This is a genomic window from Allobosea sp. ASV33 (genome assembly GCF_016428755.1).
GTDB lineage: Bacteria > Pseudomonadota > Alphaproteobacteria > Rhizobiales > Beijerinckiaceae > Allobosea.
Window position 1 is genome coordinate 1 of record NZ_JAELTI010000035.1, and the last position, 47,234, is coordinate 47,234.

The window sequence follows — 47,234 nt, forward strand, 5'->3', positions numbered from 1 at the left end:
CTCTCGGTTCATGAAATCTGTCTGTGTCTTCTGCGGCTCCAATCCCGGCAACGATCCCGTCTATGCGGCGGGTGCCCGCGCCATGGGCGCCGAGATCGCCCGGCGCGGCCTGACGCTGGTCTATGGCGGCGGCGCGGTCGGCCTGATGGGCATCGTCGCCAATGCGGCGATGGAGGCTGGCGGCCAGGTCCACGGCGTCATTCCCAAGGCGCTGAAGGACAAGGAGGTCGGCCATGTCGGGCTGACCCGGCTCGAGGTCGTCGACACCATGCACACCCGCAAGGCGCGCATGGCCGAGCTCTCGGACGGCTTCATCGCCATGCCCGGCGGGATCGGCACCTTCGAGGAACTGTTCGAGATCTGGACCTGGGGGCAACTCGGCATCCACGCCAAGCCGCTCGGCCTGCTCAATGTCGCCGGCTTCTACGATCCGCTGGCCACCTTCCTCGATCGCACCGTCGAGGCCGGCTTCCTCAAGCAGAACCACCGCGCGATGGCGATGACCGATACCGAGCCGGCGACGCTGCTCGACCGGATGCAGAACTATGTGCCGGCCGCGACCTACAAGTGGATCGAGAAGGAGCAGGCTTGATCCTCTCAAGTGATGCACCTCAAAATTGTAGGAATTTTGTCCTTGACATCGTGACGCTGATCCGGTAGACATCAGGAACGCTCACGAAATCTGCCCGAACGAAGCCGCCGCGCTCTCCAGCCGGCGGCTTTTTCGTGCCTGTCATCCGAGAGGGACGTCATGGCCGAAGAGGACGAGACAACGCCGCAGCAAGCCGCCGGGCCGAGGTCGAAACGGAAACTGGTCTCGCGCAAGGCGGTGGTGGGCCAGCTCTGGCGCGCCGCCAAGCGCCAGATCGATACCCATGAGGAACATCTCGCCGACCTGCCCAAGGGCACGACTGCGAGCGAGGCCGACGCGAAGGCGCTGGCCGTGCTCGCCCGCACCGTCCGCGAACTGGTCGCGATCGAGGAGCCCCCAGTAGCAAGGAAGGACAAGCATACGGATGAGCCTTCCGCTGCCGACGATCTGCGACATGTCGCACAGCTCCGTCAGGATCTTGCTCGACGTCTTGAGGCCCTTGCCGCTCAGGACGCGCGTGAGAATTCTCAAGAAGCTGATGCCGACGGCGAGCCCGGATGACGTCGAGCTCATTCGGAATACCTGGGAAATCTGGGCGCGCCCCGATCAATTGCCGCCCGAACCACTGAAGCCGATCTGGCTGGTGCTGGGCGGCCGCGGCGCCGGCAAGACCCGCACCGGCGCCGAATGGGTCAAGGGCATGGCGCTGGGCCATCCGCCCTTTGCGGATATGCGGACCGAACGGATCGCCCTCGTCGGCGAGACCCAGGCTCAGGTTCGCGACGTGATGATCGAGGGCGTCTCCGGATTGCTCTCGATCCACACCCGCTGGGAGCGCCCGACCTGGCACCCTTCGCTGCGCCGCCTGCAATGGACGAACGGCGCGATCGCACAGGTCTTCACCGCCGAGGATCCCGAAGCGCTGCGCGGCCCGCAATTCGGCGCCGCCTGGTCCGACGAACTCGCGAAATGGCCGAACCTTCAGGAGTGCTGGGATATGCTGCAATTCGGCCTGCGCCTCGGCGACAATCCCCGCCAGGTGGTGACGACGACGCCGCGCCCACTGCCCTTGGTCAAGCGCCTGCTGGTCGAGCCGCATGTCGCGGTGAGCCGGGCGCGGACGCAGGACAACCGCTACAACCTCGCCGCCGAGTTCGTCCGCACGGTCACGCAGACCTATGGTGGCACGCGGCTCGGCCGGCAGGAGCTCGATGGCGAGATCGTCGAGGAGAGCCCGGACGCGCTCTGGACGCGGGCGATGATTGAGGCCGCCCGCGAACGTGAGAAGCCGGCGCTGGCCCGCATAGCGGTGGCGGTCGATCCGCCCGCCACCTCCTCCCTGCGGGCCGACCGCTGCGGGCTTGTGGTTGCCGGCGTCGACCATGACGGTATCGGCCATGTGCTGGAAGACGCGACCTTGGCCGGCGCGAAACCTCACGAATGGGCGGAGAGGGCGGTCGCGCTCTATCGCCGCCATGAGGCGGATGCGCTGGTCGTCGAGGTCAACCAGGGCGGTGAGATGGTCGAAAGCATCATCCGCGAGGTCGATGCCGGCGTTCCCGTGATCTCCGTGCGGGCGACGCGCGGCAAATATCTCCGCGCCGAGCCGGTTGCCGCGCTCTATGCGCAGGGGCGCGTCCGCCATGCCGGGGCCTTTCCGGAACTGGAGGACGAAATGTGCGCCTTCGGGCCGCGCGGCCTGGAAACCGGCCGCTCGCCGGACCGGCTCGACGCGCTCGTCTGGGCGCTGACCCATCTGATGCTGGCACCGAAAGCCCGGCCGCGGGTGAGGGGCATCTAGCCCTTCGTTCCCTTACGCTCCAACAGCGAGACATCCATGTTCGATTTTCTTCGTAGCCTGCGCGGCCGAGCCGCGCCGGGCCAGAAGCGCTCGCGTGTCGGGCCGCTGATCGCGCTGCATGAGGCGGGGCGCGCGGTCTGGACACCCCGCGACTATGTCGCACTCTCGCGGGAGGGCTATGAGCGCAATCCGGTCGTGCATCGCTGCATCCGCCTGATCGCGGAGGCGGCGGCGCAGACGCCGCTCGTCGCCAAGGTCGGATCCCGCGAGATGCCGGAGCATCCGGCGCTCGCGCTGATCGAGCGGCCCAATCCGCGCCAGGGCGGCATCGCCTTCCGCGAAATGCTGGTCGGGCACCTGCTCGTCGCCGGCAATGCCTATGTCGAGGCGGTGAGCGCCGGCCGAGAGCCGCGCGAGCTCTATGCGCTGCGGCCCGACCGGATGCGCGTCGTGCCCGGCCGCGACGGCTGGCCGGAGGCCTATGACTACACGGTCGGTGGCGACACGGTGCGCTTCCGGCAGGATGAGGGCGGCCTGCCGCCGATCCTGCACCTGACGCTGTTCCACCCCGTCGACGATCATTACGGGCTGTCGCCGATCGAGCCGGCGGCGGTCTCGCTCGACATCCACAACGCCGCCGGCAGTTGGCACAAGGCCCTGCTCGACAATGCCGCGCGCCCCTCGGGCGCCCTGGTCTATGACGGGCCGGAAGGCGCGCCGCTAACCGAGGCGCAGTTCGAACGCCTGAAGCAGGAGCTGGAGGATTCCTTCCAGGGCGCACGCAATGCCGGGCGGCCGCTGCTGCTCGAAGGCGGGCTGGACTGGAAGCCGCTTTCGCTGACGCCGGCCGAGCTCGATTTCGTCGCCGCCAAGGGCGTTGCTGCCCGCGAGATCGCGCTTGCCTTCGGCGTGCCGCCGCTGCTGCTCGGGCTGCCCGGCGACAACACCCACGCCAATTTCGCCGAGGCCAATCGCGCGCTCTGGCGCCAGGCAATCATCCCGCTGGTGCGCCGCACCGCGCAGTCCATGGCGCAATGGCTCGGGCCGGCCTTCGGCGACGAGCTGGTCCTGGAGCCCGATCTCGACGCCATCGAGGCCTTGGCCGAGGAGCGGGAATCGCTTTGGCGCCGGCTCGGCACTGCTGCCTTCCTCGACGAGGACGAGAAGCGCGAGGCCGTCGGCTACGGCCGGCGCACCTCCGGAAAGGAGGCTTCATGAACATGCTCGAACAGATCGTCGCGGCCTTCGTCGGCCGTGCCGATGTCGGCCATCTCGGCCTGCTGCTCTGGGCGGCGAGCGCGTCGGGGCTGGCCTGGCTCGTGCTGCGCGAACTGACCGCCGCCAACCGCCGCTTCGACGATTTCGTCCGCGAGCTCAACCGCTTCAACGCACGCCACGAAGGGGACCCGTCATGAAAGGCAGAAACGGCGCGGCCAAGCCGCCGGCAAAGGCTCCTGCGCCAGCCCGCGCGGGCAGGGCGTCGCGCGGCGGCGCACCCGTCGAGACCTTCAGCCGCTTCGTCCGTCAGCTCGCCAAGCTCGAGGACGAACGGACCAAGGGTGGCCGCGACCGTGCAGAGGGCGAGCGATGACGCGGACGAGTCCGACACGCGCCTCGTTCGAATCCAAGCTGCTGCCGGTCCAGCCGTCCCGGATCGGGCTCGACGGCGTCTTCGAAGGCTATGCCAGCCTCTTCCGCATTCCCGATCTCGGCAAGGACATCGTCGAGCCCGGCGCCTTCCGCGAGAGCCTGCAAAGGCGCGGGCCGGGCGGCGTGAAGATGCTCTGGCAGCATGATCCGGCCGAGCCGATCGGCCGCTGGTCGAGCCTCGCCGAGGATAGCCGCGGCCTGTTCGTGCGCGGCCGGCTGTCGCTCGCCGTCGCCCGTGCCCGCGAGATCCATGCGCTGATGCTGGACGGTGCGATCGACGGCCTGTCGATCGGCTTTCGCCACGAGAAGGCCCGCACAGAGCCACGAACCGGCCTGCGCCGGCTCGAACGCATCGATCTCTGGGAGGTGTCGGTCGTGACCTTCCCGATGTTGCCCCAGGCCCGGATCGCCGCCGTCAAAGCGACGCGGCCCGCCGCCTTCATCTGACCCATCACCCCGAGGAGAGACCATGAGCCATCTCAACACCGCGCCCGAGACCAAGGCGGCCGGCGCCGATCTCGCGCTGGCCTTCGAGGACCTGCGCTACACGCTGGAGAACTACCGCGCCACCAACGAGGAGCGCCTCGCCGGCCTGGAAGCGCGCCAGGGCGCCGATCCGCTGACCGAGGAGAAGCTCGTCCGCATGGACGCGGCGCTGGACGACACCATGCGCCGCATCGACCGGTTGACGCTGGAGCGCGCCCGCCCGGCCCTGGGCCAGGACGGCTCGCGCGATCCGCTGACGGCCGAGCACAAGGCGGCTTTCGGAGCTTATGTCCGTACCGGCGAGGCCGGCGGCCTGAAGCGGCTGGAATCCAAGGCGCTCTCCGCCGGCTCCGGCCCGGATGGCGGCTATCTCGCGCCGGCGACCGTCGAGGGTGAAATCCTGCGCCGCCTCGCCAATGTCTCGCCGATCCGTTCGCTGGCCACGGTCCGCACGATCTCGTCCGGCACCTACAAGAAGGCGTTCTCCACCACCGGCCCGGCTTCCGGCTGGGTGGCCGAGACCGCGGCCCGGCCGCAAGGGTCTTCGCCCACCCTGGCCGAGCTCTCCTTCCCGGCCATGGAACTTTACGCCATGCCGGCGGCGACCCAGACGCTGCTCGACGACGCCATCGTCGATATCGATCAGTGGATCGCCGAGGAGGTCGAAAGCGCCTTCGCCGAGCAGGAAGGCGCCGCCTTCGTCACCGGTGACGGCATCGACAAGCCCAAAGGCTTCCTGGCCTATCCGACGGTGGCCGAAGCGAGCTGGAGCTGGGGCAATATCGGCGTGCTCAATACCGGCGTCGCTGGGGCCTTCCCGGCGTCGAACCCCTCGGACGTGCTCGTCGATCTCGTCTATGCGCTGAAGGCAGGCTACCGCCAGAACGCCTCCTTCGTGATGAACCGCAAGACGCAGGCCGCGGTCCGCAAGTTCAAGGACTCCACCGGCAACTACCTCTGGCAGCCTCCGGCTTCAGCCGGCGCGCCGGCGACGCTGCTCGGTTTCCCGCTGGTCGAGGCGGAGGATATGCCGAACATCGCCAACAACGCGGTCTCGATCGCCTTCGGCGATTTCCGGCGCGGTTACCTCGTCGTCGACCGGGCCGGCGTCCGCATCCTGCGCGACCCCTATTCCGCCAAGCCCTATGTGCTGTTCTACACCACCAAGCGCGTCGGCGGCGGCGTGCAGGACTTCGCCGCGATAAAGGGGCTGAAATTCGCGGTCTGAGCCCGATCTAGCGGGAAAACCACCAGCTGAAGGCGGCGCGCGGCTCGGCCGTCTGCTCCGGCGGCGCTTCGCTGCCGATGGCGCGCAGCCGCGCGCTGCCTTCGGTGATCCAGTTGCGGTACTCGCTGACCGGCGTGATCGCGGTGAACCCACCGCAGATCAGGCGAGCCTGCGTCTTCAGCGGTCCGCTCGACCAGCTGACGATGCCGACGAGGTCGCGCGAGCGGGCACCGCTGCCGCGCAGCACAGGGCCGCCGGAATCGCCGCGGCAGGCGCCGGCCCCCGGCGTCTCGCCACGGTTCTCGGCATCGACCGCGACCTTGACGGTGTTCTGCGTGGTGTAGTTGCCGGCGTTGACGAGCTGCGTCTCGCGCAGGCGCCGGGCCGTGCGCTTGTTGTTCTCCGACGACAGGCCGTAGCCGGCCATGGTGACGGTCTCGCCCTGCCAGAGCCCGCTGCCGAGCGTCAGAGGTTCGATATCTCCGGGCAGTGGCTGGGCCAGGCGCAGCAAGGCGAGGTCGGTGCCGGGCTGGGTGCGCGGTGTCGTGCCGGGCACGAAGCTCGGATGCGGCAGGACCGCCACCACCATCTGGCGGCGCGCCTTGAAGCGGCTGTCGAGGCTGACGACGCTGATCGAACCGCCGCCCATCAGGCAATGTGCCGCGGTCAGCACGATTTCGGGCGCGATCACGGCGCCCGAGCAGAGCTCGCCGCGGCTGGTCTCGACCCTGACGGTCGAGGCGCGGGCGCCGAGCGCATCGCGCGAATCGACACCGCGGACGACGGCAAGCGCCGGATGAATGGCGCCAGCGGCCAGGAAACAAGCAAGGGCGAGAGACGAGCGCAGTGTCATGAAGCGAACCAATGGATCGGCAGACCAATCTAGGCCGTGCCACGGCACAGTCCAGTCCTTCCGTCAGTGGCTACCGGTCCAACGGGCGCTTTCACCCCATTTCGACATTGTGGAATCGATCCAGCCGCGCTGCGGCGCGACGAGGACGCCCTGGCTCAGCAGCCCGCATTGGCGCCCGGAGGGGCCGGTCGACCAGCTCGTGACCGCGACGACGCCGTCATGGCCGAAGATCGGCCCGCCGGAATCGCCCTGGCAGGCGCCCGCGCCAGGGCGCTTGCCGCCGCCGGCGCCATCGGCCGCCCAGAGCAGGATGCGGCCGGGCCCGAAGGGCTCGACGGTCGTCAGCGCTGCCGAGCGATAGGTGCCCGTGCTGCGCGCCTCGCCCTCGCGGGAGACGCCGTAGCCGGCGAGCGTGACGCTGCTGCCGGCGCGCGGCAGCGGGCCGTCGACCAGAGTGGCTGCGCTGAACCGGCCGGGCAGGGGCTCGGCCAGGCGGATCAGCGCGAAGTCGATCGTGCGGCGGCGGCTGCGGATCGCGCCGGCATCGAATTCCGGATGCATCGCGACTGACGACGGCACGACGAGGACGGGTTCCCCGCCCTCACGCCAATGAACACGCAATTCCGCGCCCCCGGCGGCGCAGTGCGCCGCAGTCAGGATGGCGCGTGCCGACAGCACGATGCCCGTGCAGACCCCGCCGCGGGCATTGAGCACCATCAGGGCGGAACCGGCTTCCGGCCCGCCCTCCTGCCCGGCCACCACGGCCCGAGCCGAGTAGCCCACCAGGCTTCCAGCCAGGGCGCAGGCGAGACCGATAGCTGCAGTTCCGTGGGCGATGCGCATCGGGTGCTCCTCTTCGAGAGAGCGCTGATAGCGCGCCGGGCGCCGCAGATGAACCCTCTCGGCCGCGTTTTCGCAGCCGAACCCCATGCAATCGAACGAATGAAGGGAGCGCTCATGACGCCGCTTGCCCTGGGTCCGCCGGCGACCGAGCCGGTGACGCTTGTTGAAGCCCGCCAGTTCCTGCGCCTCGACCAGACCGAGGAGGACGACCTGCTCGCCACCCTGATCACGGCCGCCCGGCTGATGATCGAGGCGGCGTCGGGGCGCTGCCTGATCGAGCAGCCCTGGCGGATCGTGCTCGACCGTTGGCCGGCGGGGGGCGAGATCCGCCTGCCGCTTTCGCCGCTGCTGCGGATCGACGCGGCGCGCGTCTATGACGTGCTCGGGGCGGCCCAGGCCGTCGCCAGCGCGTCGCTGACGCTGGACAAGGCCGCCGATCCGCCGGTCGTTCGTCTGACGGGCGAGGTGCCCGAGATCGGGCGCGCCCATGGCGCGATCGAGATCGATCTCGTCGCCGGCTACGGAGCGACCGCCGCTGCCGTGCCCGCGCCGCTGCGGCAGGCGGTCCTGCGCCTGGCCGCGCGCTGGTTCGAGCAGCGCGGCGATGTCGCCGGGCGCGATGCACAGGCATTACCTGCCGCCATTGCCGCGCTGGTCGCGCCGTTTCGCCGCGGGAGGCTTTGAAGATGGCGCAGGAATCGGCCGCCATCGGCCGGATGCGGCGCCGGCTCGTGCTGGAGGCGCCGGTGGCTTCGCCGGATGGTCTCGGCGGTGCGACAAAGGGTTTCGAGGCCGTGGCCGCGCTGTGGGCCCAGTTCGAATGGATCTCTGGCACCGAGGCCTGGCGGCAGGGTCGACCGGAGCAGTTGCGCAGCTATCGCATCACGATGCGCTGGCGGGGCGATGTCGATGCCGGCCGGCGGCTGCGTGACGGCGATCGCATCTTCGACATCCGTTCCGCCGCCGACCCGGATGGCGCGCGTCGGCGGCTGGTCTGCCTGGCCGAGGAGGTGACGCCATGAGCGATGCCATCCTGGCCCTTCGCGCCGCCGTTCAGGCGCGCCTCGTCGCGGATGCAGGCCTCACGGCGCTGATCGGCCCTGACCGCGTTTTCGACGAGGCGCCGCGTGCAGTGCGCGGGCTCTATGTCGTCCATGGCGAGGTCGAGGCGCGCGACTGGTCGACCGGCAGCGACCGAGGCTGCGAGCAGGAATTCGCGCTCGTCGTCTGGGCCGCGCAGAGCGGCTCCTCGCGCCAGGCGCTGGAGGCCGCCGGCCTCATCGTCGCAGCACTCGATCAGTCCGCACTCGCCCTGGACGGGCACGCGCTGGTCAATCTGCGCTGGTTGTCGAGCCGGCTCGCACGCGAGACGCGCAACGGATTGCCGCAGGTGACGGTCCGCTTCCGCGCCGTCACCGAAACGCTCTAGCTCATAAAGGAGAAGCCGCATGGCGGCACAGAAGGGCAAGGACCTGCTGCTCAAGGCGGGGGATGGTGCCGGCGGTTTCGTCACAGTCGCTGGCCTGAGGGCGCGCCAGATCGCCTTCAACGCCGAGACTGTCGATGTGACGCACTCGGAATCGGCCGGGCGCTGGCGCGAATTGCTGGCGGGAGCCGGGGTGCGCCGCGCAAGCATCAGCGGCGCCGGGATCTTCAAGGACGAAGCATCGGACACGCTTGTCCGTCAGAGCTTCTTCGACGGCATGATCCGGGACTGGCAGATCGTCGTGCCGGATTTCGGCACGATCTCGGGGCCGTTCCAGCTCACGGGCCTGGAATATCGCGGCGACCATGCCGGCGAGGTCACCTTCGACCTTTCGCTGGAATCTGCCGGGCTCCTGGCCTTCGCGGCGCTGTGAGGAGATGGCCATGGTCAACCGTCATCGCGGCGAGACCGCGCTCATGGTCGCCGGCGAAACCTTGCCGATGCGGCTGACGCTCGGTGCGCTCGCCGAACTCGAACACGCCTTCGCCGTCGATAGCCTGCCGGCGCTGGGCGAGCGCTTCGTTGAAGGCAGGCTTTCCGCCCGCGACATCATCCGCATCATCGCGGCGGGCTTGCGCGGAGCGGGCAGGGCGATCCGTGACGAGGATGTCGCAGAGCTCTCCTTCGACGGCGGACTCGGTGGCGCGATCAAGGCCGCGATCACGCTGCTCGAGGCGACCTTCGGAGAGGGAGGTGACGCTGCCCGCCCTCCGCAGCCGCCGGCCTAGGCGCACCGGCGGGTTTTCCCTGGGACGAGGTGATGGCCTTCGGGCTCGGGCGGCTGGCCTGGCCGCCCGATCGCTTCTGGGCCGCGACGCCGCGCGAGATCGCGGCGGCATTGCGGGCCCATCAAGAACCGTTCCGTAGCGCGGCTCCGGAGCGTCCCGCGCTGGCGGCGCTGATGGACGCCTTTCCAGACGCCTGAGGCGGCAATTCCAACCAACCTATCGAGGTAATGGTCATGACGGACGACGACGGTATCGAGTCGGGAGGGCGCCTCTCGGACCTGAAGGCGATGGACCGGCTGACCCAGTCCCTGAGCCGATCCTCGGAGAGTTTCGGCAAGTCGATCGTCAGCGCCTTCTCGCGCGGCGTCGTCGAGGGGAAGCGTTTCGAGGACGTTCTGCGCAGCGTCGGCCGCTCGATGACCGACAGCCTGCTCAAGACCGCGTTGAAGCCGCTGCAGACCGGCCTGTCGAGCTTGCTGAGCACGGGCGTCAAGAGCCTGAGCGGACTGTTCGGCGGCATCGGCCTGGGCGGCTCGGGAGGCGGGGGCATTCCGGTGGCTCCTTTCGCAGAGGGCGGCATCGTCGCCTCGCCCTCCTATTTCCCGACCGGACGCGGGCTCGGCCTGATGGGCGAGCGCGGCGCCGAGGCGATCATGCCGCTCGCTCGCGGACCCGACGGGCGCCTCGGCGTCCGTGCCGGTGGCGGGCAGGGGCGGCCGCTCAATGTCGTCGTGCAGGTCTCGACCCCCGATGCCGAAAGCTTCCGCCGCTCGGAGGCGCAGGTTTCCGCTGCGATTGCGCGCGCGGTCGCGCGCGGGCGACGGGCTCTTTGAGGGAGGGGAAGCATGCCCGATTTCCATGAGGTCCGCTTCCCGCTCGATGTCGCGCGCGGCGCGCGCGGCGGGCCGGAGCGCCAGACCCAGATCGTGACGCTCGCTTCCGGGCGAGAAGTTCGAAACAGCCGCTGGGCCCATTCGCGCCGCCGCTACGACGCCGGGCTCGGTATCCGCAATCTCGATGCGCTGGCGGCCGTGGTGAGCTTCTTCGAGGAGCGTCGCGGCCGGCTCCACGGTTTCCGCTGGCGCGATCAGCTCGACTGGAAGAGTTGCCCGCCCTCGCAGCAGCCGGCCGCGACCGACCAGGTCATCGGGGTCGGCGACGGCGTCGCAGCCACGTTCCAGCTCTGCAAGGCCTACGGGACAGGCAGCTCCGCCTATAGCCGCGAGATCACCAAACCCTGCGCTGGCACGGTCCGGGTCGCCATGGATGGCGTCGAGCTCGCGGGCGCGGCTTTCTCCTGCAACCTGTCGACCGGGCAGGTCACCTTCGCAGGTGACTCGATCCCGCCGCCGGCTGCCGTCGTGACAGCCGGCTTCGCTTTCGACGTTCCGGTCCGCTTCGACACCGACGCGATCGAGGTCGATCTCTCCGCCTTCGCGGCCGGCGAGATTCCGCGCGTTCCCGTGATCGAGATCATCCCCTGAGGCCTGCTCCATGCGTGACATTCCTTCTGCTCTCGCCGCCCATATCGAGGCGGCTGCGACCACGCTCTGCCATTGCTGGAGCCTGACGCGTCGCGACGGGCTCGTCCTCGGCTTCACCGATCACGATCGCAAGCTGTCCTTCGAGGGCGTCGATTTCGCCGCGACGGTCGGCCTCGAAGCCGCGGAAAGCGCGGCGGAACTGGGCTTCGCCATCGGTGGCGGCGAGGTCGCCGGCGCCTTCGCCGCCCTCGGCCTGAACGAGGCCGATCTTGCGCGCGGGCTCTATGACGATGCGCGCGTGCGCGTCTGGTTGGTCAACTGGGCCGATCCTGACCAGCGGGTCCTGCTGGAAGAGGGTTTCGTCGGCGAGATCAAACGGGGGGAAGCGAGCTTCACGGCCGAGATCCGCAGCGTCGCCAAGGTCTTCGACGAGGAGCGCGGCCGGCTCTACATGCGCTCCTGCTCGGCGGATCTGGGGGACGCACGCTGCGGTGCCGCGCTCTCCGTGACGGAGGCCGATGTCGTCGAGAGCGACGGGCGGCTGTCAGTCTCGGTCGAGGGCATGGAGTCCTACGCCGATGGCCATTTCACCGGCGGTCGGCTCATTTTCACCAGTGGCGCCAATACGGGCTTCGCCACCGAGGTGAAGCGGCATGGCCGTGAAGGCGCGCAGGCGCTGTTCCAACTCTGGCAGGCGCCGGCGGCGCCGATCGTCCCCGGCGACGGCTTCAGGGTCACGCCGGGCTGCGACAAAAGCTTCGCGACCTGTCGCGCCAAGTTCGGCAACGGCGTCAATTTCCGCGGCTTCCCGCATATGCCGACCACCGACTTCATCATCGGCGGAGTCCGCCCCGGCGATGGCGCGCTCGATGGCGGGAGCCTGTTCCGATGAAGCGCCAGGAGATCGTCGAGGCCGCGCGGCTCTGGCTGGGCACGCCCTATCATCATCAGGCCTCGCTGCGCGGCGTCGGCTGCGATTGCCTCGGGCTGGTCCGCGGCGTCTGGCGCGATCTCTGCGGGGCTGAGCCGGAGGAGCCGCCGCCCTATTCGCCGAGCTGGGCCGAAAGCCTGCGGCAGGAGACGCTCGCGCTGGCGGCCGAGCGGCATCTGCTGCCGCTCGCTCTCACGGAAACGCGGCCGGGCGACGTGCTGCTCTTTCGCTGGCGCGAGCACCTGCCGGCCAAGCATTGCGCGATCCTCGCAGGCCCGGACCGCATCATCCATGCCCATGACGGTGCCGCCGTCGCCGAGGTCGCGTTCACGCCCTGGTGGCGGCGCCATCTCAGCCATGCCTTTTCCTTCCCCGGAGTGACCGACTAATGGCGACGCTTCTTCTCCAGGTTGCTGGCGCGGCGCTCGGATCGGCGCTCGGCGGGCCGATCGGCGGCGCCATCGGCCAGGCGTTCGGCGGTCTCGCCGGCGCGACAATCGACCAGGCCTGGATGGGCGGCGCCGGTGGCGGGAACAAGGTCGTCGATGGCCCGCGCCTCAAGGAGGTGAACGGTCTCGCCGCGACGGAGGGCGCCGCGATCCCGCGCCTCTACGGCCGCGCGCGGCTCGGCGGGCAATTGATCTGGGCGACGCGCTTCGAGGAGGAGGTCACGGTCTCGATCACGCGTACCAAGAGCGGCGGCAAGGGCGGGCGCTCGAAGAAGACCTACGAGACGACCTATAGCTACCATGCCAATCTCGCGATCGGACTATGCGAAGGGCCGATCGCCTTCGTCAGGCGCATCTGGGTCGATGGGCGCGAGCTCGATGTCCAGACCGTGCAGATGCGCGTCCATCACGGCTATGAGACGCAGGAGCCCGACCCGCTGATCGCAGCGAAGGAGGCGGGCGAGGCCCCGGCCTATCGCGGACTCGCCTATGTCGTGTTCGAACGCTTTCCGCTGGCCGACTACGGCAATCGCGTGCCGCAGTTCGATTTCGAGGTCGTGCGCGCCGTCGAAGGGTTGGGCGGAATGATCCGAGCGGTCGCGCTGACGCCCGGCGCCGGCGAGTTCGTCTATGACATCCGCCCGGTCAGCCACGAGCCCGAGGCCGGCGTAACCGAAAGCCTGACGCGCCACCAGCTCTATGGCGGCAGCGACGCCGACACCGCGCTCGGCCATCTCGCGGCGCTCTGCCCCAATCTTCGCCGTGTGTCGCTGGTCGTATCCTGGTTCGGCGACGATCTGCGTGCCGGCGCTTGCACGATCGCGCCACGGATCGAGATTCCGCATAAGCCGACGGTCGGCGCGGAGTGGTCGGTCGCCGGGCTGTCGCGCTCGTCGGCCCGTGTCGTCAGCCAGGTCGACGGCCGGCCCGCTTTCGGCGGTACGCCTTCGGACGAGAGCGTCGTCGCGCTGATCCGGCGCCTGCGCTTCGACTATGGCCTAGAGGTCGTGCTCTATCCCTTCCTGATGATGGACATCCCGGCCGGGAACGCACTGCCCGATCCCTATTCGGACGCGGCCAGCCAGCCGCGCTATCCCTGGCGCGGGCGCATCACCTGCTATCCTGCACCCGGCGAGCCGGACAGCCCGGAAGGTGGCGCGGCGCTTGCGGCTCAGATCGCGACCTTCGTGGGAACGGTCGGCCCGGCCGATATGGCTGTTGCCGGAGCGAGCGTCACCTGCGCCAAGCCGGATGAATGGTCTTACCGCCGGCTCGTCATGCACTGCGCCGCGCTGGCCCAGGCAGCGGGCGGCGTCGAGGGCTTTGTCGTCGGTTCCGAGATGGTCGGCCTGACGCATCTGCGCGGTGCCGCCGGATACCCGATGGTCGATCAGCTCGCGGCCGTTGCGCAAGACGTGAAGACGATGCTGCCGGGTGCGACGCTGACCTATGCCGCCGACTGGACCGAGTATGGCGGGGATGTGCGCGACGATGGCGATACCATCGATTTTCCGCTCGATCCGCTCTGGGCTTCTCCCGCGATCGGCGCGATCGGCATCGATTTCTATCCGCCGCTCTCGGACTGGCGCGATTCCGGGGATCATGCCGATGCCGCGATCGCGCGCGGTCCGGCCGATCTCGCCTATCTGCGCCAGCGCCTGACGGCGGGCGAGGCCTATGACTGGTACTATGCCGACGAGGCCGACAGGGCCGCGCAGGCGCGCCAGCCGATCACAGACGGCGCCTATGGCAAGCCCTGGATCTACCGGCCGAAGGATCTCTGGGGTTGGTGGAGCCAGGCCCATATCCGCCGCGCGGGTGGCGTCGAGACGAGCGCAACCCCGTTCGTACCCGGAGCGAAGCCGATCTGGCTGACCGAGATCGGCGTACCTGCCGTCGACAAGGGCGCCAATGCGCCCAACATGTTCCCCGATCCAAAATCGGACGAGGGTGGATTTCCGCCGTTTTCGAGTGGCGCCCGCGACGATCTCGTTCAGGCGCGGGCGCTGGAGGCGATCATCTCGGGCTTCGATCCGGCTCGGGCGGGGTTCGATGCCGCGCGCAACCCGGTCCATCCCGTGAGCGGCATCCGCATGGTCGATCCCAACAGGATCTTCGTGTGGAACTGGGATACGCGGCCATTCCCGGCCTTTCCCGATCTCTCAGGAATCTGGGCCGATGGAGCGAATTTCGAGACCGGCCATTGGCTGAACGGGCGCCTCGAAGGCACGCCTGTCGACCGGCTGGTCACGAAGCTCCTGGCCGATTTCGGATTGCCGGCAGCCGATCGGGTCGTCGTCGACGGCTTCGTCGACGGCTATGTACTGGACCGCCCGCTATCAGCCCGGCAGGCGCTGGAGCCGCTCGCCCAGAGCTTCGGCTTCGATGCGATCATGAGCACCGGCGCCCTGCGCTTCGAGGGCCGGGGCGGCAAGGTCTCGCGCCTGCTCGGCCCCGACGATCTGGTTCCGGATCGCGATGGCGAGCCCTTCACATTGCGCCGCAGTCAGGAGACGGAACTGCCGCTCGAACTGCGTCTCGGTTTCAGCGACAGCGAGGCCGATTATCGCAACGCCGCTGCACGCTCGCGTCGGCTGGCCGGGGCGGCCCGACGCGAAGTCGCCGTCGAAACCGCGATCGTGACCCGTTCGGCCGAAGGGCGCCGCCTTGCGGACCAGCGCCTGCAGGAGGCTTGGGCGGCGCGCGAGAGCCTCGAATGCGAACTGTCGCCGCGGTGCATCGGCGTCGAGCCCGGCGATGTGCTGTCCGTCCCGGTCGAGACCGGAAACCGGCTGTTCCGCGTCACCCGCATCGCCGACGGCCCAACACGGCGGATCAGCGCTCGCGCCGTCGAGCCGGCGATCTATGTCTCGACTGGAGCGACCGGCGGCACGCGTCCGCCGCGCATTCCTCCAGCCCTGCCCGGACGGCCGCTGGCCGTGCCGCTCGCCCTGCCGATCGTCACTGTGCAGCCGCCGCCCTTGCTGTCGCTTGCCGCATTCGCCGCACCCTGGCCGGGTGCGCTGGCGATCTGGCGCGCCGACGAAGCCGGACTGTTCGAACTCGACGGCTTCGTCGAGGCGCCTTCGATCGTCGGCGAGACTTTGACGGCGCTGCCGCCGGGGCCGCTCTGGCGGACGGACCGGCGTGCCGTGCTGGAGGTCCGGCTGCGCGGTGGCGTGCTGTCGTCCGTCTCGCCGGAAGCGGCATTGGCCGGGGCGAACGCGGTCGCCTTGGTCGGAGCAGATGGCAAGGTCGAGATCGTCACGGTTTCGCAGGTCGAACTGATCGGACCACAGCGCTTCCGTCTGTCCAGGCTGATTCGCGGGCTCGGTGGGAGCGAGGCGCCGGCTGCGCGCCTTCTGCCGGCGGGTGCCCGCGTCGTGGTGCTGGACGGTGCCTCTGTCGCGCTGACAGCCGATCTCGCCGATCTCGGCCGGGTGCGGCGCTATCGCGTCGGCCCGGCCCGCGACGATGTCGGCGATGCGACGATGGTCGAGTTCGAAGCCACGATTGCCGGAGAGCCGCTCGTTCCGCTGCCTCCCGTCCGTCCGAAAGCCCGGCGGACCGGAGATGGCATTGCCCTGAGCTGGCTCAGGCGAACGCGGATCGACGGCGATTCCTGGGAGCTGGCGGAAGTGCCGTTAGGGGAGGAGAGCGAGCGCTACGAGATCGGCATTCTCGACGGCGAGGATCTACGCCATGCCGAAATCGTGAACGCGCCCACATGGGTCTATCCGTCCGCACAGGAACTCGCGGATTTCGGTTCACCGCAGCAGGAGATCACGCTTTCGCTCCGCCAGCTCAGCACCACGATCGGGCACGGGCGGGAATGGCGTGGACGGATCTCGGTACGCTGATCTACTGTGAGTTGTGAACGAGGCGATGCATTCATGGCGCATTCAGGCGGATGGGATTAGCCCATGTCGATGATGCCGGTCGAACCGATCCTTGCTCTTGCGCTTATCGCCTCGTCGCCGATGCCGGTCATCCGCGTCGACGATGCGTCACCGATCTCCTGCCTGTCCTCCGAGGAAACGCGCGACGCCGTCGCCGAAGGGCGCGTCATGCAGCCGGCTGAAGCCTCGCGCCACGCCCGCCACGCCGCGCCGGGCGAGGTCGTCCGCATCAGGCTCTGTCGACAGGGCGATGATTTCGTCTATGTGGTGACGACGCTGAAGCGCGATGGCCGCGTTGCGAGGGTGACGCTGGAAGGACAATCCGGCAAGATCGCCACCATTCGCTGACGTCCGTCGCGGCTACCCCCAACTGGAGCGACCCAACCGTGAGATTGCTCGTCGTCGAGGACGACAAGGACCTCAACCGCCAGATCGTGACCGCGCTGGAGAATGCCGGTTATGCCGTCGACAAGGCTCTCGATGGCGAGGAGGGGCTCTATCTCGGCGAGACCGAGCCCTATGACGCGGTGATCCTTGATCTCGGCCTGCCGAAGGTCGATGGCGTATCCGTGCTGCAAGGCTGGCGCCGCGCCGGCAAGACCATGCCGGTGCTGATCCTGACCGCGCGCGATCGCTGGAGCGACAAGGTCTCGGGCTTCGACGCCGGCGCCGACGACTATGTCGTCAAGCCCTTCCATATCGAGGAACTGCTGGCCCGCGTCCGCGCCCTGCTGCGCCGCGCGGCCGGTCATGCGACCTCGGAGCTGTCCTGCGGCCCCGTCCGGCTCGATACCCGCGCCAGCCGCGTCGTCGTCGACGGCAATCCGGTCAAGCTCACCTCGCACGAGTACCGCCTGCTCTCCTACCTGATGCATCATCAGGGTCGGGTCGTGTCGCGCACCGAACTGGTCGAGCATCTCTACGACCAGGATTTCGATCGCGATTCCAACACGATCGAGGTCTTCGTCGGCCGGCTCCGCAAGAAGCTCGGCGTCGACATCATCGAGACCGTCCGAGGCCTCGGCTATATCGCCGCCGCTCCGGAAAAGGTCTGATCGCGGGCGATGCCGCTCAAGTCCCATCGCTATTCGCTGGGAACGCGGCTGTTCTTCTCGGCTGCTGTCTGCTGCGTGCTGATCCTGGTGCTGGCCGGCGTCGGTCTCACCACCTTCTACCGCCGCTCGGCCGAGCGCGGCTTCGACGAGCGGCTCTCCGTCTATATCAAGCAACTGGTCGCCGATCTCGCCGCCCCGCCCGAGACCGAGCGCCAGACCGTCGGTGATCTCGGCGAGCCGCGCTTCGACCTGCCGCTGACCGGCTGGTACTGGCAGATCACCAGGCTCGACGGGGAGCGGCCGAATGTCCGCGCCTCGCGCTCGCTGGTCGGCGGGCAACTGCCCAAGCTGCTCGATCAATCCATCGCGCCGAACAGCCGGGGCCTGCGCGAAAGCTATGTCTCCGGGCCGGACGATCGCCGCCTGCGCATCCTGGAGCGCGAGATCGACGTCGGCGAGGATGGGCGCTTCACCGTCGCGGTCGCGGCGCCGGCCGACGAGATCGAGGGCGATATTCAGGATTTCCGCTTCACGCTGGCGATGACCTTTGTGCTGCTCGGCATCGCATTGGTCGCTTCCACGCTCGTCCAGGTCCGCTTCGGCCTGCGCCCGCTGGTGCGTTTGCGCTCGGCCGTCGGCGCGGTCCGGACGGGCGAGAATCCGCGGATCGTCGGCCGATACCCGCCCGATCTCGCGCCGCTCGCGAGCGAGCTCAACCAGCTCATCGATGCCAATCACGAAATCCTCGATCGCGCCCGCACCCAGGTCGGCAATCTCGCGCACGCGCTCAAGACCCCTCTCAGCGTGATGCTGAACGAAGCCGGCACGAGCAGCGACGGCCAATTGCCCCAGACGGTTCGCGCGCAGGCCGCGATCATGCGCGATCAGGTCCAGTATTATCTCGACCGTGCCCGGGCGGCGGCGCTCTCCGGTGCGCTCGGCGGCGTGACCGAGATCGCGCCCTCCCTCGACGCATTGCTGCGCACCTTCACCAAGATCTCGCAGGGCAGGGGCATTTCCGGCTCCCATACGATATCGCCCACCCTGCGTTTCCGTGGCGAGAAGCAGGATCTGGAGGAGATGCTCGGCAATCTCCTCGACAACGCCTTCAAATGGGCGGGCTCCACGGTCGAAGTTTCGCTTGCAAGCGAAAAGGCTGAAGATACCGAGCGGATCGCACTGCTGATCGACGATGATGGCCCCGGCCTACCGGAGGAAGCGATGGCCGATGTTCTGAAGCGCGGTCGCAGGCTGGACGAAACCACGCCGGGGTCCGGACTCGGCCTCTCGATCGTCGTCGACATCGCGAAGCTTTATGGCGGCGGCCTGACCCTGCATCGCTCACCGCTGGGTGGGTTGAGGGCGCGCCTTGAGCTTCCTTCGGTTTAGACGAATTCTGCGCCGCGTGACCCTTTGTCACCATGAACACGAGCGGACGATTGGCTAAGAACGCCCCATGATGATCTGGGCCATCTTTGCAGCCATGACCGGAGCGGCGGTTTTCGCCTTGCTCTGGCCGCTGAGCCATGGCCGGGCGCAGGGCTTCGCGGACGTGGCCGATGCCCGCAGCCTCTATCGCGCCCAGCTCAAGGAGATCGATCGCGATCTTGCCCGCAAGCTGATCGGCGACGAGGAGGCGCAAGCCGCTCGCACCGAAGCCGCGCGCCGCCTCCTGCGCGCCGCCGGAGACGAAGCCGGTCCCGCGGGCGAGACCGAACCTTCGCTGCGTCGCCGCCGCGCGAGCTCGGCCCTGATGCTCTCGGTCGTCCCGCTGCTCGCCCTCCTGATCTACGGTCTCTACGGCTCTCCCGGTCAGCCCGACCAGCCGCTGGCGGCGCGACTGGAGAATGCCGGGCCGCAACAGGATTTCGGTCTCGTCCTCGCCCGCATGGAAGCGCATCTCGCGGCCAATCCAGGCGATGCCAAGGGCTGGTCGCTGCTTGCGCCGATCTATCTGCGCCAGGGTCGCTATGACGAGGCTGCGAAAGCCTTCGCCGCCGCCGTCCGCTCCGGCAAGCCAGACCCCGAGCTTTATGCCGGCCTCGGCGAGGCCCGCATCATGGAAGCCGGCGGCGTCGTGACCGCCGCCGCGCGCGAGGCTCTGGCCGAATCCGTCAAGCTCGATCCGAAAAGCCCGCGAGCCCGCTATTATCTCGCCCTCGCCAAGGAACAGGACGGCGACGGCGAGGGCGCGCAGGCCGCACTCGCGCAATTGCTCGCCGAGGCGCCCGCCGGTGCCGATTGGGTCGGGGCCGTCCAGGCCCGGCTGGAACGCATGCAAGCCGATGCCGGCCGAAAGACGATCGCGGCGCTGCCGGAAGCCGAGCGCCAGCAGGCGATCAAGGCCATGGTCGATGGGCTCGCCGAGCGCTTGAGCGCCGGCGGCGGCAGCCTGCCCGAATGGACCCGTTTGATCCGTGCCCGCGTTGTTCTCGGCGACAAGCCCGCCGCTCTGCAGGCTGTGAAGACCGCGCGCAAGCGGCTGGCAGGCGACAAGGATGCGCTTGCCGCCATCAATGGCCTCGCCGATGAATTGGCCTTGAAGGAGGCCGCGCCATGACGATTGCCCAGCCGACGCGGCCGCTCCCGGCGAAACGCCGCTTCACCCGTAAGCAGCGCAGGCTGACCCTGATCGCCGGCGCAGGCGCCGTGCTGTGCCTGGCGGCCGGCCTCGTCCTGTTCGCGATGCGCGACACGATCGTCTTCTTCTATGGGCCGACCGAGATCACGGAAAAGGGCGTGCAGCCTGGCACGCGCATGCGCCTCGGCGGGCTGGTCGAGGCCGGCTCAGTCCAGCGCGGCGGCGACCAGCGCGTCAGCTTCGCCGTCACGGATGGCAAGAGCTCGATCAAGGTCGGCTATGACGGCTTGCTGCCCGACCTCTTTCGGGAAGGTCAGGGCGTCGTGACCGAGGGCGTCTTCGAGGGCGCCGGCCGCTTCAAGGCGGATTCGGTGCTGGCCAAGCATGACGAGACCTATATGCCGCGCGAGGTCGCCGATACCTTGAAGAAGCAGGGGCATTGGCAGCCGGGCGGTGCCGGCGCCCCCGCAACCACCCCGGCAAACCCGTGAGCCTGATATGATCGTCGAGATCGGTCACTACGCGCTCGCGCTCGCGCTCGGCGTCTCCGTGATCCAGGCGGTGGTGCCGTTCTGGGGCGTGTTCCGGCAGGACCGGACACTGGCTTCGGTCGGCAGCAGCGCGGCGCTGGTCTCGTTCGGGCTGGTGGCGTTGTCTTTCGCGGCGCTGGTCACGTCCTATGTCCGCTCCGATTTCTCGGTCGCGAACGTCGTCGCCAATTCCCATTCGGCGCAGCCGCTGATCTACAAATTCACCTCCGTCTGGGGCAATCACGAAGGCTCAATGCTGCTCTGGGTGCTGATCCTGACGCTGTTCGGGGCGCTGGTGGCCTTGTCGCGCCGCTCGTTGCCGCCGCGCCTGCGGGCCGGGGCGCTTGCCGCGCAAGGGCTCGTCGCGGCCGCCTTCCTTGCCTTCACCTTGCTGACCTCGAACCCGTTCCAGCGGCTTGTCCCCGTGCCGGCCGAGGGGCAGGATCTCAACCCGATCCTGCAGGATCTCGGTCTCGCGATCCATCCGCCGCTGCTCTATGTCGGCTATGTCGGCTTCTCCATCACCTATGCCTTCGCGGTCGCGGCGCTGATCGACGGGCGCATCGACGCGATGTGGGCGCGCGCCGTCCGGCCCTGGACCCTGCTGGCCTGGACCTTCCTGACGCTCGGCATCGCGATGGGCTCCTACTGGGCCTATTACGAGCTCGGCTGGGGCGGCTGGTGGTTCTGGGACCCGGTCGAGAACGCCTCCTTCATGCCCTGGCTTGCCGGCACCGCCCTGATCCACTCGACCGTGGTGATGGAGAAGCGCGATGCGCTGAAGGTCTGGACGATCCTACTCGCGATCCTGACCTTCTCGCTCTCGCTGCTGGGCACCTTCATCGTCCGATCGGGCGTGCTGACCTCGGTGCATTCCTTCGCGACCGATCCGGCGCGCGGGCTCTTCATCCTCTTCATCCTGATCTTCTTCGTCGGCGGCTCGCTCGCGCTCTTCGCCTGGCGTGCGCCGCTGCTGCGGCAGGGCGGGCTGTTCGCGCCGGTCTCGCGGGAGAGCGCGCTCGTCGTCAACAACGTCTTCCTGGCGACGGCTTGCGCCACGGTCTTCGTCGGGACGCTCTATCCGCTGCTGCTCGAGATGATCACCGGCGACAAGATTTCGGTCGGCGCGCCCTTCTACAACGCGACCTTCGTGCCGGTGATGGTGCCGCTTCTGCTCCTGCTGCCGATCGGCCAGTCGCTGGCCTGGAAGCGCGGCGATCTGCTCGGCGCAGGGCAGCGCAATGCCTTTGCGTTTGGGCTCGCGGTGCTGGCGGCTCTGGCACTGCTGTTCTTCATGCGCGGCGGGCCGGTCATGGCGCCGCTCGCCGTCGGTCTCGGCGTCTTCCTCGTTCTCGGTGCCGGTTTCGACCTCGGCGAGCGCATCGTGGCGCGTGCCAGCGGCTGGCGGGCGATGCTGTCGCGGGCGCGTGGCCTGCCGCGTTCGGCCTGGGGCACGGCCCTGGCCCATGCCGGCATCGGCCTCAGCATCATCGGCATCGCCGCCCAGGCCTGGAGCAGCGAGGCCATCGCCGTCCTCAAGCCCGGCGAGCGTCTGACCAGCGGCCGCTACACCATCGTGCTCGAAGGCATGTCGCCGCGCACGGGTCCGAATTTCCGGGCCGAGGTCGCCCGCTTCCAGCTCTTCGCCGGAGAGCGCGAGCTCGCTCCGGTCGAGGCCTCCAAGCGCGTCTACACGGCCCGCGCGATGCCGACCACGGAAGCCGGCATCCGGACGGACGGCCTGAGCCAGGCCTATGTCAGCCTTGGCGAGGCGCAGGATAGCGGCGTCGCGGTCCGTCTCTACGATAAGCCGCTGATCCTGCTGATCTGGATCGGCTCGCTGGTCATGGCGCTTGGCGGCGGGCTCTCGCTGACCGATCGACGTTTCCGGCTGGCCGCACCGAAGCGCGCTGCGCCGGCCGCCGCCGTGCAGCCTGCGGAGTAGGTCGATGCGGCGGATCGTCCTCATCATCGCCCTGATGCTGCCGGCCATGCCCGTGGCCCAAGCCGTGCAGCCGGATGAAATCCTGCCCAACCCGGCGCTGGAGCAGCGCGCGCGCGCAATCTCCGGCGGATTGCGCTGCCTCGTCTGCCAGAACCAGTCGATCGACGATTCCGATGCGCCGCTCGCCCGCGACCTGCGCATCCTCGTCCGGGAGCGCCTCGTCGCCGGCGACGACGACAAGGCCGTGGTCGATTTCGTCGTCGCCCGCTACGGCGATTTCGTCCTGCTGCGGCCGCCCTTCAATGCGCATACGGTGCTGCTCTGGGGCACGCCCTTCGCGATCCTGCTCTGCGCAGTCGCCTTCCTCTGGCGGCGTGCGCGCGAGCGAACGGCCGAGGCAAGCGCTTCGACCCCGCTATCTCCCGAAGAACAGGCGCGGCTCGCGGCCCTCATCGAACCGGATGACAAGCCTTAGCGGCTGATCCCGCAGCGCTGGTGTAGTTCCTGTGAGTAGGCATGCATCGATCTTCCGGGGATCGCATATTTCACCATGCCGCGCGAGGCGGGCTGTGGTGAGGCATACACGGCATAAACCCGGGCGAAGCAATTGGCCTCGCTGCCCGCGTAGCCGCGCTCGGCTGCCACTCTCATCCCCGCGCCATGCATGCCGCCCCGGATGCGCGGCGCGCCCGGCGCGGCAAAGCGCTGGGCCTCCCGCCGCGCCGCGATATCCTGCAGCCGGTCGACGCCGCAGCGGGAGCGCTGTTCGGCATTGTAGGCCGGTGTCGACGTGGCAAACCAGCTACGTTTGCCGGCGGCGTTCTCGACAACGACCGCGTGTTTCGCGAAGACGCGCGCGTAGCAATCGGCGTTGGCATAGCCGCGCCCCTGCGCCACGCGAAGCCCGGCGCTGTAGGCCGAACCTTGCTGCGCAAGTGCCGGCCCGCTCAGGCAGGCCGCGACAAAAGACATCCCCCAGATCAAACGCATCGGCATGGTCCCCCGGCTCTGACGTAGGGACACCGATGGCCCGGCCGCCGTCAAGGCGATCACGATTGGCCTTAGGTCGAATCTTACGAAACCGTCATCTTCAGGCCAAAGCCGCGTAAGGCGGCGGACGTCATGGTCCTCGTCACGAGCAGGGGAAAGCACCCTGTCGCTCCAAGAGGTTCCCGCCATGACGACACAGACCGAAAATCGCAAATCCATCCTGAAGCGCGGCGCTCTTCTCGCCGGCACCGCCATTCTCGGCATTGGCCTGGCCGCCGGCATCGCCGACAGCGCCCTGATGCAGAACCACAGCGCCTTTGCGCAGCCGATCCAGCTTTCCGGCACGCAGGCCACCCTGCCTTCCTTCGCCGATCTCGTCGACAAGGTGAAGCCCGCCGTCGTCTCGGTCCGCGTCAAGACGCAGGTCGCCGCCGCCAAGGACGGGCAGAATCTCGACGATCTCCCGCCGGAACTGCGCCGCTTCTTCCGTGATTTCGGCGGAGAGGATGGCGGCCGTCAGAGCAAGCCGAAGCCGCAGATGGGCATGGCGCAGGGCTCCGGCTTCTTCGTCAGCCAGGACGGCTATGTCGTGACCAACAACCACGTCGTCGAGAACGCGGTCGAGGTCCAGCTCGTCACCGATGCCGGCAAGACGCTCGACGCCAAGGTCGTCGGCACCGATCCGCGCACCGATCTCGCCCTGCTCAAGGTCAAGGACGGCGGCAGCTATCCTTACGTCCAGCTTGCCGACGCCAAGGCGCGCATCGGCGACTGGGTGCTGGCGATCGGCAACCCCTTCGGCCTCGGCGGCACGGTCACGGCCGGTATCGTCTCGGCCCAGGGGCGCGATATCGGCTCCGGTCCCTATGACGACTTCATCCAGATCGATGCGCCGATCAACCGCGGCAATTCGGGTGGCCCGACCTTCAACCAGAGCGGCGAGGTCGTCGGCGTCAACACCGCGATCTACTCGCCCTCCGGTGGCAATGTCGGCATCGCCTTCGCGATTCCCGCCTCGACCGTCCGCCAGGTCGTGGACTCCCTGAAGAAGGACGGCACGGTGGCGCGCGGCTTCATCGGCGTGCAGATCCAGCCGGTGACCGGCGAGATGGCCGACGCGATCGGCCTGAAGGAGGCCAAGGGCGCGCTGGTCGCCGAGGCCCAGGGCAACGGCCCGGCCGCCAAGGCCGGCATCCGCCGCGGCGACACGATCACCGCCGTCAACGGCGAGGCGATCAAGGACGCCCGCGAGCTGTCGCGCAAGATCGCGACCTTCGCGCCGGGCGCCAAGACCACGATCACCGTCTTCCGCGAAGGCAAGTCGCGGGACGTGACCTTCGAGGTCGGCCGCCAGCCGGCGGCCTGATCAGGATTGCATCGGGCTTCCCCGGAAGGCGGTTTCCGCTTTCCGGTCCGATGCTGAAGCAGGGTCCCTTGGTTTCCTGTCGCCCCAGCCTAGGGATCTTGCCGTCGCGGCGGCAGGCCGGATGCGTATCCTCCGGCCTGCCGTTTTCGCGTTTCTTGGGATAGGGTTGGTCTATGCGACTCTTGATCGTCGAAGATGATGCCGAGGCTGCGGCCTATCTGACCAAGGCTTTCCGCGAAGTCGGCCATGTCGCCGACCATGCCGCGGATGGCTTGGAAGGCTATGCCATGGCCGAGGGCGGCGGCTATGACGTGCTGGTCATCGACCGCATGCTGCCGCGCCTCGACGGCTTGTCGCTGATCCGCTCCCTGCGCGAGCAGAAGGACGATACCCCCGCGCTGATCCTCTCGGCGCTTGCCCAGGTCGACGACCGGGTGAAGGGCCTGCGCGCTGGCGGCGACGACTATCTGCCCAAGCCCTATGCCTTCTCGGAGCTGCTGGCCCGAGTCGAGGTGCTGGCCCGTCGTCGTGGCGCGCCTGCCTCCGAGCCCACCACCTATCGCGTCGGCGAGTTGGTGCTCGACCGGCTGGCCCACCGCGTCACCCGCGAGGGGCAGGAGGTCGTCCTGCAGCCGCGCGAGTTCCGCCTTCTCGAATATCTGATGAAGCATGCCGGCCAGGTCGTGACCCGCACCATGCTGCTGGAGAATGTCTGGGACTATCATTTCGACCCCCAGACCAATGTCATCGACGTGCATGTCAGCCGCCTGCGCGCCAAGGTCGACAAGGGTTTCGAGCTGCCGATGATCCACACCATCCGCGGCGCGGGATACATGGTCCGTGACACTGCCCGCTGACGCCATCCGGCGCACGCGCCAGCGGTTCCTGCCGACGCTGTTCCGCACGACCGCCTTCAAGCTGACGGCGGCCTATCTCGTCATCTTCGCGCTCTTCGCCGCCTTCGTGCTCGGCTATGTCGCGTGGAACGCGCAGCGCCTGCTGACCGACCAGATCCGCTCGACCATCGATGCCGAGATCCAGGGCCTCGCCGAGCAGGCGCGCCAGGGCGGCATCCGCCGTCTCGTCAACATCGTCGAACGCCGTTCGCGCGGGCCGGGTGCATCGCTCTATCTGGTGACGACCCCGGTCGGCGAGCGCGTCGCCGGCAATGTCGAGGCGATTCCGCCCGGCACGCTCGACAAGACCGGCGAGAGCGAGATCGAGTATTCGCGCACTGCCGAAGGCATCGACACGCCGAGCCGCGCCATCGTCCGCGTCTTCGTGCTGCCGGCCGGCTTTCGTCTGCTGGTGGGGCGCGATCTGGAGGAGCGCGACCGGCTTGGCGCCGTGATCCGCCGGGCGATCGGCTGGTCGCTCGCCCTGATCTTCCTCCTCGGCTGCTTCGCGAGCTGGTTCGTGGCGCGGCGCGTGCTGAAGCGCATCGACGGCATGAGCGAGACCGCGCATGGCATCATGGAGGGCGATCTCAAGGGCCGGATCGCCATCACCGGCACGGGCGACGAGCTAGACCGGCTGGCGCTCAACCTCAACGCGATGCTCGACCGCATCGGTGAATTGATGGCCGGCATGCAGCAGGTCACCGACAACATCGCCCATGACCTCAAGACGCCATTGACCCGCCTGCGCAACCGCGCCGAGGAGGCGCTGCGCACCGCGCAGTCGCCCGACGCGCTCCGGGCCGCGCTCGACGGTGCGATCGAGGAGGCGGACAACCTGATCCGCGTCTTCAATGCGCTCCTGATGATCGCGCGGCTGGAGGCCGGCCGCGCCAGCGAGAACATGAGCGAGCTCGACATTTCCGAGATTGTTTCGGGCCTGGCAGAACTCTACGAGCCACTGGCCGAGGAGGCCGGGCTTTCGCTGACCTGCGACGTCGCTCCGGGCCTGACGATCCCGGGCAATCGCGAATTGATCGGGCAGGCGCTCAATAACCTCATCGACAATGCCCTGAAATACGGCACGCCGGAGCAGGGCGGCGATGGCACGGTCGCGGTCTCGGCGCGCCAAATGGGCGATCAGGTCGAACTCTCCGTCGCCGATCACGGCCCCGGCATTCCGGAGACCGATCGCGGTCGGGTGCTGGATCGTTTCGTGCGGCTCGATGCCAGCCGCAGCAAGCCGGGCTTCGGGCTTGGCCTGTCGCTGGTGGCCGGGGTGGTGCGCCTGCATGGCGGCCAGCTCCGGTTGGAGGACAATGCGCCGGGCCTGCGCGTCGTCATCCTCCTGCCCACCGGCAGCTCCAAGCCTGTGGACACGCCGGCCCTCACCGAGCCCACCGCCTCGACAGCGGCGCCAAACCCTGCTGGCGTGCCGTCTCTGTAGGTTCCTCCCATTTCGGATGGAACCACCCCGTCATTCCGGGGCAGGCCGCAGGCCTGAGCCTGGAATCCAGAACCGATGCGGCGTCAGGAAAAGGCGCTGACAGCCTCCGCCTATCGTGGTGATGACATCGGTTCTGGATTCCGGGCTCTTCGCTGGCGCGAAGCCCCGGAATGACGACGTGCGTGTTGGCGAGAGAGGCGGCTGATGACCGGAAGGCTCTGTGACAGGATCTCGGCGGCGCCGGTCCTGCCGGCGAAGGCCAAGGCCGAGGTGCTGCTGAAGCGCGAGCTGATCGAGCGCCTCCATGACGAGGAAGCCGCCGCGGCGCTGGGCGTGCATCTGGCGGAGCATTCGGCGAGCGCGGCGCTCGTCGCCGGTATCCTCGCCCATTCGCCCTTCCTGACGCAGATCATGCGCTTCGACCCCGCTGGGCTGTTCGCTGCCCTGACGGACGCGCCGGAGGCGCGCCGCGACACACTGCTCGCCGGCATCGCAGCCTTTGCCGGAGCGGGCTGCGAAACCGCCGACCTGATGCGCGAACTGCGCCGCTTCCGCCGCTCCATGGCGCTGCTGATCGCGCTCGCCGATATCGGCGGCGCCTGGGACGTCGAGACCGTGACCGGCGCGCTCACAGCGACCGCCGATATGGCGACGCGCCTCGCCACCAACCATGTCCTGCGCCAGGCGACCGATCTGGGCCGCATCAATCTCGCAGACCCCACCGATCCGGGCCCGGGCTCCGGTCTCGTCGTGCTGGCGCTTGGCAAGCACGGCGCCGGCGAGCTGAACTATTCCTCCGACATCGACATCGTCGTCTTCTTCGACCCCGAGGCGGCGGAAGCCGCTGGAGTGGGCGAGCCCACCAGCTTCTTCGTCAAGCTCACCCAGCAGATCGCGCGCATCATCCAGGAGCGTACGCCGGACGGCTACGTCTTCCGCGTCGACCTGCGCCTGCGACCGGACCCGGCCTCGACCCATGTCGCCGTCTCGCTGCCCTCGGCCTATTCCTATTACGAGACGGTCGGGCAGAACTGGGAACGCGCCGCCATGATCAAGGCGCGGCCGATCGCGGGCGACATCGAGCTCGGCCGCCGCTTTCTGAAAGACCTCGCCCCCTTCATCTGGCGCAAGTATTTCGATTTCGCCACCATCGCCGACATTCACGCGATGAAGCGCCAGATCCAGACGGTGAAGGGTCACGAGACCATCGCGGTCGCCGGCCACAACGTGAAGCTCGGGCGCGGCGGCATCCGCGAGATCGAGTTCTTCGTCCAGACCCAGCAGCTCGTCTTCGGCGGGCGCCGCCCGGCGCTCCGCGGCGCGCGAACGCTGGAGATGCTCGGCGAACTGACGACGGAAGGCTGGATCACCCCGCAGGCTCGCGACGAACTCTCGGAATCCTATCGCTGGCTGCGCACCATCGAGCACCGCCTGCAGATGCAGGCCGACGAGCAGACGCAGACCCTGCCCAAGGCGGCTGGCGAGCTCGAAGCCTTCTCCCGCTTCTGCGGCTATCCCTCGACGGCCGCCTTCGGCAAGGCGCTGACGGCGCATGCGAAGCGCGTCGAGGGTCATTACGCCCTGCTGTTCGAGGAGGGGCCGAGCCTGGCTTCCGAAGCGGGCACGCTGAGCTTCACCGGCTCGGAGGCCGATCCAGAGACGATCGAGACGCTCGGCAAGCTCGGCTTCCGGGACGGCGCCACCGCAGCGGAGACGGTACGCGGCTGGCATTTCGGGCGCCGCGCCGCCGTCACCAGCGCGCGGGCCCGCGAGGTACTGACGGAGCTGACGCCGGCCTTGCTCGTCGCGCTCGGCCGCACCGCCGATCCCGACGGCGCGCTCGCCCATCTCGACAATGCCTTCGTGCGGATGCCGGCGGCGGTCGAACTGCTGACGCTGCTGCGCTCGCATGATTCCCTGCTGACGCTCTTCGCCGAGATCCTCGGCAGCGCGCCGCGCCTCGCCAAGGTCGCGGCCTTGCACCCGCATGTGCTCGACGGCGTCATCGATCCAGCGTTCGGGCAGGCGGTGCTCGATGTCGCGGCGCTGGAGCGGCGTATCCGCAACTATGTCGGCTCCCCGCCGCCCAGCGTTGAGGACGGGCTCGACCGCCTGCGCGACGCGGCCCGTCAAGAGAATTTCCTGGTCGGCGCCCGGCTGCTCTCCGGGGTCTATCCGGCGCAAGGGGCAGGGCAGGCTTATTGCGCGGTGGCGGAAGCCTGCCTGCGCGTCGCCTTTGCCGATACGCGCGAATCCTTCGCGGAAGACCATGGCGTGATCGAGGGCGCGCAGACCGTCGTGCTCGGCCTCGGCCGGCTCGGTGCAGGCGAACTGACGCCCTCGTCCGATCTCGACCTGATCCTGCTCTACGACCGGCCGGAGGAGGCCGGCCCGAGCGACGGCGTCAAGAGCCTCGATCCCGTCACCTGGCATGTCCGCTTCACCCAGCGCCTCGTCGCGGCGCTGACCGTGCCGACGCGGCGCGGCACGCTTTATCAGGTCGACATGCGCTTGCGCCCGACCGGCAACAAGAGCCCGGCCGCGACCCAGTTCGCCGGGTTCGAGGCCTATCATTCCGGCGAGGCCGAGATCTGGGAGGAGATGGCGCTGACCCGGGCCCGCGTCGTCGCCGGCGATGACGATCTGGCGAAGCAGGCTGAAGCCTCGATCCGCGCGATCCTCTCGCGCAAGCGCGAGCCGGCCAAGGTCGCGGCGGCGGTCGCCGAGATGCGCGCGTTGATCGCCAAGGAGAAGGGCGAAAAGGATCCCTGGGACCTGAAGCTCGCGGCCGGCGGCATCACGGATCTCGATTTCCTCGCCCAGTTCCTGCTGCTCGCCTATGCCAGCGAGCATCCCGGCCTGATCGTCAACGATACGGCCTCGGTTTTCGCCGCGGCCAAGGCTGCCGGGCTGCTCTCGGACGGCGATGCCTCGACCTTGCTGGAAGCGCATCGCCTGATCGGCGACGTTCAGCTCTGGCAGCGCTTCACGGTCGAGGAGGCCTTCGATCCCAAGGCCGTGCCGCCCCGGGTGCTGCGCCGGATCGCGACGGCGGTCGGCCGGCCGGATGCGAAGGTGCTGAAGGCGGAGCTGGACGAAGTCCGGGGAGCGGTGCGTGCGATCTTCACCCGCGTGCTGGGCGAGGCGCGGAAGGGATAGGGCGTCATCCAGATGTCGCGGGGAACCCTCTCCCGTAGGGAGAGGGCAGGGTGAGGGGTAGGCCGCTTACCGTGATTGCCGTGAGGTGGTCGCTGCGCAGCGATGAAGCTGCGAAGCACTGGTCCAACGGCCTACACCTCACCCCTGCCCCTCTCCTTACAGGAGAGGGGTTCCCCGCGCTGTCCTCGTAATCTGAATATGGTCGTGCTCGATCACGCCGCCTGCGCGGTCACCCGTCCAGCGCCGCCGTCGAGCGGCAGGTGCACCATGACGATGGTGCCGGCGCCCATCGCCGAGCGCAGCCGGAGCGAACCGCCATGCAACTCGGTGAGCGAGCGGGCGATGGCGAGCCCGAGCCCCGAGCCCTTGTAGCTGCGCACCAGATCGCCCTCGACCTGTTCGAACGGCCGGCCGACGCGGTCGAGCTTCTCCTTGGGAATGCCGATGCCGGTATCCTCGATGAAGATGTTGAGCGCGCCGGGAACGTGACGGGTGCGCACCGCGATCCGCCCGCCTTCCGGGGTGAACTTGGCGGCGTTGTCCAGGAGGTTGCCGAGGATCTGGTAGAGCGCGTGCGGATCGGCCTCGATATGGGTGTCGAGCGGGCCTTCGATGGCGAGGATGAGCTGCTTGCGCTCCACCTCCGGCTGGACCTTCTGCAGCGCCTGGTCGAGCACCGGGCCGAGCGCGATCTCGGTCTTCTCCAGCCGCATCCGGCCGGATTCGATGCGGGACATGTCGAGGATGTCGTCGATAATCCCGAGCAGGTAACCGCCGCTCGAGCGGATGTCGCGGACATAGTCAGTGTACTTTTCGCCGAGCGGGCCGAACAGGCCGTTCTCCATGATCTCAGAGAAGCCGATGATGGCGTTGAGCGGCGTGCGCAGCTCATGGCTCATATTGGCGAGGAATTCGGATTTGGCGCGGTTGGCGCCCTCGGCGACGGCCTTCTGCTCGAGATAGCGCTCGGCGAGTTCCGCGAGCTGCTGGGCCTGGGCTTCGAGCTTCTGGCGCGAGGCCTTGAGATCGGTGACGTGCATCAGGAGCTGGTGCTCGGACTGGGTCAGCCGCTCTTCCTGCTGCTTGAGCTTGGTGATGTCGGTGCCCACCGAGACCGAGCCGCCGTCCTTGGTGCGGCGCCCGTTGATCTGCAGCCAGCGGCCATCCGACAGCCGCGCCTCGTAGGAGGCACCGGAAGCGCCGCGCTGGACCCGCATCGGCTCGCGGTCGATCTGCGGCTGGGCGGAAAGCTCCATGATCTCGTCATAGGAGGCGCCGGATTGCAGGGCATCGGCCGGGAGCTGGTGGAGCTGCTGGTACTTGGCGTTGCAGAGCACGAGCCGGTTGTCGGCGTCCCAGAGCACGAAGGCTTCCGAGATCGCCTCGACGGCGTCGCGCAGGCGGGCGTCGGAGGTCGCGGTGCGCTCGGCCATGCGGCGCTGCTCGGAGATGTCGACGACGATGCCGACGAGATGGCGCGAGCGGGTGCGGCGGTCGATGACCAGCTCGGCGCGGGCCTTGAGCCAGACCCATTCGCCGGCGGCTGTGCGGACGCGGAATTCGCGGTCGAGATGGTCGGCCTCGCCGCGGCTGATCGCGTCGGCCAGCGCATAGAGATCGACATCCTCCTGGTTGATGAAGCTCGAGACCTCGCCGAAGGACATGTATTCGCCGGTGCGGTCGTAGCCGAGCAGGGCATACATCGAATCCGACCAGTAGATCCGGCCGCGCGCCAGGTCCCAGTCCCAGAGGCCGCAATGGCCGCGGTTGAGCGCGGTGTCGATGCGCTCGCGCACGCAGTCGCAATCCTCGTCGGCGGCGCTCGCCCGCTTCGACTGGAGCATGAAGGCGAGCGTGGTGACGCCGAGCACCAGGCCGGCCGCGCCGAACAGCAGGATCAGGCCGGAACGGCGCAGTTGCCAGGTGGAGAGCGCCTGCGAGACGGGCTGCAGCACCGCGACCTGCCCGAGGGGGGCGGCGAGGTTGCGCACGCTGGCGAAGACGTCGGCGCCGTTCGGCAGGGTGATGCGCATCACGCCGGCACGGTCGCCGAACACGGTGAGCGGCTGAGTCGAACCCAGGAAATCGACCAGCGTGCGCTGGGTCTGGCCGATCGCCGGTTCGCTGGCGATCACGCGGCCGTCGGCGCCGCTGACATGCACGAAGCGGCCATGCGCGGCCAGATGACGCGTGGTCAGCGCGGCGAGGACGGCAGCGGGCTCCTTGCCGGTCAGCGTGGCGGCGTCGAGCTCGCGGGCGACCAGCGCCGAGACCAAGTCCATGTCGCTCGCGGCGTCGACGAGGGCGTCCTCGCGCATTGCCGTGGTCTGGATCAGCGCGCCGGCCCCGAGAATGACGAGGAAAACCCCGACCAGCGCCGGGATGACGGTGCGGAAGGTGGGCTCGAAGCTTTCGAAGCGGTGATACAGCGGATGGGTCAGCGACCGCGCCACACCCAGAATCGTATCGGCGCGCACAGGTGCGCAGCCCGCGTTGGCACGCGACATGCCCGGTCCCCCTTCGGAACTTTACCGTCAGTAAGATCGGGAGACGTGCCGCATCCCCGCGAATCACCGTCAGTTGAATCCGGGCGACTCGGTTTGTCTAGCCCTGAGTTGAGTCACCCGGTACGAATTCCCCTTTAGGTTGTAGCGCTTGTGCCGATGAATCCTGCGCGGGTAATGAAACGTTAATCTTTTGGACAGGTCGGCGTTAACCCTTGTCAGGAGCGCCTCAGGCGAGGGCTCTTTCGGCGATATCGGCGACGTCCCGCGACAGGTTCGGCAGGCGCGCGACGGTGCTCAGCGCCTCCTGCGCGAGGCGCTTGCGGCCGGGCTCCAGCATGCGCCAGCTCTTGAACGAGCCGAGCAGGCGCGAGGCCACCTGCGGGTTGGTCCTGTCGAGCGCCACCACGATATCGGCGACGAACGCGTAGCCTGCGCCGTCGGCACGGTTGAACTGGGTCAGGTTCGCCGCGAAGCCGCCGATCAGCGCCCGCACGCGATTCGGATTGCCGAGCGAGAAGGCGGGGTGCTGCATCAAATTCTTGACGCGCTCCAGCGTGCCGGGCTCGGCGATCAGCGCCTGCGCCATCAGCCATTTGTCGAGCACCAGCGGCTCGCTCGCATAGGTCTCGGCGAAGCGAGCGATGAGGGCCTCACGCCGCTCGCCGGGGATCAGCGTCATCGCGGCGAGTGCCGCGAGGCGATCGGTGAGGTTGTCGCCCTCGGCGAACTGCTCCTCGCAGAGATCGGCGGCCTCGGCCGGGGCCGCCAGCGCCGCCAGCCCGAGCAATTCGTTGCGCAACGCCCGCCTTCCGGCCGAGGCCGCATCGGGGCGATAGGCGCCGCTCGACGCCAGAGCCCCGCGCAGGCCGGGCAGATCGCCCAGCAGCGCCTTGCCGATCGCGCCCGACAGTTTGCGATGGGCGGCGAAGATCGCATCGGGATCGACATCCCCACCGATCTCGCGAGCGATATCGGCAGGTGCCGGCAAGCGCAGGACCTGCGCCGCGAAGGCCGGGTCGGACAGCGCATCGCTCTTGAGGAAGGCTTGCAGCGCCTCGCCGAGCTTGCCGGCGGTGGCCGCGAGCACACTCGCATCGGCGCCGGGCCTGCCTGCGGCCACGAGCACGCGGGTCGCGACGCTCTGGAGCGACTGCCAGCGGTTGAAGGAATCGCTGTCGGCGGAGAACAGCCGCAGCAGGTCGCTGTCGGACAGGTCGAGGTCGAGCCGTGCCGGAGCGGAGAACCCGCGCATCAGAGAGGGGATCGGCGCTTCCGCGACATCCTCGAAGGTGACCGAAAGCGATGGCTGGTCGAGCACGACGAGCCCGTCGCCGGCATAAGCGTTCGAGGCGGTCTTCAGCAGCAAGTCGCCCTTGGCGCCGACGAGGCCGAGCTTGATCGGCAGAACGACGGGCTGCTTCTCGGGCTGGCCCGGCGTCGGCGGGGTGCTCTGTGCGAGGTCGAGCGTGTAGCGCTTTGCTGCCGCGTCGTAGCGGCCCGACGCCACGATGGTCGGCGTGCCCGCCTGCTCGTACCACCTGGCGAAATGGTCGAGATTCTGGCCGGAGGTCTCGGCGAAGCAGGCGAGGAACTCCTCGATCGTCGCCGCGGTGCCGTCGCAGCGCTCGAAATAGAGGTCCATGCCGCGCTTGAAGGCGTCGTCGCCGATCAAGACCTTGAGCATGCGGATGACCTCCGCGCCCTTCTCGTAGACTGTCGGCGTGTAGAAGTTGTTGATTTCCTTATAGGCCCGCGGCCGCACCGGATGGGCGAGGGGGCCGGCATCCTCCGAGAACTGGGTCGAGCGCAACGTGCGGACATCGGCGATGCGCTTCACCGGGCGCGAGCGCTCGTCGGCGGAGAATTCCTGGTCGCGGAAGACGGTGAGCCCTTCCTTCAGGCAGAGCTGGAACCAGTCGCGGCAGGTGATGCGGTTGCCGGTCCAGTTGTGGAAATACTCATGCGCGATGATCGCCTCGATCGAGGCGTAGTCGCCGTCGGTCGCGGTCTGCGGATCGGCCAGGACGTATTTGTCGTTGAAGATGTTGAGGCCCTTGTTCTCCATCGCCCCCATGTTGAAATCGGACACGGCGACGACGTTGAACACGTCGAGATCGTAGTTGCGGCCGAAGACCTGCTCGTCCCAGCGCATGCAGCGCACGAGCGAATCCAGAGCCCAGTCGGCGCGATCGGCCTTGCCGGGCTCGACATAGACGGCGAGCTCGACCTTGTGGCCGTCGGCGGTGACGTAATCCTGCCGGACATGGTCGAGCGCCCCGCCGACCAGCGCGAAGAGATAGGCCGGCTTGGGGTGCGGGTCGTGCCAGACGGCAAAATGCCGGTCGCCGCCGGGCAGTTCGGCCGCCGCGACCAGATTGCCGTTGGAGAGCAGTACCGGCGCCTCGGCCTTCGCCGCTTCGAGCCTGACCGTGTAGACGCTCATCACGTCCGGCCGGTCGAGGAAATAGGTGATGCGGCGGAAGCCGTCCGCCTCGCATTGCGTGCAATAGACCTTGGAGGAGCGGTAGAGCCCCATCAGCTTGGTATTGGCGGAGGGGTCGAGCTCGGTCTCGATCGTCAGCGTGAAATCATGCGCAGGCGGGCTGGGGATCGTCAGCGCCTGCGGCGTCACCGTATAGGCCGACGCGTCGAGCGGCTTGCCGTCGATGTCGAGCGACTTCAGCACGAGCTCGTCGCCGTCGAGCTTCAGCGGCGCGCCGGTTTGCCCCTCCGGATTGGGCCGGAGTGCCAGCAGGGCCCGCACCCGCGTCTTCTGCGAATGCAGGCTGACGTCGAGATCGACCGTGTCGATCAGCCAGTCGCTGGGGCGATAATCCTCGAGGCGGATCAGCGGGGCGTCTTCGGTACGCATGGAATCCCTGATGGCGAAGGTCAGGGGGTGCTTCTAGAGCATGCGAGCTCGCGAGGGAAACAAGGCCCTCGTGTCGGATTCAGGCTGTCATGCTCGGGGTTGACCCGAGCATCTCATGACCAGAAGGCTCTGTAGCCTCGTTCGGACAGAGATTCTCGGGTCTGCACTTCGCCTCGCCCGAGAATGACGGCTAGGAACCGGCCGGAACCGCCGGTTCCGCGTGGCTCACCAGCCGGCAGACCTGGGGCCGAGCAAGACGGACCGCGCGCTCGATCGCGTCGACCGCATCATGCACGGCGGCGACATTGAGCGTCGGGTCGACGCGGCAATGGTAGTTGACCACCAGGCCCTTTGCGGTCTGGCGCACGCGCACGCTGTGGATGTCGTGGATCGGTCCGGCGACTTTCGCGGCCTCGCCCGCGAGCGCCTTGCCGATATCCTCGACGGTCTCCCAGGCGGCGTTGTGGCCGGCGGGCTGGCCGGTCTCCATCGGCTCGATATGGGTCTCGACCTCGGTTTCGCCGCCGAATTCGGCGCGGATCGCGCTTTCGAGCCGCGTCGCGATCTCGTGGGCTTCGCCGAGCGGCAGGCTCTGGTCGACCTCCATGTCGAGGCTGACCGAGAGCTTGCCGCCGATCGAGTGGACCGTGACGTGATGCGCCGGAATCTTGAGCTTGAGCGCGATCAGCAGCACGCGTTCCAGCGCCGTCTCGTCATCGACCTGCACGGGATCGGCCGTGATCGTGATCTCGGCGCCGGGCTCGGCCTTCACAAGGGCATCGGCGAGCTGGGCCTTGATCGCGACCACCCGGTCGAGCGGCAGGGTGCGCGAGACGCTGATGCCGATCTCGCCATGGACGCGCCCGCCGGCCGGGCGCACCCGCAGCCAGTTGATGCCGACCACGCCCGGCACGCCGCGCGCGGCCTCACGCAGAGCCTCGCTGACGCCTTCGGGCGCGGTATCCATCAGCGTGGCGAGCACGCGCCGGGCCAGGCGAAAGGCCGAGAAGGCGGTATAGGCCGCGATGGCGAAGGCGGCGGCCGTGTCGGCCCGTTCGAAGCCGTACCAGACGCCGATCAGGCCGGCGAGCACCAGCGCCGAACCGACGAAATCCGCCGAGAAATGCGTGGCTTCGCCGGCCAGAGCCTCGCTGCCGGTCTCCTTGGCGACCCTTGTCAGCGAGCGCCAGCGGATGGCGTCGACGATCATCGAGAGCACGAGGACGCCGATGACGAGCGGCGTCACCTCGACATGCGCGATGACATTGGTCCAGAGCCGGTTGCCGGCCTCCCACAGGATCGCGCCGGCCAGCGTGAACAGGATCGCGGTCTCGACCAGCGCGGCGAGCGCCTCGACCTTGCCATGGCCGTAATGGTGCTCGTCGTCGGCCGGCTTGTCGGAGGCGCGGACGGCGAACCAGGTGAACAGCGTCGAGCCGACATCGACCAGGCCCTGCAGCGCGTCGGTCAACAAGGCGAGAGAGCCGGAGAGGATCGCGCCGACGATCTTCGCCGCCGTCAGCAGGATCGTCGCCATCACCGAGAGGATCGCGGCGCGCTGCTTGATCTGCGCGATCTGGGCGGGCGTGGCGCGCACGGCCGGTGCCGTCGCCGGCCCGTCTTGCGTTGTCGTCATGGCGCGTCCTGTTCAGATGACTTGGCGAGGTGGTCCAGAGTGCCGATGCTCTTGCCTGATTTGGGAAACGGATCAACCCTGCCCCCCCTCAACGAGGAACGACGATGCGATATCTCCACACCATGGTGCGCGTGACCGATCTGGATCAGGCGCTGGATTTCTACGTCAACAAGTTCGGGCTGGTCGAAACCCGCCGCATCGAGAACGAGAAGGGCCGCTTCACGCTGGTCTTCCTCGCGGCCTCCGACGATCTGGCCGAAGCGAAGGCTGGCGCCTCGCGAGGCCGCCCGACGCTGGAGCTGACCTATAACTGGGACCCGGAAAACTATACCGGCGGCCGCAATTTCGGTCATCTCGCCTATGAGGTCGACGACATCTACGCCACTTGCGACAAGCTGATGAAGGCCGGCGTCACCATCAACCGCCCGCCGCGCGACGGCAACGTGGCCTTCATCCGCTCGCCCGACAACATCTCGATCGAGCTGCTCCAGAAGGGCGATCCGAAGGCCCCGGCCGAACCGTGGCTGAGCATGCCGAACACCGGGAGCTGGTGAGGTTTTGGCCGGCGTCTTCTGCCTGGGTATCGCGACGCTGGACTATGTCTACAGCGTCGAGACCATGCCGACGCGCGGCGAGAAATACCGCTCGCGCGGGCTCGCCGTCGTCGGCGGCGGTTGCGCCGGCAATGCCTCGGTCGCGATCGCGCGTCTCGGCGGCGCCTGTTGGCTGGCGACGCGCCTCGCCGACGACCTGACCGGCGACCAGATCGTCGCCGATCTCCAATCGGAGGGCGTCGACACGGCCTTCGCGCGCCGCGTCGCGGGCCTGACCTCGCCGGTCTCGGCCATCCTGGTCGATGCCGAAGGCGAGCGCATGGTGATCTCGCATTCCGATCCGGCCATGCCGGAGGATGTCGCCTGGCTGCCGGCCGAGCTGCCGAAGGGAGCCGGCGCCGTGCTTGCCGATACCCGCTGGGGGGAGGGCGCGCTCGCCGCCCTGAAGCTCGCCCGCGCTGCCGGCGTGCCCGGCGTGCTCGATGGTGACCGCAAGCCGCCGCATCCCGATCTCGTCGGCACGGCGAGCCATGTCGCCTTCAGCCAGCAGGCCTTGCGCGAGGTCTCGGGCGAGGAGGACCCGCGCGCCGGCCTCGCCAGGGTGGCGGCCGGTGTCCCGACTTGGCTCGCGGTCACGCTCGGCAAGGAGGGCGTGCTTTTCATGGAGGGCGGCGAGGTCCGGCACAGCCCGGCTTTCGTCGTCGAGACGGTGGATACGCTCGGTGCCGGCGATGTCTGGCACGGCGCCTTCGCGCTGGCGCTGGCCGAGGGACAGGCCGAGCCGGCGGCGATCCGCTTCGCCTCGGCAGCGGCCGCGGTCAAATGCACCCGCTTCGGCGGCCGCAGCGGCGCACCGCGTCGCGACGAGGTCGAGCGGTTCCTCGCGCAGTCGGCTGACTAGCTTTGCCATCATTCCGGGGCAGGCCGAGGCCTGAGCCCGGAATCCAGAGCCGATGTCGTCGTCAATTTGAGCGATGGTCTGGGCGCGCCATGTCGTGGAAGCGCATCGGTTCTGGGTTCCGGGCTCTTCGCTGCGCGAAGCCCCGGAATGACGGTGGTTTCGGGGACCGCTCGCTTGCACCCTTTCCTCCCCGGCGTCGCGCAGTCGTCACGCATATCGGGCATCTGACCCGGCGCGCGCTGCCGCGCATCGGTCGAGCTCAGGAGAGAGCATCATGCTGGCGATCCAGGGTCTGAAATGCATCTATGACACCACGGGGAAGGGCTGGTCGATCGAACTCGTCCTGCGGGCCGATGGCGAGGAGGCCGTGCGCCGCTTCGATGTCGACGGGGCCGAGGATGCCGAACTGCTGATCGAGGCCTTCGAGGATTCTTCGGCCAGCACCTTCGATCCGGAAACCGGCGAGATCGTCTTCGGCTACGAATATCTCGACCTCGACGAAGTCGATGAGGACGAAGAGGAAGACGAGGACGGCGAGGCCGATGACGAGGACGAGGATTCCGACACCCCGGAGGAGAACGAGAAGCCGAAGGGCTGAAGCCGGAACCTTCGGCGGGCCGGCTGCTGCCCGGCGGTGATGATGAGCCCGGAGAGGCATCCGCCTCGCCGGGCAATTCTGTTGCGGTGGCGCCTGCCATCGACCGGGCTTTTTCCGGTGCTGGTATCGGCGTGAAGATCAGGTGCAAACTGCACGATGTGCGGGACGTGGTGATGGGTAGGGAATGACACAGGAACCGGATGACGATCAGGTCGCGGAGGCGCCGTCGGCCGCTCTCGCGACCTTGGCCGACAAGGCGAAACTCGCCGGGCCGGCCAGCAAGAAGCGCGGCACCTGCGCCATCAGCGGCCAGGAGACGGCGCGCAGGAATCTCATCGAGATCGGCACCTTGCGCCCGGCGCTCGCCGACCATATCCGCGCCGACTTCCCGGACCTGCCCGACCACGCACTGATCAGCGTGAAGGAGCTCGCGCGCTACCGCACCCGCTATGTTGAAGAAATCCTGCGCGAGGAGCACGGCGAATATTCCGATCTCGACCGCGAGGTCGCCGAGAGCATCGCCCGGCAGGAAACCATCGCGGAGAACACCGAGGACGATTTCGAGGAGCACCGCACGCTCGGCGAGAAGCTGTCCGACCATCTCGCGAGCTTCGGCGGCTCCTGGGCCTTCCTGATCAGCTTCGGCTTCGTGCTGGTCGTCTGGATGGCGATCAACGCCCTGCTGGGCGAGGCCAAGGCCTTCGACCCCTATCCATTCATCCTGTTGAACCTCGTCCTGTCCTGCCTCGCGGCCATTCAGGCGCCGATCATCATGATGAGCCAGAAGCGGCAGGAATCGAAGGATCGCCTGCGCTCGCTCAACGATTACCAGGTCAACCTCAAGGCCGAGCTCGAAATCCGGCATCTGCACGAGAAGATGGACCATCTCGTCACCCGGCAATGGCAGCGCCTCGCCGAGATCCAGCAGGTCCAGCTCGAAATGCTGCAGGAAGCGCAGTTGCCGAAGGTCCGGGCGAAGCGGCGCAAGAAGCCTGCGGCCAAGAAGAAGCGCACAAAGCCGGCGGAGGCGGTCGCCGCGCCGATTTTGGCCCCATCCTCCGAAAAGCCGGAAAGTGAGAGTTAGCGCGCCGATTGTCCCGCGCCGATTGTCCAAAAACCACGCCGTCATCCCGGGCTTGACCCGGGATCCATCGAGGGGCGTTGCCCTCTACGATGGATCCCGAATCTCCGCTCCGCAGCGTCCGGGATGACACGCTCTTTGCGAGTGTCGCGTATTTGAGCACCATCCAGCTCGTCGCTTGACTCCCCATTCACCCCTCGGTCTTTTCGTCGGCAAACGAATCTGCCCCGGGAGGATGATGATGGTTGCTTCGCGTTTTGCGCCGGTTGGCGCGCTGTTTGCCGGCCTGGTGCTGACGGCTCCGGCCTTCGCCCAGGGGCAAGTGACCGTCTATTGCTCGATCCTGGAGGAGCAGTGCCGCGAGGGCGCGGCGATGTTCGAGAAGGCGACCGGCATCAAGGTCGCGATGGTCAGAAAGAGCACCGGCGAGGTCTATGCGCAGGTCAAGGCTGAGGCGAGCAACCCGCGCGGCGACGTCTGGTGGGGCGGGCCGGGCGAGCCGCATCTCCAGGCGGCCGACGAAGGCCTGCTCGACGAATACAAGTCGCCGAGGCTGCCGGAGCTGCATGACTGGGCGCAGCGCCATGCCGAGCAGTCGAAATTCCGCACCAACGGCATCTATCTCGGCGCGCTCGGCGTCGGCTACAACACCGAGGTCCTGAAGAAGAAGGGCATCGCCGCGCCGAAATGCTGGGCCGACCTGCTCGATCCCAAGCTGCGCGACGAGGTTCAGATCGCCGATCCCAGCTCCTCCGGCACGGCCTATGTCTTCCTGGCGACGACGGTGCAGCGCCTCGGCGAGGAGAAGGGCTTCGAGTACCTCAAGGCCCTGCACAAGAACATCAGCCAGTACACCAAATCCGGCATCGCGCCGGTCAAGGCGGCGGCGCTCGGCGAAACCGCGGTCGGCATCGCCTTCATCCACGACATGCTGACGCAGAAGCTGCAGGGCGCGCCGATCGAGACGGTCGCTCCCTGCGAGGGCACGGGCTACGAGACCGGCTCGGTCTCGATCATCAAGGGCGGCAAGAACCCGGAGGCCGCGCGCAAATTCGTCGATTTCACGCTCTCTCCCGATGCCCAGAACATCAACGCGAAGCTGAAGATCAACTCGATCCCGTCGAACAAGAATTCGCTGCTCTCGCCGGATGCGCCGAAATTCGCCGAGATGAAGCTGATCGACTACGACACCCCGCGCTGGGGCTCGCCGGCCGAGCGCTCGCGCCTGCTCAAGAAGTTCGACACCGAGGTCAAGGCGCTGCCGCGCTGAGAGCCTCTGCGACATCCGAGCTTGGTAGCACGGCCGCCGGTTTGTGCTACTAAGCTGCGATCCGGGCTCGGGCGCGTGACGCCTTGGCCTCAAGCCATGGGATCGCCAACGATGCTCCGCGCCACCTCCGTTCTCCGCAAGGCCGCCGTCAAGGCCGAGCGCGTCGTCGACACGCTGGCCCTCGGCCACCGCGACCGCACGATCAACGGCGTGAGCGTACGCGCGACGGGCGGGCTGGAACTCGCGATCGCGCTCGACAAGGCGACGGTGCTGAACGATGGCGACGCTCTGAAGCTGGAAGACGGCGCGCTGGTCCAGATCAAGGCCGCGCCGGAAAGCCTGCTGGAGATCCGCGCCGAGAACCCGCTGCGGCTGGTCCGCCTCGCCTGGCATCTCGGCGGCCACCATGTCCCCGCCGAGATGACGGCCGATGCGCTCTACGTCCCGAACGACGCGGCGCTCGGCGAACTGGTGCGCGGGCAGGGCTGTTCGATGACGGTGGTCGAGCGTCCGTTCCAGCCGGAGGCGGAGGTGCATCACCATGCCCATGGTGACGATTGCGGCTGCGGGCACGACCATCACCATCATGGCCATGACCATCACGATCATCATCACGGCCATGGGCATGACCACGCGCATCATGGCCACGATCACGCGCATGACCACAAGCACGAGCACCAGCATGCCCATGGCGAGGGTTGCGGCTGCGGCCATGACCACGATCATCACGGCCATGGCCAGCATGATCACGGTCACGGCCATGGCGCCGCGCATGGCCACAAGGGCCACTCGCACGATCACTGAGACGCTTTCCAGAAGGCGCAGATACCGCGGGGAACCCTCTCCCGGAGGGAGAGGGCAGGGTGAGGGGTAGGCCCCTCACCGAATTTGCCGTGAGGTGGTCGCTGCTGCGCTGAGGCCGACGCCTCGCTGGTCCAGCGGCCTGCACCTCACCCCTACCCCTCTCCTTACAGGAGAGGGGATCCCGCGCTTCTATGTCGAGGACGGCGAACGTTCACGCCGCGTAACCCTTGACCTGCGCGAGCGCGGTCATCACGCCACGCAGTTCTGCGAGACCGCGCAGGCGTCCGACGGCGGGATAGCCCGGGAAGCTGCCCTTGCCGACATCGTCGAGAAGTTCGTGGCCATGGTCGGGCCGCATCGGAATCTGCCAAGCGGCAAGGCCGGCGGCCTTGCGGCGCTGCTCCTCGGCCATCAGCGCGTCGACCAGCGCGACCATGTCGGTATCGCCGCCGAGATGCTCGGCTTCCATGAACGAGCCGTCCGGGTCCTTGGCGACGTTGCGCAGATGCGCGAACCAGATCTTGTCGGCGAAGCGCCGCGCGATCTTCGGCACGTCGTTCTTCGGATTGGCGCCGAGCGAGCCCGAGCACAGCGTCAGGCCGTTCGCGGGCGAGTCGACCGAGCCGAGGATGTAGGCGATGTCGTCCTCGGTCGAGCAGATCCGCGGCAGGCCGAAGAGCGAGCGCGGCGGGTCGTCCGGATGGATGCACATGCGGATGCCGACTTCCTCGGCGGTCGGGATGATCGCCTCGAGGAAACGCTTCAGGTTGGCGCGCAGCTTGTCATGGGTCATGCCGGCATAGCGATCGAGGATGCGCGCGAGGCCGGGCAGGTCGTAGCGATCGAAGGCGCCGGGCAGGCCGGCCATGACGCTGGAGAGCAAGCGGTCGCGGTCGGCCTGCGAGGACGTCTCGAACCAGGACTTGGCCTTGTCCATCACCTCGGCCGAATGGCCTTCGTCGGCGCCCTTGCGCTTCAGCATGAAATGGTCGAGCGCGACATATTCGTGCAGGTTGAAGCGCAGCGCCGTGCCGCCGCCCGGCAGCTTGTGAGCGAGTTCGGTACGGGTCCAGTCCAGCACTGGCATGAAATTGTAGCAGATCACCTCGAGGCCGCAGGCGGCGAGGTTGCGCATCGACTGGCGGTAGTTCTCGAAGATGGTTTCGAGGTCGCCTTCACCGATCTTGACGCTCTCATGGATCGGCAGGCTCTCGACCACCTTCCATTCCAGGCCGAGGCTCTTGTCGGAGCGGACGATGGCCTGGCGCTTCTCGATCTCCTCGACGCTCCAGACCACGCCATAGGGGATCTGGTGCAGCGCGTTGACGATGCCGGTCGCGCCCGCCTGCCGGGCCTGGGCCAGCGTCACGACATCGTCCGGCCCGAACCAGCGCCAGCATTGTTCCATGATGTGCTATCCTTGTCAGAAATGTCGCTGTGCCGAGGTCTGGCGTCAGGAGTCTTCGTGGGCGAGGCGGGAATCGTCGAAGGCGTCCGCATGGTCCTTCGCGATCGTATCGATCGTCGCGAAGACGGTGCGCAGATGCGCGCGCATCGCGGCTTCCGCGCCTTTCGCATCGTGCTTCATCACGCAGGCCGCGATGATCTTGTGCTCGTTCAGGATCACTTCGGACCAGGACGGCGTCTCCAGCGAGAGGCAGCGGACCCGGTCCATCTGGGCCTTCATGCCCTCGATCATGCTCCAGACGGCACGATGGCCGGCGATACGCGAGATCTCGGCATGAAACACTTCGTCGAGGCGGAAGATTTCGGAGCGGTTCCCGCTTCGCACCGCCTCCGCCTGTTCCTCGACCTGGGCAGCGAGGCGCCGGCAGTCTGCATCGCCGATACGTTGCGCGGCCAGCACCACGGTGCGGCATTCCAGCGTCTCGCGCACGAACTGGCTGTCATGGACGGCGCCGAGGTCGATCGGCGAGACGAAGGTTCCGACCTGCGGTACGGCGACGAGGAAGCCCTCGTCGACCAGACGCTTGAACGCCTCGCGCACCGGCGTGCGGCTGACGCCGAAGCGCAAGGCCATCCGCGCTTCCGACATCGATTCGCGCGGTTTCAGCGCGCCGCTGATCACGTCGCTGCGCAGGACGCTGTAGATCTGGTCGGTGCTGTGACGGGTTGCGGGGTGGGCCATTGCCAAGCTCTCGACGACTAGTATACTAGGATACTGATCAACCGGGGGCTGCGTCAACTTGGCAGGTTTCCGGGGCGAAGGGCAGGGGCCGATCGAGGCGGTCGGGCCAGCGCAACATAATAATAAAGCTCGTAAGCGGGCATCCACATCTGGAGGAGAAATCATGGCTCACGACAGCATCAATCGGCGTCATTTCATCGGCGGCGTCGCCGGCCTCGGGGTCGCGGCGCATGCGCCGGGCGTCTTCGCGCAACAGCTCAAGCTGCCGGCTTCCCCGTTGACCATCAGCATCATCGACGTCGGCGGGGCGCTCGCCCTCGTTCAGACGCCGCTGGAGAACTATCCGAAGGCCAATCCCAAGGCCGTCTCGCGCATGGTCTTCACCAAGGCCCCGGCGCCGGAGCTGCCGGCCAAGATCAAGGCCCAGCAGAATGCCGGCCGTCTCGATATCGACATGGTCATCGGCGGCTTGGACGTGCTCTCGGCCGGCATCGACCAGAAGCTCTGGGTCGATCTGCTGCCGCGCCTGCAGGCCGAATTGCCGAAGCCGGAGGAAATCTATCTCAAGCCGGCGCTCGCCATGCACAATCTCGGCCAGGGCCAGGCCATGGCGATGGTCTACTACCCCTCCGGCCCGCTGCTCGAATACATGCCGGAGCGCGTCAAGCAGGTGCCGACCACGGCAGAAGAGCTGCTGGCCTGGACCAAGCAGAACAAGAACCGCTTCTTCTACGGCCGCCCGGCCAATTCCGGCCCCGGCCGCACCTGGATCATGGGCCTGCCCTATCTGCTCGGCGACAAGGATCCGAAGGATCCCGAGAAGGGCTGGGACAAGACCTGGGCCTATCTCAAGGAGCTCGGCGAGAACGTCGAGTACTATCCGGGCGGCACCGGCCAGACGATGAAGGAGCTCGGCGACGGTTCGCGCGACATCATCGTCTCGACCACCGGCTGGGACATCAACCCGCGCGTCCTCGGCATCGTGCCGAAGGAAGCCAAGGTCCAGGCGCTCAAGGGTTTCCACTGGGTCACCGACGCCCAGTACATGATGATCCCGAAGGGCGTCTCCGACGAGAAGCTCAATGTGCTGCTCGACGTGATCCGCCATATGCTGACGCCGAAGCAGCAGGCCTATACCTATGACGAGGGCTATTTCTATCCGGGCCCGGCGGTGAAGGACGTGCCGCTCTCGATGGCGCCGGAATCGAGCCAGAAGGCCATCGCCGAGTTCGGCCGGCCCGAATACGACAAGCTGATCGCCGAGAACCCGATGGAAACCCCGCTCAACCCGGACAAGATGGTCATCGCCTTCCGCATCTGGGACGAGACGGTCGGCGGCGCCAAGAAGAAGTAAGTCTGGTTGCGGCGGCGGGCTTGCGTCTTGCGCCGAGGCCCGCCGCCGGTTCCTTCGACCCCGTTCTCAGATCCATCCGGAAGCCATGACCATCAACGCAGCCTCGTTCCGCGAGCTCAAGCTCGATCGTCTGAGCCGTGACTTCGGCACCCATAACGCGCTCAAGGACGTCTCGCTGACGATCGGCAAGGGCGAGTTCATCGCGCTGCTCGGCCCGTCCGGCTGCGGCAAGTCGACGACGCTGAACCTGATCGCTGGGCTGCTCCCGGCCACCGGCGGCGGCATCTGGCTCGACGACAAGCGCATCGACCCGCTGCGCCCGGAAGAGCGCGGCTTCGGCATGGTCTTCCAGAACTACGCCCTGTTCCCGCATATGAGCGTGAACAGGAATATCGGCTTTGGCCTGAAGATGCGCGGCCTGCCCAAGGCCGAGATCGACAAGCGCGTCGCTGAGGCCGCGGCGCTGGTGCGCCTGCAGGGCCAGACCGAGAAATTGCCCGGACAGCTTTCCGGCGGCCAGCAGCAGCGCGTCGCCATCGCGCGCGCCATCGTCGTCGAGCCGCCGCTGGTGTTGATGGACGAGCCGCTCTCCAACCTCGACGCCAAGCTGCGTCTGGAGATGCGCGCCGAAATCCGCCGCATCCACAACACGCTCGGCGCCACCACGATCTACGTCACCCACGACCAGGAGGAGGCGCTCTCGCTCGCCGACCGCATCGTCGTGCTGCGCGACGGCCAGGTACGCCAGGTCGGCACGCCGGAAGACCTGTTCATGCGGCCGGATCATCTCGACGTCGCCGAGTTCATGGGCTTCCGCAACAAGGTGAAGGGCAAAGTCGCGTCAGCCGGTGACGGCAAGGCGACGATCGCTGTCGGCGATGCGCAGATCTCCGGCCGCGCGCGCCATGCGGTCTCCGCCGGTGCAGAGGGCTATCTGGCGATCCGCCCCGAGGATATGCATCCCGTCGCGGCCGGCCAGCCCGGCCTCAAGGCGCAGGTCGTCTCGACCGAGTTCCGCGGCCGCGAGTTCGTCGGCTTCGCCCGCATGGCCGATGGCACGGACCTGTCCTTCCTCGCCCATGACAAGCTCAGCCCCGGCGAGACGGTGA

45 protein-coding genes and 1 pseudogene are annotated in these 47,234 nt (G+C 68.0%); 38 read left to right on the plus strand and 8 right to left on the minus strand.

Going from position 1 to position 47,234, the window contains the following annotated elements; genetic code table 11:
- Positions 1-10: 10 nt before the first annotated feature.
- The 8 genes from JHD80_RS12480 to JHD80_RS12515 all read left to right on the plus strand — a co-directional run bounded on the left by JHD80_RS12480 (position 11) and on the right by JHD80_RS12515 (position 5,757).
- Positions 11-592 (plus strand): LOG family protein, encoded by a 582-nt coding sequence (locus JHD80_RS12480; protein ID WP_199087584.1) that lies wholly within the window; start codon positions 11-13, stop codon positions 590-592.
- Positions 593-751: 159 nt separating this feature from the next.
- Positions 752-1,153, plus strand: a complete 402-nt coding sequence (locus JHD80_RS12485; protein ID WP_199087586.1) for a hypothetical protein — start codon at positions 752-754, stop codon at positions 1,151-1,153.
- Entirely contained in the window at positions 1,131-2,393 is a 1,263-nt protein-coding gene (locus JHD80_RS12490) for a DNA-packaging protein (RefSeq protein WP_199087692.1), read from the plus strand. The genes JHD80_RS12485 and JHD80_RS12490 overlap by 23 nt, the downstream gene beginning before the upstream one ends.
- Before the next feature lie 36 nt (positions 2,394-2,429).
- Complete coding sequence (locus JHD80_RS12495; RefSeq protein ID WP_199087588.1) at positions 2,430-3,611, plus strand: phage portal protein; 1,182 nt, start codon at positions 2,430-2,432, stop codon at positions 3,609-3,611.
- The gene (locus tag JHD80_RS12500; protein ID WP_199087591.1) at positions 3,608-3,808 is read left to right on the plus strand and encodes a hypothetical protein; all 201 of its coding nucleotides are present in this window, start codon (positions 3,608-3,610) and stop codon (positions 3,806-3,808) included. The genes JHD80_RS12495 and JHD80_RS12500 overlap by 4 nt, the downstream gene beginning before the upstream one ends.
- The gene (locus tag JHD80_RS12505) at positions 3,805-3,984 is read left to right on the plus strand and encodes a hypothetical protein (RefSeq protein ID WP_199087593.1); all 180 of its coding nucleotides are present in this window, start codon (positions 3,805-3,807) and stop codon (positions 3,982-3,984) included. Before JHD80_RS12500 ends, JHD80_RS12505 begins: the two co-directional genes overlap by 4 nt.
- Positions 3,981-4,490: an HK97 family phage prohead protease gene (locus JHD80_RS12510; protein WP_199087595.1), complete on the plus strand. Its 510-nt coding sequence runs from the start codon at positions 3,981-3,983 to the stop codon at positions 4,488-4,490. The genes JHD80_RS12505 and JHD80_RS12510 overlap by 4 nt, the downstream gene beginning before the upstream one ends.
- A 22-nt stretch (positions 4,491-4,512) precedes the next feature.
- Complete coding sequence (locus JHD80_RS12515; protein WP_199087597.1) at positions 4,513-5,757, plus strand: phage major capsid protein; 1,245 nt, start codon at positions 4,513-4,515, stop codon at positions 5,755-5,757.
- 7 nt (positions 5,758-5,764) lie between these two features.
- Here the strand turns inward: JHD80_RS12515 and JHD80_RS12520 are convergent, their stop codons facing one another.
- Together JHD80_RS12520 and JHD80_RS12525 are read right to left on the minus strand one after the other, a co-directional pair.
- On the minus strand, positions 5,765-6,610 hold the full coding sequence (locus JHD80_RS12520; protein WP_199087599.1) for a S1 family peptidase: 846 nt from the start codon (positions 6,608-6,610) through the stop codon (positions 5,765-5,767).
- A gap of 63 nt (positions 6,611-6,673) precedes the next feature.
- A complete protein-coding gene (locus JHD80_RS12525; RefSeq protein ID WP_199087601.1) occupies positions 6,674-7,453 on the minus strand; it encodes a S1 family peptidase in 780 nt (259 codons plus the stop codon).
- A 114-nt stretch (positions 7,454-7,567) separates the two neighbouring features.
- Here JHD80_RS12525 and JHD80_RS12530 point away from each other — a divergent pair, with 114 nt between their 5' ends.
- From JHD80_RS12530 to JHD80_RS12615, 18 genes and pseudogenes are all read left to right on the plus strand, one after another.
- Complete coding sequence (locus tag JHD80_RS12530; protein ID WP_199087603.1) at positions 7,568-8,137, plus strand: head-tail connector protein; 570 nt, start codon at positions 7,568-7,570, stop codon at positions 8,135-8,137.
- A gap of 2 nt (positions 8,138-8,139) precedes the next feature.
- The gene (locus tag JHD80_RS12535) at positions 8,140-8,475 is read left to right on the plus strand and encodes a phage head closure protein (protein ID WP_199087605.1); all 336 of its coding nucleotides are present in this window, start codon (positions 8,140-8,142) and stop codon (positions 8,473-8,475) included.
- The gene (locus tag JHD80_RS12540) at positions 8,472-8,882 is read left to right on the plus strand and encodes a DUF3168 domain-containing protein (RefSeq protein ID WP_199087607.1); all 411 of its coding nucleotides are present in this window, start codon (positions 8,472-8,474) and stop codon (positions 8,880-8,882) included. Before JHD80_RS12535 ends, JHD80_RS12540 begins: the two co-directional genes overlap by 4 nt.
- Before the next feature lie 19 nt (positions 8,883-8,901).
- Positions 8,902-9,312: a phage major tail protein, TP901-1 family gene (locus JHD80_RS12545; RefSeq protein ID WP_199087609.1), complete on the plus strand. Its 411-nt coding sequence runs from the start codon at positions 8,902-8,904 to the stop codon at positions 9,310-9,312.
- 10 nt (positions 9,313-9,322) lie between these two features.
- Positions 9,323-9,667: a gene transfer agent family protein gene (locus JHD80_RS12550; RefSeq protein ID WP_199087611.1), complete on the plus strand. Its 345-nt coding sequence runs from the start codon at positions 9,323-9,325 to the stop codon at positions 9,665-9,667.
- Positions 9,668-9,693: 26 nt separating this feature from the next.
- Positions 9,694-9,864 (plus strand): annotated as a pseudogene (locus JHD80_RS12555) (phage tail assembly chaperone); the annotation flags it as partial.
- A gap of 36 nt (positions 9,865-9,900) precedes the next feature.
- Positions 9,901-10,500: a phage tail tape measure protein gene (locus tag JHD80_RS12560; RefSeq protein ID WP_199087615.1), complete on the plus strand. Its 600-nt coding sequence runs from the start codon at positions 9,901-9,903 to the stop codon at positions 10,498-10,500.
- Between the two features lie 12 nt (positions 10,501-10,512).
- Positions 10,513-11,151, plus strand: coding sequence for a DUF2460 domain-containing protein (locus JHD80_RS12565; RefSeq protein WP_199087617.1), 639 nt, complete (start codon positions 10,513-10,515; stop codon positions 11,149-11,151).
- 10 nt (positions 11,152-11,161) lie between these two features.
- Entirely contained in the window at positions 11,162-12,043 is an 882-nt protein-coding gene (locus JHD80_RS12570) for a DUF2163 domain-containing protein (RefSeq protein ID WP_199087619.1), read from the plus strand.
- Positions 12,040-12,471 (plus strand): NlpC/P60 family protein, encoded by a 432-nt coding sequence (locus JHD80_RS12575; protein WP_199087621.1) that lies wholly within the window; start codon positions 12,040-12,042, stop codon positions 12,469-12,471. The genes JHD80_RS12570 and JHD80_RS12575 overlap by 4 nt, the downstream gene beginning before the upstream one ends.
- Positions 12,471-16,391, plus strand: a complete 3,921-nt coding sequence (locus JHD80_RS12580; RefSeq protein ID WP_199087628.1) for a baseplate multidomain protein megatron — start codon at positions 12,471-12,473, stop codon at positions 16,389-16,391. Before JHD80_RS12575 ends, JHD80_RS12580 begins: the two co-directional genes overlap by 1 nt.
- A 63-nt stretch (positions 16,392-16,454) precedes the next feature.
- Positions 16,455-16,778: a PepSY domain-containing protein gene (locus JHD80_RS12585; protein WP_199087630.1), complete on the plus strand. Its 324-nt coding sequence runs from the start codon at positions 16,455-16,457 to the stop codon at positions 16,776-16,778.
- A gap of 38 nt (positions 16,779-16,816) precedes the next feature.
- Positions 16,817-17,485, plus strand: a complete 669-nt coding sequence (locus tag JHD80_RS12590) for a response regulator (RefSeq protein WP_199087632.1) — start codon at positions 16,817-16,819, stop codon at positions 17,483-17,485.
- Between the two features lie 9 nt (positions 17,486-17,494).
- Entirely contained in the window at positions 17,495-18,874 is a 1,380-nt protein-coding gene (locus JHD80_RS12595; protein ID WP_199087634.1) for a sensor histidine kinase, read from the plus strand.
- A 67-nt stretch (positions 18,875-18,941) separates the two neighbouring features.
- Positions 18,942-20,045 carry a c-type cytochrome biogenesis protein CcmI gene (gene ccmI / locus JHD80_RS12600; RefSeq protein ID WP_199087642.1) on the plus strand — a complete coding sequence of 368 codons (1,104 nt, stop codon included), beginning with the start codon at positions 18,942-18,944 and terminating at the stop codon, positions 20,043-20,045.
- A complete protein-coding gene (ccmE, locus tag JHD80_RS12605; protein WP_199087644.1) occupies positions 20,042-20,557 on the plus strand; it encodes a cytochrome c maturation protein CcmE in 516 nt (171 codons plus the stop codon). Before ccmI ends, ccmE begins: the two co-directional genes overlap by 4 nt.
- Positions 20,558-20,564: 7 nt before the next feature.
- On the plus strand, positions 20,565-22,541 hold the full coding sequence (locus tag JHD80_RS12610; protein ID WP_199087646.1) for a heme lyase CcmF/NrfE family subunit: 1,977 nt from the start codon (positions 20,565-20,567) through the stop codon (positions 22,539-22,541).
- Positions 22,542-22,545: 4 nt separating this feature from the next.
- Positions 22,546-23,016, plus strand: a complete 471-nt coding sequence (locus tag JHD80_RS12615) for a cytochrome c-type biogenesis protein (protein ID WP_199087648.1) — start codon at positions 22,546-22,548, stop codon at positions 23,014-23,016.
- On the opposite strand, the gene JHD80_RS12620 is transcribed toward JHD80_RS12615, so the two are convergent.
- Positions 23,013-23,531, minus strand: coding sequence for a hypothetical protein (locus JHD80_RS12620; protein ID WP_199087649.1), 519 nt, complete (start codon positions 23,529-23,531; stop codon positions 23,013-23,015). The genes JHD80_RS12615 and JHD80_RS12620 overlap by 4 nt on opposite strands.
- Before the next feature lie 187 nt (positions 23,532-23,718).
- Here JHD80_RS12620 and JHD80_RS12625 point away from each other — a divergent pair, with 187 nt between their 5' ends.
- From JHD80_RS12625 to JHD80_RS12640, 4 genes are all read left to right on the plus strand, one after another.
- Positions 23,719-24,897, plus strand: a complete 1,179-nt coding sequence (locus JHD80_RS12625) for a trypsin-like peptidase domain-containing protein (protein WP_199087651.1) — start codon at positions 23,719-23,721, stop codon at positions 24,895-24,897.
- A gap of 173 nt (positions 24,898-25,070) precedes the next feature.
- Positions 25,071-25,754: a response regulator transcription factor gene (locus JHD80_RS12630; protein WP_199087653.1), complete on the plus strand. Its 684-nt coding sequence runs from the start codon at positions 25,071-25,073 to the stop codon at positions 25,752-25,754.
- Entirely contained in the window at positions 25,738-27,240 is a 1,503-nt protein-coding gene (locus JHD80_RS12635; protein WP_349237259.1) for a sensor histidine kinase, read from the plus strand. Before JHD80_RS12630 ends, JHD80_RS12635 begins: the two co-directional genes overlap by 17 nt.
- A gap of 204 nt (positions 27,241-27,444) precedes the next feature.
- Positions 27,445-30,399, plus strand: coding sequence for a bifunctional [glutamine synthetase] adenylyltransferase/[glutamine synthetase]-adenylyl-L-tyrosine phosphorylase (locus JHD80_RS12640; protein ID WP_199087655.1), 2,955 nt, complete (start codon positions 27,445-27,447; stop codon positions 30,397-30,399).
- Positions 30,400-30,611: 212 nt separating this feature from the next.
- Here the strand turns inward: JHD80_RS12640 and JHD80_RS12645 are convergent, their stop codons facing one another.
- The 3 genes from JHD80_RS12645 to JHD80_RS12655 all read right to left on the minus strand — a co-directional run bounded on the left by JHD80_RS12645 (position 30,612) and on the right by JHD80_RS12655 (position 37,414).
- Positions 30,612-32,906, minus strand: a complete 2,295-nt coding sequence (locus JHD80_RS12645; RefSeq protein WP_199087662.1) for a PAS domain-containing sensor histidine kinase — start codon at positions 32,904-32,906, stop codon at positions 30,612-30,614.
- A 226-nt stretch (positions 32,907-33,132) separates the two neighbouring features.
- Positions 33,133-35,778, minus strand: coding sequence for an aminopeptidase N (gene pepN, locus JHD80_RS12650; RefSeq protein ID WP_199087664.1), 2,646 nt, complete (start codon positions 35,776-35,778; stop codon positions 33,133-33,135).
- 190 nt (positions 35,779-35,968) lie between these two features.
- On the minus strand, positions 35,969-37,414 hold the full coding sequence (locus tag JHD80_RS12655; RefSeq protein WP_199087666.1) for a cation diffusion facilitator family transporter: 1,446 nt from the start codon (positions 37,412-37,414) through the stop codon (positions 35,969-35,971).
- A 104-nt stretch (positions 37,415-37,518) separates the two neighbouring features.
- Between JHD80_RS12655 and JHD80_RS12660 the strand changes: the two genes are divergently transcribed.
- The 6 genes from JHD80_RS12660 to JHD80_RS12685 all read left to right on the plus strand — a co-directional run bounded on the left by JHD80_RS12660 (position 37,519) and on the right by JHD80_RS12685 (position 42,622).
- Positions 37,519-37,968: a VOC family protein gene (locus JHD80_RS12660; protein ID WP_199087668.1), complete on the plus strand. Its 450-nt coding sequence runs from the start codon at positions 37,519-37,521 to the stop codon at positions 37,966-37,968.
- 4 nt (positions 37,969-37,972) lie between these two features.
- On the plus strand, positions 37,973-38,869 hold the full coding sequence (locus tag JHD80_RS12665; protein WP_199087669.1) for a PfkB family carbohydrate kinase: 897 nt from the start codon (positions 37,973-37,975) through the stop codon (positions 38,867-38,869).
- A 274-nt stretch (positions 38,870-39,143) separates the two neighbouring features.
- Positions 39,144-39,467: a hypothetical protein gene (locus JHD80_RS12670; RefSeq protein WP_199087671.1), complete on the plus strand. Its 324-nt coding sequence runs from the start codon at positions 39,144-39,146 to the stop codon at positions 39,465-39,467.
- 184 nt (positions 39,468-39,651) lie between these two features.
- Positions 39,652-40,551 (plus strand): DUF1003 domain-containing protein, encoded by a 900-nt coding sequence (locus JHD80_RS12675; protein ID WP_199087673.1) that lies wholly within the window; start codon positions 39,652-39,654, stop codon positions 40,549-40,551.
- A 238-nt stretch (positions 40,552-40,789) separates the two neighbouring features.
- A complete protein-coding gene (locus JHD80_RS12680; protein WP_199087675.1) occupies positions 40,790-41,818 on the plus strand; it encodes an ABC transporter substrate-binding protein in 1,029 nt (342 codons plus the stop codon).
- 111 nt (positions 41,819-41,929) lie between these two features.
- Positions 41,930-42,622 (plus strand): urease accessory protein UreE, encoded by a 693-nt coding sequence (locus JHD80_RS12685; RefSeq protein WP_199087677.1) that lies wholly within the window; start codon positions 41,930-41,932, stop codon positions 42,620-42,622.
- A gap of 211 nt (positions 42,623-42,833) precedes the next feature.
- Here the strand turns inward: JHD80_RS12685 and uxuA are convergent, their stop codons facing one another.
- Both uxuA and JHD80_RS12695 read right to left on the minus strand, forming a co-directional pair.
- A complete protein-coding gene (uxuA, locus tag JHD80_RS12690) occupies positions 42,834-44,030 on the minus strand; it encodes a mannonate dehydratase (protein WP_199087686.1) in 1,197 nt (398 codons plus the stop codon).
- 45 nt (positions 44,031-44,075) lie between these two features.
- Positions 44,076-44,771 (minus strand): GntR family transcriptional regulator, encoded by a 696-nt coding sequence (locus tag JHD80_RS12695; protein ID WP_199087688.1) that lies wholly within the window; start codon positions 44,769-44,771, stop codon positions 44,076-44,078.
- Positions 44,772-44,934: 163 nt separating this feature from the next.
- Between JHD80_RS12695 and JHD80_RS12700 the strand changes: the two genes are divergently transcribed.
- Together JHD80_RS12700 and JHD80_RS12705 are read left to right on the plus strand one after the other, a co-directional pair.
- On the plus strand, positions 44,935-46,125 hold the full coding sequence (locus JHD80_RS12700; RefSeq protein WP_199087690.1) for an extracellular solute-binding protein: 1,191 nt from the start codon (positions 44,935-44,937) through the stop codon (positions 46,123-46,125).
- Positions 46,126-46,216: 91 nt separating this feature from the next.
- Positions 46,217-47,234, plus strand: a 1,018-nt coding sequence (locus tag JHD80_RS12705) for an ATP-binding cassette domain-containing protein (RefSeq protein WP_199087696.1), incomplete at its 3' end; no start/stop codon positions are given.

Bases quoted from the DNA above. Each gene is read 5' to 3' on its own strand.
- JHD80_RS12480 (WP_199087584.1), top strand. From the start codon at position 11: ATGAAATCTGTCTGTGTCTTCTGCGGCTCCAATCCCGGCAACGATCCC.
- JHD80_RS12485 (WP_199087586.1), top strand. From the start codon at position 752: ATGGCCGAAGAGGACGAGACAACGCCGCAGCAAGCCGCCGGGCCGAGG.
- JHD80_RS12490 (WP_199087692.1), top strand. From the start codon at position 1,131: ATGCCGACGGCGAGCCCGGATGACGTCGAGCTCATTCGGAATACCTGG.
- JHD80_RS12495 (WP_199087588.1), top strand. From the start codon at position 2,430: ATGTTCGATTTTCTTCGTAGCCTGCGCGGCCGAGCCGCGCCGGGCCAG.
- JHD80_RS12500 (WP_199087591.1), top strand. From the start codon at position 3,608: ATGAACATGCTCGAACAGATCGTCGCGGCCTTCGTCGGCCGTGCCGAT.
- JHD80_RS12505 (WP_199087593.1), top strand. From the start codon at position 3,805: ATGAAAGGCAGAAACGGCGCGGCCAAGCCGCCGGCAAAGGCTCCTGCG.
- JHD80_RS12510 (WP_199087595.1), top strand. From the start codon at position 3,981: ATGACGCGGACGAGTCCGACACGCGCCTCGTTCGAATCCAAGCTGCTG.
- JHD80_RS12515 (WP_199087597.1), top strand. From the start codon at position 4,513: ATGAGCCATCTCAACACCGCGCCCGAGACCAAGGCGGCCGGCGCCGAT.
- JHD80_RS12520 (WP_199087599.1), bottom strand. From the start codon at position 6,610: ATGACACTGCGCTCGTCTCTCGCCCTTGCTTGTTTCCTGGCCGCTGGC.
- JHD80_RS12525 (WP_199087601.1), bottom strand. From the start codon at position 7,453: ATGCGCATCGCCCACGGAACTGCAGCTATCGGTCTCGCCTGCGCCCTG.
- JHD80_RS12530 (WP_199087603.1), top strand. From the start codon at position 7,568: ATGACGCCGCTTGCCCTGGGTCCGCCGGCGACCGAGCCGGTGACGCTT.
- JHD80_RS12535 (WP_199087605.1), top strand. From the start codon at position 8,140: ATGGCGCAGGAATCGGCCGCCATCGGCCGGATGCGGCGCCGGCTCGTG.
- JHD80_RS12540 (WP_199087607.1), top strand. From the start codon at position 8,472: ATGAGCGATGCCATCCTGGCCCTTCGCGCCGCCGTTCAGGCGCGCCTC.
- JHD80_RS12545 (WP_199087609.1), top strand. From the start codon at position 8,902: ATGGCGGCACAGAAGGGCAAGGACCTGCTGCTCAAGGCGGGGGATGGT.
- JHD80_RS12550 (WP_199087611.1), top strand. From the start codon at position 9,323: ATGGTCAACCGTCATCGCGGCGAGACCGCGCTCATGGTCGCCGGCGAA.
- JHD80_RS12560 (WP_199087615.1), top strand. From the start codon at position 9,901: ATGACGGACGACGACGGTATCGAGTCGGGAGGGCGCCTCTCGGACCTG.
- JHD80_RS12565 (WP_199087617.1), top strand. From the start codon at position 10,513: ATGCCCGATTTCCATGAGGTCCGCTTCCCGCTCGATGTCGCGCGCGGC.
- JHD80_RS12570 (WP_199087619.1), top strand. From the start codon at position 11,162: ATGCGTGACATTCCTTCTGCTCTCGCCGCCCATATCGAGGCGGCTGCG.
- JHD80_RS12575 (WP_199087621.1), top strand. From the start codon at position 12,040: ATGAAGCGCCAGGAGATCGTCGAGGCCGCGCGGCTCTGGCTGGGCACG.
- JHD80_RS12580 (WP_199087628.1), top strand. From the start codon at position 12,471: ATGGCGACGCTTCTTCTCCAGGTTGCTGGCGCGGCGCTCGGATCGGCG.
- JHD80_RS12585 (WP_199087630.1), top strand. From the start codon at position 16,455: ATGTCGATGATGCCGGTCGAACCGATCCTTGCTCTTGCGCTTATCGCC.
- JHD80_RS12595 (WP_199087634.1), top strand. From the start codon at position 17,495: ATGCCGCTCAAGTCCCATCGCTATTCGCTGGGAACGCGGCTGTTCTTC.
- ccmI (WP_199087642.1), top strand. From the start codon at position 18,942: ATGATGATCTGGGCCATCTTTGCAGCCATGACCGGAGCGGCGGTTTTC.
- ccmE (WP_199087644.1), top strand. From the start codon at position 20,042: ATGACGATTGCCCAGCCGACGCGGCCGCTCCCGGCGAAACGCCGCTTC.
- JHD80_RS12610 (WP_199087646.1), top strand. From the start codon at position 20,565: ATGATCGTCGAGATCGGTCACTACGCGCTCGCGCTCGCGCTCGGCGTC.
- JHD80_RS12615 (WP_199087648.1), top strand. From the start codon at position 22,546: ATGCGGCGGATCGTCCTCATCATCGCCCTGATGCTGCCGGCCATGCCC.
- JHD80_RS12620 (WP_199087649.1), bottom strand. From the start codon at position 23,531: ATGCGTTTGATCTGGGGGATGTCTTTTGTCGCGGCCTGCCTGAGCGGG.
- JHD80_RS12625 (WP_199087651.1), top strand. From the start codon at position 23,719: ATGACGACACAGACCGAAAATCGCAAATCCATCCTGAAGCGCGGCGCT.
- JHD80_RS12630 (WP_199087653.1), top strand. From the start codon at position 25,071: ATGCGACTCTTGATCGTCGAAGATGATGCCGAGGCTGCGGCCTATCTG.
- JHD80_RS12640 (WP_199087655.1), top strand. From the start codon at position 27,445: ATGACCGGAAGGCTCTGTGACAGGATCTCGGCGGCGCCGGTCCTGCCG.
- JHD80_RS12645 (WP_199087662.1), bottom strand. From the start codon at position 32,906: ATGTCGCGTGCCAACGCGGGCTGCGCACCTGTGCGCGCCGATACGATT.
- pepN (WP_199087664.1), bottom strand. From the start codon at position 35,778: ATGCGTACCGAAGACGCCCCGCTGATCCGCCTCGAGGATTATCGCCCC.
- JHD80_RS12655 (WP_199087666.1), bottom strand. From the start codon at position 37,414: ATGACGACAACGCAAGACGGGCCGGCGACGGCACCGGCCGTGCGCGCC.
- JHD80_RS12660 (WP_199087668.1), top strand. From the start codon at position 37,519: ATGCGATATCTCCACACCATGGTGCGCGTGACCGATCTGGATCAGGCG.
- JHD80_RS12670 (WP_199087671.1), top strand. From the start codon at position 39,144: ATGCTGGCGATCCAGGGTCTGAAATGCATCTATGACACCACGGGGAAG.
- JHD80_RS12675 (WP_199087673.1), top strand. From the start codon at position 39,652: ATGACACAGGAACCGGATGACGATCAGGTCGCGGAGGCGCCGTCGGCC.
- JHD80_RS12680 (WP_199087675.1), top strand. From the start codon at position 40,790: ATGGTTGCTTCGCGTTTTGCGCCGGTTGGCGCGCTGTTTGCCGGCCTG.
- JHD80_RS12685 (WP_199087677.1), top strand. From the start codon at position 41,930: ATGCTCCGCGCCACCTCCGTTCTCCGCAAGGCCGCCGTCAAGGCCGAG.
- uxuA (WP_199087686.1), bottom strand. From the start codon at position 44,030: ATGGAACAATGCTGGCGCTGGTTCGGGCCGGACGATGTCGTGACGCTG.
- JHD80_RS12695 (WP_199087688.1), bottom strand. From the start codon at position 44,771: ATGGCCCACCCCGCAACCCGTCACAGCACCGACCAGATCTACAGCGTC.
- JHD80_RS12700 (WP_199087690.1), top strand. From the start codon at position 44,935: ATGGCTCACGACAGCATCAATCGGCGTCATTTCATCGGCGGCGTCGCC.